Raw genomic sequence first — 57,671 nt, forward strand, 5'->3', positions numbered from 1 at the left:
AGCCCTCCCCCGCGCAGCCCTCCCCGCCGGAGCGCGCCCCGGCAGAGCCGACCCGGGCGGTGAACGGGGTGGTGCCGCCGCACCGGCCCGCCGACCGCCCGGACCCGCTCGACGAGCTGGTCGAGGCGCTGGAGGCGGTGCCGTCGATGCGCGACCACCACAGCCGGGAGACCGTGCTCGACCTGCTGCCGGCCGGGATCTCCGGCGACGTCCCGCGCAACAGCCGGACCAGGGCCTTCGTCGTCGGCCTGGTGCTCACCTGCCGGAAGTTCGAGGGCGGTTTCGACCACCTCCGGGTGGCGCTGGGCCGGGTGGAGGGCGACACCATCCCGATGCGACGGGTCCACCTGGCGATCGAGCCCTGGGTCGCACTCTGAAACGAACCGGGCGACCCACCGATTTGCTGAATGTGGAACTCGGCTGGGTGAAGATTTGTCAGACTGGCGAGGGATGAGGACGACAGGGGGCCGTCGGATGATCCGCACGAGTGACGACACGGTGGAAAGAGGTGTGGTTCTGCCGCTCGTCACGGCCTTGGTGAAGCTCCCCTCGCTGGCCGATCCGACAACCCGGTCTTCGGTGACCCGACTGCTCGCCGATGAATTGCGAGAGCCGCTCACGATAGCGAATCACCCGAATGCGGTGATCCACCTTTCCCACCTGGCCGAGTACTGCACCGAACGCCCCCGGCGCCTGGTCGCGCTCCTGCGGGTGCTGAGCCTGGTGGAGCCCGACACGAGGCCGATGAACGACCTCCGTCGGCACATTGGCATGATGCACACCCTCGACCTGTTCGAACCGGACGACCTGACAAGGCTGTTGAAGTTGCTCGGCGGAATCGTCGTACCCGACATCGCGGACATCTACCGCGCGGTCGCCGGCGACGCCGCTTCCGGACTGGGCCGGGCGACCACTTACCTCGAGGTCTTCTCGATCCTGGAGGACCTCAATTCACGGCCGGACGGCATACCTCGCCCGATCGTGTTCATCGAGCACGTCGCGGTGAAAGTGCGCAAAGACCTGGCCATCGAACTCCGGCTCTGGGTCGACGAGCAGGCGGCGAAGCGCGAGATCACCGCCGAGGTCGCCGCACTGCGGGAGAGCCTGCGGACCGACCCGCCGGACGACTCGCCCCCGGCCCCCGGCACGGTCGCCTACCTGCTGCTGGCGCTGCGCGGCGAGGGCCCGTCCGGCGACCTCTACCGGCTCACCCCGGCCCGGCACCTCGGCATCACCGCCGAGTGGTCGCCGCGGGTCGCCACCGACCGGGTGGGCCCGCTGGAGGCCATCCAGACCCACGTCGCCGACCTGGTCGAGCAGGCGGAGCGCGACTGGGCGTCGTTCGAACCGGACATCCGGATCGAGTTCATCCTGGACCGCGACAACATCAACCTGGCCGTCGACCAGTGGCCGGCCGAGAACGACGAGGCCGTCCCGGAGCCGATCGGCAGCCGCTACCAGGTCGTGGTGCGCAGCCTGGAGCGCAACTCCGACGACAAGTACCTGCGGGTGTGGCGCCGGCGGTGGCGCGCCCTGGCCGGGCAGGCCCGCACCTGCCGGCCGGTCGACCGCGACGGGTGCGTCCGGGCCCAGGACGCGACCCAGGACGGCGTGCGCGAGCTGCGGTCCATGCTCAGCCGCCGGCACGAGGTGGTCGCCCTGCTGCTCAGCGGGCCGCCCAAGGCCGACCCCGAGCCGCAGGACGAGATCACCTCGGCGGTGAAGGCCGGCGTCCCGCTGATCCTCTGGCACCGCAAGAGCAGCCCGGACAAGAGCTTCGTCCGCGCGGTGGACTACCTGCTGCACGACGAGGACGACGACCACCCCTTCCTCGAACGGGTGCGCCGGGCGCGCGCCACCGCGTTCGGCGAGCGCCACGTCGCGCACCCGTGCGGCGAGCTGTCGGTCCTCTACGACGACCCCATGCGCCGGGTCCTGCCCCACCGGGCCGCGCCGCCGGAGGAGGTGGCGGTCGGGTGAAGCGCTGGTGGCTGTACCACGGCACCGGCGGGATCGCCGCGAACCCGATCGCCGCGCTGCCCGAGCCCCCGCCGTGGCGGCGGTTCACCGGGACGGGCCAGGCCACCCGGCCTACCGACGACGGCGGCGAGGGCGCGCGCAAGGTCGGCCACGTGCCCGGCGTGCCGCGCACCCCGGCCCCGCACGAGGTCGAGATGGTCAACTCGTGCCTCTACCTGCGCCGCCCGCTGCTGGTCACCGGAGACCCCGGCACCGGCAAGTCGGCGCTGGCGTACCTGATCGCCCGCGAGCTGGGCCTCGGCCCGGTGCTCCGGTGGCCGATCACGAGCCGCACGATGCTCAACGACGGCCTGTACCTCTACGACGCGATCGCGCGCGTCCAGGCGTCCAACGCCCTGGGCGGCACGCCCGACATCGGCGACTACATCCACCTCGGCCCGCTGGGCACCGCCCTGCTCGCGGCCGACCTGCCCCGGGTGCTGCTGATCGACGAGCTCGACAAGGGCGACATCGACCTGCCCAACGACCTGCTCAACGTCTTCGAGGAGGGCGAGTACGAGATCCCGGAGCTGGTCCGGTTCGCCCGGACCCAGTCCGAGGTGACCGTGCTGACCTCGGACGTCGGCCACCACGCGACGGTGCGCGACGGGCGGGTGCGCTGCCGGGAGTTCCCCGTCGTGATCATCACCAGCAACGGCGAGCGCGAGTTCCCCTCGGCGTTCATGCGGCGCTGCCTGACGCTCAAGCTGGAGGCGCCCGACCGCGACCGGCTGGCCGCGATGGTCGCCTCGCACTTCGGCCACGACCACGACCTCGACGTGTACCAGTTCATCGACGAGTTCCAGCGGCGGGCGGCGGAGGCCGGTCCGCTGGCGGCCGACCAGTTGCTCAACGCCGTCAACATGGCCATCAGGTTGACCACATCGGGTACCTACGAGCCGGACAGTGAGTGGGCCGGCCTCGTCCTGAAGCTCTGGCACCCACTATCGGCGGAGCACGGATGACCCAACCGCGTGATAGCGCCGCGGTCGATGTCGTCCTGCTCCAACATTGGGAGGCGACCAAGGGCCGGGCAGCACGGTCGAGCACCTCGGACCTCAGCCTCCACGAGGTCCGGGACGCCGTCTGGCTGGCCACCAGGTTGGTCGAGACCGCCGACCGTGCAGCGCGTCCGGCTCCACCCGACCCCTCCGCCCCGGACGCGGTGGCGGACCCGGCACCCCAGGAACAGCCACCGCGTTCCGAGGAGGCTGCCACGGAACCCGACGACCCCGCCGACCCGGGAGTCCCGGAAACCCTCCCCGAGCCGCGCGCCCAGCGGGACTGGGCCCGCGGGCCGCTGTCGTTGCCGCCCGCCGACCCCGCGCCCGACCGCGCGGACGGCGCGCCGACGGCCGCCGCGGGCTGGCCGACCCTGCCCGGACTGCCCGACCGGCACGGCATCAGCCGCGCACTGCGGCCCTTGGCGCGCCACCGGTCCCCGTCGCCGTGGCGGGTCGTGGTGGACGAGGAGAAGACCGCGGTGCGGGCCGCGCAGGACTCGCTGTGGATCCCGGAGTGCCGCCCCGCGCCGTGGCACCGCTTCGAGGTGGCGCTCGTCGTGGACACGGTGGTGGCGCCGGACATCTGGGAGCCGACCGTCACCGAGTTCCGCTCGCTGCTCGATCACCAGGGAGCGTTCCGCAACATCCGCACCTACCGGCTCGACTCGGCCCACGCGGACCCCGACCGGCTGACGCTGCGCAGCGAGGGCGGCGCCCGGCACCACTGGCGGCACCTGGTCGAGCCGACCGGCAACCGGATCGTCCTGGTGCTGACCGACACCGTCGCCGAGGGCTGGCACACCGGAGCCGTCGGCCACGTGCTGCACGAGTACGGGATCCGCGCGCCGGTGGCCGTGGTCCAGACGCTCGCGCACCGGCTGTGGCAGCTCGGCGGGCTGCCCACGCGGCGGATGCGGTTGTCCGCGCCGCGCCCCGGCTGCCCGAACCGGGCGCTGCGGGTCGCGGGCAAGACCGACTCCGACGTCATCCCGGTGCCGGTGCTGGGCCTGGCCGAGGACTGGATGGCGGGCTGGGCGCGGCTGCTCACCTCGCCCGGCGCGGAGTGGGTGGAGACGACCGCGGCGCTGGTCGGTCCGCAGACCGAGATACCGCCCTCGGAACTGCCCGACGACGAGCCGGTCACCGCCGCCCAGCGGGTCCGCCGGTTCCGGTCCTACGCCTCGACCGACGCGGTGGAGCTGGCCGGGCTGCTGGCCGCCACCCCGCTCGCGCCCCGGCTGATGACGCTGGTCCAGCGGGTGCTGCTGCCGGGCGCGGACCTCTCGGTGCTCGCCGAGGTGATGCTCGGCGGCCTGCTGACCAAGCTGCCCGGCGACGGCCGCGACCCGAGCGCGGTCGCCTACGACTTCCACGACGACGTGCGCAGCGAGCTGCTGGCCATCGGCCGCCGCGGCAGCACGGCGCGGGTGGCGCGGGTCCTGGACGACTACGCGGGATCCGCGATCCCGGCCCTGCGCGCCTACCGCGCCGCGGTGGACGACCCGACGATCGACACCCCCGAGGCCACGCCCGACTCCACGCCGTTCCTGCTGGTCCAGGAGGCAGTGCTGCGCGCCCTCTCCGGCCCTTACCTGCCCAGGTCGAAACGCCTCCGCGAGGCACTGGGGTTAGCGACCCCGGTCGTCCCGGGCGGAAGTCGACCAGCAGGAAGTTCGGCGAATCGGGAGAACAACGACTTGACCACAACCGAGCCGCGGTCACCAGTCGACGAGACTGCGCAGCCGTCCGGAGGAGAAGAGACAATGACCGCTCCCGGCATCACCACCGACCCGGTGCCCGAGCGCCGCCCGGCCGCGCTCCAGCCCCAGATCTGGGGACAGATCCCGTTGCGCAACCCGATCTTCGTCGGGCGGGAACAACTGCTGGAGGACCTCCGGACGCGGTTGAGCGAGTCGGGCACCACGGCGGTGCTGCCGGAAGCGCTGCACGGGCTCGGCGGCGTCGGCAAGTCGCAGACGGTGGTCGAGTACCTGTACCGGCACTCCGCCGAGTACGACGTGGTCTGGTGGATCCCGGCCGAGCACCCGGCGCAGATCCGCAACAGCTTCGTCGAACTGGCGAAGAAGCTGGGCGTGGCCGGGTCGGGCACCGCCGAGGCGGCGGTGCCCGCCGTGCGCGAGGCGTTGCGCAAGGGCGTGCCGCACCAGCGCTGGGTCCTGGTGTTCGACAACGCCGACCGGCCGCAGGACGTGCGCCAGTTCTTCCCGGCCGGGGCCGGTCACATCATCGTGACCTCCCGCAACTCCGCGTGGGAGGGGTTCGCCCGCCCGGTCGAGGTCGACCTGTTCACCCGCCACGAGAGCATCGAGCTGCTGCGCCGGCGCGGCGGCGGGATCGAGGACACCGAGGCCGACGCGCTGGCCGAGGCGCTGGGCGACCTGCCGCTGGCGGTCGAGCAGGCCGCGGCCTGGCGCGCGCAGACCGGGATGCAGGTGGCCGAGTACCTCGACCTGCTGGAGCAGAACCGCACCGAACTGCTGGAGGCGGATCCGCAGGCGACCGACCAGCTGCCGGTCGCGGCGGCGTGGAACGTGCCGCTCAACAAACTGGCCACCGAACAGCCCGCGGCCCTCCAGCTGCTCCAGGTGTGCGCGTTCTTCGGGCCCGAACCGATCTCCCAGAAGCTGTTCCGGGGGGCCCGCGACGTACCGGTCCCCGAAGCGCTCGCCCAGGCGTTCGGCGATCCCATCAAGATCAGTCGCGCGGTCAAGGAGATCACCCGCTACAGCCTCGCCAAGATCGACCACCGCAACAACGCGCTCCAGTTGCACCGGTTGGTGCAGACGGTGCTGAAGAACAAGTTGAGCCCGTCCGAGCAAGACGAGATGAGGCACGCAGTGCACGTGCTGCTGGTCAACGGCGACCCCGGAGACCCGGACGCCGCCGCCAACTGGCCCCGCTACGCCGAACTGCTCCCGCACGCCCTCGTGTCGCGCGCGGTGGAGAGCAAGGACAAGTGGGTCCGGGTGCTGGTCATCAACCTGGTCCGCTACCTGCTCCGGATCGGTGACTTCGGTGCCGCCCGCGACCTCGCGGGCCAGGCCAAGGAGTGCTGGACCGAGGCCCTGGGCGAGCGCGACCGGGACACCCTGGAGATCAGCCGGCGGTACGCGATCGCCCTGCGCCGGCTCGGTTTCGTGAGCGAGGCCCGCACCCTCAACGAGCGGACCCGGGAACTGGTCCGCGAGGTCGTCGGCGAGGAGGACGAGCAGTACCTCGGGATGCTGGACACCGTGGCGGCCGACTACCGCAGCGAAGGCCGCTTCGCCGAGGAGCTCCGGCTCCAGCAGGAGGTCTACGAGCGGGCGGGCGCCATCCTCGGCGCGGACGACCCGGGGACGTTGAACTACGGCTTCAACCTGGCGGGCTGCTACCGCATCATGGGCCAGTACGAGCAGGCCCGTGAGCTGGACCAGGCCATCATGCGGCGGCGCGGTGCCGTGCTGGGCGCGAACCACCTCCAGACGTTCGGCTCCCGCAACGCCTACTGCATGGACCTGCGCGAGTGCGGGCAGTACCTGGAGGCGGCCAGGCAGCAGGAGGACAGCCTCAACTACCTGCTGGAGGTGGCGGGCCCGGACAACCCGCAGTCGATCGGCGCGACCCGCAACCTGTCGGTGGCGCTGCGCAAGGCGGGCTTCCACGACCGGGCCAACGAGTACTCCGGCGACTGCCTCGCGCGCTACCGCCGCCGGCACGGGGACGACCACGCGGACACCATCACCGCGGAGATGAACGTCTCCACCGACCTGCGGCACCTGGGCGAGCTGGAGGAGGCGCTGAAGCTGGCGCGGGGCAGCCACGAGCGGTTCCAGGCGCTGATGACCCCGGGCCACCTGTTCACCCTGGTCGCCGCGCTCAACCTGGCCGTGATCCTGCGCCTGCACGGTGAACCGGACGAGGCGCTGGCGCTCGACCGGCAGACCCACGCGGCGCTGCTCGACCTGTTCGGCGGGGACCACCCGACGACGCTGATCGCGGCGACGAACCTGGCCAGCGACCTGGCGGCGAAGGGCGAGCACGCCGAGGCGCGGTCGCTGGACGTGGCGACCAAGGCGCGGTCGGAGCGGGTGCTGGGTCCCGACCACCCGTCGACGCTGGCGGTGGCGCTCAACCTGGCGCTCGACCTGGCGGCGCTGGGCGAGGACGACGAAGCCGCCCTGCTGCACAGCAAGACCGTCCAGAGCCTGCGCACCGTGCTCGGCGACAACCACCCGGCCGTGGTGGCGGCCACCCAGCACGTCCGGGCGAACTGCGACAGCGACACCATGCAGTTGTGAGCACCGGTCAGCCGGCGGCCTGGTCGAACCAGGCCGCCAGGTCCGCCGGGTCGGGTGCCGCGCCCGACCTCGTCGCGACCCGGTGGTGCACCGCCCGGACCAGCTCCGGGCGCAGCCGCAGGGCGGCCGACCGCAGGGCGACGCCGAGCCCGACCCACGCGGCCGCGTCGCCGGGCGTGACGCGCAGGCGCGCGAGGTAGCCGGCGGTCGCGGCGGCGCGGTCGCCGAGCACCAGCGCGACGTCGGGGCCGTGCCGGTCGGCGACCTTCCCGGCCCGGTAGGGGTCCAGCACGCGCAGCCTGAGCAACGCCTCCAGCGCGGACGTGCCCGTGCCGGAGGACGGCTCGACGTGGGACTCCGGCACCGGCGCGGGCCGTCCGCCCCGGGACCACGCGTCGGCCAGGGCGACGACCGCCGCCCGGTCCGGGCGGGCGTGGCGCAGCCGCCACGTGGCGCGGTGGGTGTCGGTGATCATCGCGACCGACTCCGCGAGCCCGTCGGGCAGGTCGGTCGGCGCGGCCGCGGCGAGCCGGACGGAGGCCGCGGCGGCGAACTCGCGGCCGAGGTCGGTCAGCTCGGTCAGACCGCGCAGCGTGCGGACGGCCTCCCCCACCTGGTGGGCGCGCAGTGCGTAGCTGAAGTGCGCGTGGGCCTCGGGCTCGTCCGACGACAGGTGACGGCGCTGCACGTTCCAGTACTCGACGACCGTGACGAAGGCGTAGACGCCGTGCAGCAGGCCCGCGACGGGCCGGGGGTCGTCGCGCCACGGCGCGTAGAACCGCTCCTGCCCACTGCCGTCGTGGAGGTCCACCAGGTCCATCAGCGCGTTGACCTTGGAGTGCTGCAACTCGTGCACGAGGGCCTCGCCGAACTGCGTGGCCGACCGCTTGGGCGACATCGCGACCGCGCCGAACGCCGCGGTGGACGACGCGGCGAACACGTTGCGGTCGGCGTCCAGCGGGACGATCGTGGACAGGCAGGCAGCCAGCTCCTCCGCCCAGCCGGGGTGCGCGTGGGTCAGCAGGTCCCACGCCTCGTCCATCAGCTTGCGCCACTCGGCGCACTCGGCCTCGCCCAGCGGGCGGGGCGGTACCGGTGCGCCGAACTCGCGGTACGGGTCGAGGTCGTCGAAGATCAGTTCGACGGCCTGCCCGCGCACCGAACTCCGGTGCCGCTTCACGGGTTCGAACGTCGCGGGGACCGTCGCGCCCAGCGCGGCGAGGGTGACGCCCGGGGCGTCGTGCCGCAGCACCACGTGGCCGACCGGGAAACCGGTCGCCGGCCGGTACACCCCGACCGACGGCAGGGTGACCGCGCCGTGCACGACGGGCACCGGGATCTCGCACCGCAGCCCGACGCGGACGGCCGCCGCGGCGGCCAGCGCGTGGAAACCGCCGACCTCGGCGGGCATCGGCGTCGCGTCGGGGGCGCTGCCCAGCGCGTGGCGCAGCACGCGGGTGAGCCACACGCCCACCGACGGCAGCATCAGCAAGTCCTCGACCATGTCGGGCGCGATTCGCTCGGCTTCCGCGAGCAACGTCCACGCCCGGTCGACATCGGCGAACGGTCCGAGCCCCGCCGGTGATTCCACCGCCCCCGCGAATGTCCGCAAGCGCAGTCTGCGAAGGCTGTGCTGACTTTCCCGCAATAGTGCGATTCCGCTTCTCGACACCGGTCCGGAACAGATCTGGTCGAAGACGGAACGCGGCAGGCCGTGCGTCGTCAGCCGTCCCCGGCCCGCTTCCTCATCAGTCACGCTGTACCTGGACCGCCACCCCGTGCGCACCGGCCCGGACCAGGCACTCCGTCCGCCGGACCGCCTGCTGGAAGGACGGTTCGCGGAGATCTCGGAGTTCCGACAACGGTATCCCGGTGAGCTTGAGCACCCGCGACGGCAGTTCCGCCGGAGAAAGTGCTGCCACGCCGACCGCCTCCCCACGTTCGTCCACCTCACCGCATGATGCCCGAACGACTCCGGTCGCGTCTGCACCCAGCCGGATATTCCCCCGGCGGCCGACAGGTCTATTCCGGTCGCACTCGCGCGGTGAGGAAGGCGTCGGCCCAGCGGGCTTTCGGATCGACGTCGACCAGCAGCAGCTTCACCAGCAGGGTGAGCGGGATCGCCAGCACCGCGCCGAGCGGACCGATCAGCCACGCCCAGAACAGCAGCGCCAGGAACGTGACGGTGGCCGACAGGCCCACCGAGTCGCCGACGAACCGGGGCTGGATCAGGGTCTGCACCACGAAGTTCAGCACGCTGTAGATCACGACCACCCACACCGCGGTCTGCCAGCCGCCCTCCAGCAGCGCCAGCACGACCGGCGGCAGCAGACCGAGCACGAATCCCACGTTGGGGATGTAGTTGGTGATGAACGCCAGCAGCGCCCACAGGATCGGCAGCGGGATGCCGATGATCGCCAGGGCGACGCCGTCGAGCACCGCGACGATCAGCCCGAAGACCGTCGACACCACCAGGTAGCTGCGGGTGCCGGCGGCGAACTTCGCCAGCGCCGCCGCGACCTCCGGCCGGTCGGCGGCGATCACCGCCATCCGCGCGCCGGTGCTGCCCGCGTCGACGCTGAGGAACAGCAGCAGGCACAACAGGAACACGATGTTCGAGGCGAGGCCGCCCACGCTGCTCAGCACGGTGCCGAGGATGCCCGCCACCTTGCCCACGTCGAGGCTGTCGGCGACCTTGCGCAACTCCTGCGCGCCCACGCCGAACCGGGACAGCTCGCTCGCCGCCGCGTCGGCCAGGTCCCGCGCCCGGTCGGCGTACTGGGGCACCTCGGTCGCCAACTGGGCCACCGACACGACGAGCACGACGACCAGCGACAGCAGGATGGCGTAGACGCCGATCACCAGCGCGGTCGCGGCCACCCAGTTCGGCAGTCCCCGGCGGCGCAGCCGGCCGTGCACCGGGCTGACCGCGATGACCAGCGTGAGCGCCAGGAACACCGGGCCGACCAGCCACGACACCGCCATGATCCCGGCACCCGCGATCACCGCGGCGGCCGTGCCCAGCAGCACGACGAGTCCTCGGGGGAGGTCCATCCCCGGAGGGTAAGGCCGACACCGCGACCCGGCCCGCCGGTAGCGTTGCCGATCATGCGCGTCACGTCGCCCGCGGGCGGGCCGCTGCCGGGACTGCCGTCCGGGCGGCCGGTGCTGGTGCTGGTCGGCGGCGCGGACGGGATGGCGGCCGGCGAACTCGCCCGGCTGTGCGACGTGTTCGCCGACCTGGTGCCGGTGCTGGACGCGCTGGGCGCCGCGGTGGTGGACGGCGGCACCGACAGCGGCGCCATGCGGGCCATCGGCCGGGCGCGGGCGCGGCGGCACGGCCGGTTCCCGCTGATCGGCGTCGTGGCCGAGGGCGTGCCGGCGGTGGTCGAGCCCCACCACACGGCGATCGTGCGGGTGCCGGGCGAGCGCTGGGGCGACGAGTCGCCGTGGCTGGCCTCGATCGCGACCGAGGTCGCCGGGGGCCGGCCGACGGTCACCGTCCTGGTCAACGGCGGCGACATCACCTTCCAGGACGCGACGGCGAGCCTGGCCCTGGGGCGGCCGCTGGTGGTGGTGCGCGGCACCGGCCGGGCCGCCGACGCGATCGCCGGGGCGAGCGGCCCCGGGGCGGCGCTGATCGCCGACTCGCCGCTGACCACGGTCGTGGCACCGGCCGGCCTGGCCGCGCACGTCGACCGGGTGCTGCGCGGCTGATCACGGCCCGGTGGCCGGGGGAGTTCGTGGCACGCCCGTCGATCACTCGGCACTATGGGAGCCATGCCTGCCGATCACCAGGGCCCTGCCGGAGCCACCGACGTCGCCCCCAGAAGCACCACCGCGGCGAACGTCGCCGCAGCGAACGCCGCCGTGAAGAACGACTACGACAGCTTCGCCGAGGGGTACACGGCCGAGAACGAGACCAACCTGATCAACGCCCACTACACCCGGCCCGCGGTCCTCGACCTGGCCGGTGACGTGACCGGTCGGCGGGTCCTCGACGCCGGCTGCGGAGCCGGTGCCACCGCCGCGGCGCTGCGCGACCGGGGTGCCGTCGTGGCCGGCTTCGACCGCAGCACCAAGATGGTGGAACTGGCCCGGCGGCGGCTCGGCGACGACGTGGACCTGCGGGTCGCCGACATCGCCGCCCCGCTGCCGTACCCCGACGCCGCGTTCGACGACGTCGTCGCGTCGCTGGTGCTGCACTACCTGGAAGACTGGTCCGCGCCGCTGGCCGAGCTGCGGCGCGTGCTCAAGCCCGGCGGCCGGCTGATCGTGGTCGTCAACCACCCCGTCATGCTGAAGATGCAGCACCCCGAAGCCGACTACTTCGCGATCAGCAAGTGGTCCGCCGAGGACACCTTCGGCGGCCAGCAGGCCGTGCTCACGTTCTGGCACCGCCCGCTGCACGCGATGACCGACGCGTTCACCGCCGCCGGCTTCCGCACGTCGGTCATCAGCGAGCCGCACCCGTCACCGGATGCCCGCGAACTCTTCCCCGAGGAGCTCGCGAAGTTCCCCTCCGGGGCCTTCATGTGCTTCCTGTTCTTCGTCCTGGAAGCCGTCTGACCGGCCTACTCCGCCGATCCGGCCGGCGCAGGTGACGGGTCGTCGTCCGGCCGCGCGGCGGGGGCCCGCTCGTCGGACAGGGCCAGGAGCCGCTCGGCGTGGCCGAAACCGATCCGGGGGCTTGGTGCCGGCCGGTTCGGAGGTTGGTAGTAGTAGCCGAGGCCGTGCGCGGTGACGATCGTGGCGACCGACAGGCCGGCGCCGGCGAGCTTCGAGCGCAGCACGCTGACCAGGACCGTCAAGTGCCGCTTGTGGGAGGCCACCACCCCGGCGTCCGCCCACACGTGCGCGATGATCGCGTCGAGCGACTGGACGGTGCCGGCCGACCGGACGAGGAACTCGACCAACCGGAACTCGCGGCGCGACAACGTGATCGCGGTGCCGCCGACGCTGACCTCCGAGAGGCGGAGGTCCACCCGCAGGACCCCGTCGTCGTAGACCTGCCCGGTCGGGGCAGTCGCCGCCCGCATGGCCCGGCGGATGCGGGCCAGCAGTTCGCCGACGTCGCAGGGTTTGACGATGTAGTCGTCGGCCCCGATGTCGAGGCCGAGGGCGATGTCGTCGATCTCGCCGCGCGCCGTCACGACGACCACCGGGACGTCGCTCGCGGCGCGGAGCGTGCGCAGCAACGTGATCCCGTCGATGTCGGGCAGGCCGAGGTCGAGCAGCACCAGGTCGGGTCGCCGGGTCAACGCCTCGCGCAGCCCCGTTCGGCCGTCCCGGGCCGCGACGACCTCGTACCCCCGCTGCCGCAGGATCGTGCTCAGCGCGTCGATCACCCGGGCGTCGTCCTCGATGACCAGCACCCGTCCCTGCCCCTGCTGTCCCGGTGCGGCCCGCGCCGGTCCGGTGGCCGCACCGGCGACGGGCCGTGCCTCCACCGCCGTCGCCGACGCCCCCTGGCCGACCAGGAACGCCAGCGCCAGTTCCCGGCACGCGGGGCAGACCTTGAGCTCGCGCCCGTCCACCGTGAGCACGAACGCGGCGGCCCGTTCGCACCGGTGCCCGGCGACCTCGACGTCGCACTGCCGGGCCTGCCGAGCCGCGGCTCGTCCGGTCTCGTGCTTGCGGACGCGGTGGGCGCGCGAGCGGCACCGGTCCGAGCAGAACTTGCGCGGTCGCCCCGTCTCGGTCGAGTCCGGCAGCGGCCCGCCGCAGACCTGGCAGGTGTCGCCGGTAGGAGTCGTCACCCGCGGCCCCCTCCTGATTCACCGCAACGAAACCGCTTTCGTGCCGCCCCTGACGGTAGTGCCGGGCGGACACCACTTGGCTCGTGCCGGTCGGTGCTGTTCCCTGTGAGGGGGACGGTCCGGCCGCCTCGCGGCGGCCGGACCTCCGGTGTCACGGTCGCTCATGCCTGCCAGCGTCGACGACCGTGTCACCGACCACGATGAGCGCCCTCGCCGTCACGGCGAGGGCGACATCCCCCTTCAGCGGTGCCACGACACCCTCCAGCACCACGAGGGCCGCCCGGACCGGCTTCCAGATCCGGGGTGCGCGGTCGCGACGCCACCGCCCGGCCCGCCGAAGCCCGGCGCGCACCCGTGGGGCCCGCACCAGCGGTTTCGACCGAGCCGTCCGACTCGAAGGAACGACCACCTCGACGACCTCCTCCCGACAGCGGACGCGATCATCGCGGGCTGTCGCGACGAGCCCCGAGGCACCATCGCCGCGGGAGAAGACCTTCGACCGGCGGCCACTTCCCCGTCGCCGGAGGTGTGGTCGACCAACCGTCACCCACAGGCCCGCAGCGGGCAAGATCACCCAAACAACATCACGATCCGCCGGTGCAGGCCGCGCCCGCTCCACGTGCGAACGCCGAGACAGCGCACGAACGCGGGACGGAACCCGCGAGGAGCCCAGCCGGCGCGTCGACCTGGTGATCGGGGCGGACGGGCTGCACTCCGCGCTGCGGGCGGTGGTGTTCGCGGTGTTCCCCTTCGCCTCGGCCGGCCTGGACGTCGACCACCCCGACGTCCAGGCCCCGAACGCCTGCTGCGCGAGCAGAAGGCCGGCTTCGGCTGCTCGACCCGGCGCATCCACGCGCACCTGGACGACACCCCGGAGTTCTTCCTCAATCAAGTCACCCAGGTGGTGATGGACCGCTGGTCCAGCGGCCGGTGGGGCTGCTCGGTGACGCGGCGTTCAGCTCGTCGCCGCTGTCCGGGCAGGCACCGGACCGGCCCTGCTCGGCGCCCACCTGCTGGATCCGGACGCCGACCCGAGCACCGGGCCCGACGCAGAGCCTGACGCCGAGTGGCTCACCGAGTTGGTCGAACGGGCGATCAACGGCATCGAGCTGGGTGCTATCCGGTGCGCCGCCGAGACGGTCGGTGTGGAACCGACGTGAACGGGACGAAGACCCAGCGGTGGATCGCTCGGACGGCGCCCCGACAGTCACGGATCGCGTGGCGTGACAGCAGCCGGTTTCGGCACAATGGCCTTCATGGGGGTTGAGCTGTTCGACATCGGGGCGACGACGGAAGAAGAACTGCGGAGCGTTCACCGGGTAGTGCTGGCGGCACAGGCAGTCGATCGGCCGGACGAGGTGCCCGTGACGTTCGAGGCGCTCGTGGGGGGTCTGCGGAGCCCGCCGGCCGGGTTCGGTCCGCGCCGGTACTGGGTTGCGCGACGCGACAGCGAGATCGTGGCCGTCGCGTTCGTGAACCTTCCGGACGCGGAGAACAGCCATCTCGCGTTGGTGACGATCACAGTGCATCCGCGACTGCGTCGTATGGGGATCGGCACGGCGTTCCTGCGGGACCTGCTCCCCCGGCTGGAAGGCCGGACTGTCGTCGAAGGGTGGGAGATCACCAGCGGCGGCGCCGGTGAGCACTGGGCCACCTCAGTGGGGTTCCGGGTCGTCAACACGATGGTTCTGCAACTGTTGCCGGTGGCCGATGTCGATCGGTCGACCTGGGACGTTCCGGTGCCCGCCGGTTACCGAGTTCAGGACTGGGTCGGCGCGGCGCCTGGTGCACTGCTGGAGTCCTTCGCCCATGCGCGGAACACGTTGCGCGACGCACCCTTCGGTGACATCGACTTCCAGGCTCCGCTGTGGAACCGCGACCGGGTGCGAGAGGCCGAGGCCGACTTGCGCGCCCGTGGTGTCGAGCAGCGGATGGTGGTGGCGGTGCACGAAGAGTCCGGCGACGTCGTCGGCGTCACCGAGGTCGAGGTGCGGCCGCACCGGCCGTTCTGGGCGTCGCAGCGGGAGACGTCGGTGTTGGGCGCACACCGCGGACACGGGCTCGGTCGGTGCATCAAGGCGCACATGGCACGGCGATTGCTGGCCGATCGACCTGACATCGAGCGTTTCTACACCACGACGAGCGCGGACAACGCGCACATGATCCGGGTCAACGAGGCGATCGGATACCGGACCGTCAGAACCCAGGTATCAGTGAAGCAAGACGTCACGGTACTGACGGCTCATCCAAGGGTGCTCGGGTAGACGAGGTGGCGAGCCGGTCGACGGTAGGAGAACTGGAGGCCGGTCCCGTTCCGTCGGTCATCCTCTCGTCGGTGTGGAGAGCGCGTGCTTTGCGTGCCGGCCGGCCGCTGCTGCGCACGTCTTCCCGCCCTCACCTGTGCGTGCCAGGGCGTGCGGCTGTGCCCGGCGTAGCGCCGGGCACAGCCCGGTCTCGATCTCCACGAGGTGGTCGCGCCGGCGTTCGGCCTCGGCAACAACCTCCGCGGGCAGGAACTCCAGCAGCCCGAACGGCTCCATGACGGCCAGGCTGATGCCCTCCAGGACGACGAAGTCCGCGGCGGCCATCAACAGCGCGGAGCCTTCGGCCAGGCGAGCGATGTAGTCCGGAGCGTGTGAGCGGACCTCCTCTGTGGCCCAGACCAGCCAGAACGGCTGGGAGGCGATTCCCACTACCTCGGGATCGAAGTCCAGCAGGACCAGCCGGTGTCGATCCGGCCACGACTCGTAGCCCACCGAACCCGTCGTCGCCGTCCACCGGCGCCCGACGTGATGCCGCTGCCCCTTGTACGGGAAACCGCGCGCCGGCACGCAGTGCTCGAACGGCACGGAGCACGCTTCGGTGAGACGAACGCGCTGCTCACCACGCTCGTCCGCGTACGCGAGTGCAAACCGCTCAGCCGGCGATGGCCGCGCCGCCGGGCACAAGATCAAGCGTCGGCACCGAGGGCATTCACTCGGGCGACGCCAGCGCCGACTCACCGTCACCGACGACTACCTCCGGACCCTGACACCCCACCGACGACTGGGTCCGGACACCGCCATCTTCAGCTGGCCGGGACCCCTCTGACCCGGCCTTACAGTTAAAAGTTGTCACAGTGCAATCACACAGAGTATGGTCTAGACCTGCCGCCGCGTTGGGTGAAATGTCCGCCCAAAGCGGTTTCGGCTGCTTCGGGTACGGGCCGGCCCAGCGAAAGTCCTGTCCACCCGAAAGGAGCTGACACATGGCACTCCGCCGACGGATCGCCGCGTTGGCGGCCGGCGTACTCGCCGCGCCGCTGCTGGTGGTCGCACTGCCGACCTCCCAGGCGTTCGCCCACGGATACGTGTCGTCACCGCCCAGCAGGCAGGCGCAGTGCGCCAAGGGCACCGTGAGCTGTGGCGCCGTCAAGTACGAGCCGCAGAGCGTGGAAGGCCCGAAGGGGCTGCGCAGCTGCAACGGCGGCGTCGCAGGGTTCGCCGACCTGAACAACGACAGCAAGGGTTGGAAGGTCACGAGCGTCGGCCAGACGGTCACGTTCAACTGGGTGTTCACCGCCCGGCACCGCACCTCCAACTACGAGTACTACATCGGCGGCAAGCGGGTCGGGTTCGTCGACGGCAAGAACCAGCAGCCGCCGGCGTCCGTGTCGCACACCATCAACCTCGGTGGCGTCACCGGCCAGCAGAAGGTGCTCGCCATCTGGAACATCGGCGACACCTCGAACGCGTTCTACGCCTGCATCGACGTCAACGTGAGCTGATGACGGCCTGAGGACGCGGCAAGACCGAACACCGGCGGGGGCGTGCCAGCCTGTAGGCACGCCCCCGCCCTTGCCGCTCAGCTCGTGAAACCGCCGTCCACGGCCAACTGCGTGCCCGTCACGTACCGGGCCTCGTCGGAGACCAGGTACGCCACCGCGGCCGCGACCTCGTCGGGCTGCCCGTACCGGCCGACCGCCGTGAGCGCGCGGATCGCGTCGGCCATCGGGTGGTCCTCGGGGTTCATGTCGGTGGCGGTCGGACCGGGGCAGACCAGGTTGACCGTGATGCCGCGCGGCCCCAGTTCCCGGCCCAGCGCCTTGGTCAGGCCCAGCAGGGCCGCCTTGCTCGCCGAGTACAGCGAGAAGCCGGGGAACGCGGCCCGCTCGGCGACGTTGCTGCCGATGCTCACGATCCGCCCGCCCGCGCCCAGGTGCGGCAGGGCCGCCTTGACCGCCAGGAACGGCGCGCGCACGTTCACGTCGAACGTCCGGTCGAACTCCTCGACCCCCAGTTCCTCCACCGGTCCCACCAGGAACTCGGCGGCGTTGTTCACCACGATGTCCAGCCGGCCCAGGGTGGCCGCGGTCTCGGCGACCGCCGCCCCGATCGCCGCCGGGTCGGCGCTGTCCGCCCGGATCGCCAGCACCCGCCGGCCGATCGCCTTGATCTCCTCCACCACGTCGTCCGCGTTGCTCCGGTAGGTCAGCGCGACGTCCGCGCCGTCGCGCGCCAGCCGCCGCGCCACCGCCGCGCCGATCCCACGACTACCACCGGTGACCAGCGCGACCTTGCCTTCGATGTTCATGGCACCGATCGTGGTCGGCCGGCGGCCGGAAGTCCGGCGGCAATCGGACGTCGCGCCGGCGCCCGGGGACGGATCAAGAAACCCGTTGCGAGAGGCGCCGGTGACCGCATAGCGTTCTCGGTACACGAGGAAGGAGGTGGTCCGAAGTTGTATAGCTACAGGACTCTGCGTGAGGTGGCTGTCCGCTAGGACCTCCCCCAAGGTGGTCTGGGCGAATCCCAGGCAGCCACCCGGCCCCCGTGACCCCGAGCCCAGTCCAGCTCGGCCCGCACAGCGTGCGGGAGACGGTCAGGGGGCCGTTTCACGTTCCCGGCCCGCTCACCCACCGTGTGCGGCCCGCTGCACCACCTCACTCCGGCGAGACGGCCGGACCGGCCGTGCGAAGCCCCACGCCGCCGATGCGGGAACCCGTCCGGTCACGGCCCGCCGGCCGCACGCGCACCACGTGGCTCGAAGCCGACAGCGCACCGGACAGGTCCGTCCGCACGACGAGCCTTCGCGTGCAGCCGCACGGTGTTCGGCGCGGTGACCCCACCTGACGACAGGCCGCGCAACGGCCCGCAGCGGCGCGCTCAGGGCCGGCACCGCACGGCCGGGCGGAACCGGCCCGCGCGCCCGCGACACGCCGGGCGCGGGCCGTCGCACCGCCGGGCCTCGGGTCCCGAGCCGAACCACAGCCCCGAAACCGGACGTGCCGCCGGTCTCGACTACGGTGATCGTTCACGCGGTTGAAAAGCCAGCCGCAAGCCACCAGGAGCCCAGCACGCTGGGCACCAGGGTCAGCGACCGCTGAGGGCTTGCCGGGGCTGGCACCGCCCTCCCTCGCGCGCGCCGGCCCGCTTTCGACGCGCGAGAGGAGCCCGACCGTGGTCGGGGACGACGGACTGGACGGAACGCTTGCCGCGCGGATCGCCAGCCTTGAGGCCGAGGTGTCGGGACTGCGCAAGGCGGTGCAGACCCGCACCGTCATCGGGCAGGCCACCGGCCTGATCGCGGCCGTGCAGGGCTGCACGCCTCAACAGGGGTTCCGGCTGCTGGTCGCCATGTCGCAACACCACAACGTGAAGCTGCACACCATCGCCGTGAAGCTGCTGGACCTGGCGGCCGAACTCGGACCACGCCGCGCCGTGCACGCGGTCCACCAGCCCAACGGCGAGGTGGACCCCGCCGACTGGCCCGGCACCGAGGTGGTGCACGCCGCGCGGCGGCTGGTCGCGGCCTACGACGCGGCCAACACCGCCGGCGCGGAACACCCCGAGGTGCGAAGACGACTGGCGGACCAGCTCGCCCTCGCCGGTCAACTGCTCGCCGAGAAGCTGGCCGAAGTCGGCTGGCTGCCCGACAGCTGAACCACCGCGAACGATTCGGCGGGCAGGCGCACCGCCTGCCCGACCACCTCCGCCGCACCCGAAGCCAGCAGCACAGCCGAACCTCGCTGCCCCGAACCCTGTGACGCGGACTCCGGCAGCGTGACCACGGCGTCGTCCGCACCGAGGTTGCACAGCACCCGCAGCCCGCCGCGCACCAGCACCAGCACGTCGCCGTCCTGCTCGACGCCGAACCGGTCCAGCCTCGGGTCCGACAGCTCCGGGTGCGACCGCCGCAGCGCGATCAGCCCCCGGTAGAGCTCCAGCACCCGCCGGTGCGGGTCGGCCGAGAGCTCGTCCCACACCAGCGTCGACCGCTCGACCGTCGCCGGGTCGACCGGGTCGGGCACGTCCGACTCGCCCCACCCGTGCCGGGCGAACTCGCGCCGCCGGCCGGTGCGCACCGCCTCCGCCAACTCCGGGTCCGGGAAGGAGGCGAAGAACTGCCACGGCGTGCTCGCCGCCCACTCCTCCCCCATGAACAGCATCGGCGTGTACGGCGAGCACAGCACGATCGCCGCCCCCACCGCGAGCCGCCCGAGCGGCACCGTCGCGGACAGCCGGTCGCCGGTCGCCCGGTTGCCGATCTGGTCGTGGTTCTGCAGGTACGCCAGGAACCGGTACCCCGGCAGCCGCCGGTCGACCGGGCGTCCGTGGTGCCGGTGCCGGAACGACGACCAGGTGCCGGCGTGGAAGAACACCTCCCGCAACGTCGAGGGCAGCGCGCCGGCGAAATCCGGGTAGTAGCCGAACGTCTCCCCGCTCAACGCCACGTGCAGCGCGTGGTGCAGGTCGTCGTCCCACTGCGCGGTCAGCCCGTACCCGCCGGCCTCGCGCGCGCTCACCAGCCGGGCGTCGTTCAGGTCGGACTCGGCGATCAGCGTCAACGGCCGGCCCAGTGCCGCCGACAGCGCGTCCACCTCGACCGCGAGCTGTTCCAGCACGTGCACCGCGCCCCGGTCGACCAGCGCGTGCACCGCGTCCAGCCGCAGCCCGTCGACGTGGAAGTCGCGCAGCCAACCCAGCGCGTTGTCGATCACGTACCGGCGCACGGCGTCGGAGTCCGCGCCGTCGAGGTTGAGGCCGGGACCCCAGTCGTTGCTGCCCGCGAAGTACGGCCCGAACCGGTCCAGGTACGCGCCGGAGGGCCCGAGGTGGTTGTAGACCACGTCCAGCAGCACGGCCAGGCCGCGCGCGTGACAGGCGTCCACGAACCGCTTGAACCCGTCCGGCCCGCCGTACGGCTCGTGCACCGCGCCCCACAGGACGCCGTCGTAGCCCCAGCCCGCGACCCCGTCGAACGAGTTCACCGGCATCACCTCGACGTGCGTGATCCCGAGGTCCACCAAGTGGTCCAGCCGCTCGACGGCCCCGTCGAAGGTGCCCGCCGACGTGAACGTCCCGATGTGCAGCTCGTAGATCACCGCGCCGGGCAGCCCGCGCCCGGTCCACGTGCCGTCGGTCCACTCGAACGCCGTGTGGTCGTAGACCCGCGACGCCTCGTGCACCCCGTTGGGCTGCCAGAGCGAACGGGGGTCGGGCAGCGCGTCGCCGTCGAGCACGAACGCGTAGTCCACACCGTCCACATCGGAGTGCCACCACCCGCCGTCGCCGGCGGTCATCTCGTGGTCGTGTCCGTCCACCCGCACCTGGACGCGCTCGTGGTGCGGCGCCCACACCGAAAAGCTCACTGATCTCCTCGCACCAGCAGTGCCACCGGGTAGTGGTCCAACAGGTCGGCCAGCCGGGTGCGCGCGGGCCGCGACGTGAGCACGTCGGTCCACGCGCCGGGCGGCAGTGGCAGTTCGGTGCCGCCCCAGCCGCCCGCGGCGGCCAGGCCCACCGGCAGCCGGGTGGCCACCGCGATGACGCCGGTCCGCTCGAACGCGACGACGTGCGCCGCGCGCGGCCCGGACGCGGGCAGCGGCCGGTAGCCGCGGAACAGCTCCGGGCGGTCCCGCCGCAGCCGCAACGCCTTGTGCACCAGCAGGAGCTTGGCCGCGCCGGTCTCGTCCACCGGCGGCAGCCAGCCGTCGGCGATGGCGTCGAGCAGTTCACGGCGCACCGCGTAGTCCACCGGCCGCCGGTTGTCCGGGTCGACCAGCGACAGGTCCCACAGCTCGGTGCCCTGGTAGACGTCCGGCACGCCGGGCGCGGTGAGCTGCACCAGCTTCTGCCCCAGCGCGTTGGACCGGCCGGGGGCCTCGACCCGGGCGACGAACGCGGCCACGTCGGCGGCCAGCGGGCCGTCGAGCACCTCGCGCGGCCACGCCGCGACGGCCGCCTCGAACGGCTCGTCGTGGTCGACCCACGTGGTGCGGACCTTGGACTCCTTGGCCGCCTTGTCCAGGTAGCCCGCCATCCGGTCGGCGGTGATCGGCCACGCGCCCACCAGCGACTGCCAGGCCAGCAGGTTCAGCGACGGCTCGTCGATCGGGTGCGCGGCGGTCCACCGGCGCACGGCGGCGGCGAACTCGTCCGGGATCTCGGCGAGCACGGCCAGCCGCGCCCGCACGTCCTCGGACCGCTTGGTGTCGTGGGTGGACAGCGCGGTCATCGCGGCCGGCGACCCGGCCTCGCGGGCCGCCGCGCGCCCGTGGAACTCGGTCGGGGACATGCCGAACCGGTCCGGCGCGCCGCCCACCTCGTTGAGCGCCACGAACCGGGTGTACCGGTAGAACGCGGTGTCCTCGGTGCCCTTGGCCACCACCATGCCGGAGGTCTGCTGGATCCGGGTGGCCAGTTCGCCCTCCGGATCGGCGCGGACCTGTTCGTCCAGCGCCCGCGCCGCGTCCGAGCCGACCGTCGCGATCGCGGTGTCCCACGCGTCCCGCCCCTCGGGCAGGTAGGACCGGTAGACCGGGAAGGCGGCCATCACCGCGGCCACCGCCCGCTCGGCCTGGTCGCGGTCCGGGTGGTCGACCAGCGCCGCGATCCGGCGCACCTCCGCGCGCAGGATCGTGCCCGCGACCAGTTCGCGGCACTCGTGCTCGACGGCGGCGAAGTCCGTGGGCACGCCCAGTTCCGCGGCCAGCGCCGTGTGGCCCGCTTCGCCCGCCGGGTCGACGAACAGCCCGCACACCTCGCGCAGCGCGTCGTAGCCGGTGGTGCCGTCGACCGGCCAGCTCGCGGGCAGCGCCTCGTCCGGGCCGAGGATCTTCTCCACGACCAGCCAGCAGCCGGCCCGCTCGCGCAGCCGCCGCACGTAGCCGCCGGGGTCGGCCAGGCCGTCCGGGTGGTCCACCCGGAGCCCGGTCACGTCGCCCGCCGCGACCCACCGCAGCACCTCGCCGTGCGTCGCCTCGAAGACCTCCGGGTCCTCGACGCGCACCCCGGCGAGGGTGGTGATGTCGAAGAACCGCCGGTAGTTGAGCTCGGCGTTGCCGCGCCGCCAGAACGCCGACACGTAGTGCTCGTGCTCCCGCTCGTCCTCGGGCGACCCGGCGAAGGGCAGCAGCAGCTTGCCCGAGGACCAGTCGATGTCGAAGTACTTCGCGTACCGCGACTTCTCGCCGTGCTGGAGGACGTCCCACCACCACGGGTCGACCGGACCGTCCTCGACCGCCATGTGGTTGGGCACGATGTCCAGCACGAGCCCCAGCCCCACCTGCTTGAGCGCCTTGCCCAACGCCTGCCGGCCCGCCTCGCCGCCGAACTCCTCGCGCGCCCGCGTCGGGTCCACCACGTCGTAGCCGTGCGTGGACCCGGGCACCGCCTCCAGCAGCGGCGAGGCGTAGAGCGCGCCGACGCCCAGCGCGTCGAGGTAGTCGACGACCGCCTCCGCGTCGGCGAAGGTGAAGTCGGGGGTGAACTGGATCCGGTAGGTCGACGCCGGGCTCATTCGACGCCCGTCCGCTGGAGCACGACCAGCGAGCGCGCGGTCAGCGTGACCGTGCCGCCCGCCGGCACCGGCTCGCCCCGGTCGGCGTCTTGCACCACGCCCGTCGCCGTGTCGATCACCACGGTCCACTGCGGACCGTAGCTCGGGTCGGGCAGCGTGGTCTCGATGTCCTCGTAGTGGGCGTTGAACGCGATCAGGAACGAGTCGTCCAGGACCCGCATGCCGCGCCGGTCCAGGCTCGGGATGCCCTCGCCGTTGAGGAAGACCACGACGCAGCGGCCGAAGTCGTCCTCCCAGTTCTGCTCGGTCATCTCCTCGCCGGCGGGGGTGAACCAGGCGATGTCGCGCAGCTCGTCGCCCTTGCGGATCGGCTTGCCCTGGAAGAACCGGCGGCGGCGCAGCACCGGGTGCTTGCGCCGGAAGTCGGTGAGCGCGCCGGTGAACTCCACCAGGTCCCGGTTCTTCTCGACCAGCGACCAGTCCACCCAGGACAGCTCGTTGTCCTGGCAGTAGGCGTTGTTGTTGCCGTCCTGGGTGCGGCCCAGCTCGTCGCCGTGCAGCAGCATCGGCACGCCCTGCGACAGCAGCGTGGTGGCCAGCAGGTTGCGGCGCTGCCGGGCGCGCAGGTCGTTGACCTCCGGGTCGTCGGTCGGGCCCTCCACGCCGCAGTTCCACGACCGGTTGTCGTCCGCGCCGTCGCGGCCGTCCTCGCCGTTGGCGTCGTTGTGCTTGTCGTTGTACGACACCAGGTCGGTGAGGGTGAACCCGTCGTGCGCGGTGACGAAGTTGATCGACGCGTACGGCCGGCGGCCGTCGTCCTGGTAGAGGTCCGACGACCCGGTGATGCGGGACGCGAACTCACCCAGGGTGGCCGGCTCGCCGCGCCAGAAGTCCCGCACGGTGTCCCGGTACTTGCCGTTCCACTCGGTCCACAGCGGCGGGAAGTTGCCGACCTGGTAGCCGCCGGGCCCGACGTCCCACGGCTCGGCGATCAGCTTGACCTGGCTCACCACCGGGTCCTGCTGGACCAGGTCGAAGAACGTCGACAGCCGGTCCACGTCGTAGAACTCGCGGGCCAGCGTCGCGGCCAGGTCGAACCGGAAGCCGTCCACCCGCATCTCGGTCACCCAGTACCGCAGCGAGTCCATGATGAGCTGCAAGGTGTGCGGGCTGCGCACGTTGAGCGAGTTGCCGGTGCCGGTGTAGTCCATGTAGTACTTCGGCTCGTCCTCGACCAACCGGTAGTACGCCTGGTTGTCGATGCCGCGCATGGACAGCGTCGGCCCGAGGTGGTTGCCCTCGGCGGTGTGGTTGTAGACCACGTCGAGGATGACCTCGATGCCCGCCTCGTGCAGGGCGCGGACCATGCCCTTGAACTCCTGCACCTGGTTCGCCTGCTGCGGTAGCGCGGCGTAACCGTCGTGCGGTGCGAAGAACCCGATCGTGTTATAGCCCCAGTAGTTGCGCAGGCCCTTCTCGGACAGGCCGTGATCGGTGATGAACTGGTGCACCGGCATCAGCTCGACCGCGGTCACGCCGAGCGCCTTCAGGTGGTCGATCACCACGGGGTGCGCGAGACCCGCGTACGTGCCGCGCAACCGCTGCGGCACCTCGGGGTGCTGCATGGTCAGGCCGCGCACGTGCGTCTCGTAGATGACCGACTCGTTGTACGGGGTCCTCGGCGGGCGGTCGTCGGCCCAGTCGAAGAACGGGTTGACCACCATCGACAGCGGCACGTGACCGGCGGAGTCCAGGTCGTTGCGCTCATCGGGTGCCCCGAACGGGTAGCCGAACAGCGACTCGTGCCAGTCCACGGCGCCGCTGATCGCCTTGGCGTACGGGTCGATCAGCAGCTTGTTCGGGTTGCACCGCAGCCCGTGCTCCGGGTCGTGCGGGCCGTGCACCCGATAGCCGTACTTCTGACCGGGACCGATGCCGAGCAGGTAGCCGTGGTGGACGAAGCCGTCCACCTCCGGCAGCCGGACCCGGGTCTCGGTCCCGTCGTCGTCGAACAGGCACAGCTCGACGTACTCGGCCACCTCGGAGAACAGGGTGAAGTTGGTGCCGACGCCGTCATAACCCGCGCCGAGCGGGTAGGGCGTTCCGGGCCAGGGCCGCACAGGTGCTCCTTGAGGACGAGCTGGAACGATTTCGACCCTACGGTTCTAGATCACCGTCTGCGGGTGTGCGACCGGACGAGCTGCCCGCGGGCCGCCACGAGCAGCAGCCGGGCCTCCTGGAACTCGCCGTAGCGCAGGTGCTCGGCGGCCGCTTCCGCGCAGGCCACGGCCTGTTCGAGGGCGTCGTCGGCGGAGGGTTCGGTGCGCCTGAGGGCGTCCACCAAGGATTCTTCCGCCTGACGGGCGTTCGACACCTCGTCGAGGCGCTCCGACGGCCGGACGGCGGCCAGCGCGTACTCGACGGCCCCCTCCAGGACGTCGCCGGGAGAGGTCGGGATCATCTGTTCGGGCACCGTCCCGGTGCGGGACACCAACTCGGTGTTCACTGGTGAATGCCACCTCCAAGGCCGGCACGGGTGACGGCTCGACGATACTCCGCAGTCGTGCGGCCCGCGGTGACGGGCGTGTTCTCGATCACCGGCCGCGCCCTGCCACGAACGCGGCCGCCACCCGCCGCACACGGGTGTCGGTGAACAGGTCGGCCAGCCGGACCGGCAGCGGGATCCGCCAGTTCGGGTACTCGTCGACGGTGCCGGGCAGGTTCGGCTGGCGGGTCTCACCCAGCGCGTCCTGGGGCGATGTCAGGCACAGGAGGGACGGGGACTTCGCCAGCAGGGCGTGGAAAGCGGTAACCAGGTCATCGGCCGCCACCCCTTCCTGCTCCAGGAGCGCGACCAGTTCCGCGCGCTCCCGCTCCGCACTCCGGAATTCCCCGTCCGGGTCGCCCGCAAACTGCCCCAGATCGGCCCGCAGCCGAACGTGTTCGGCGTCGAGGAAACCGGCCACCGTCGGCAGGTCGTGGGTGGAGATGCTGGCCATCGCCGAGGTGGTCCACTCCCCCGGCGGGATCAGCGGGTGGCCGGGCCGGTCGTAGTCGCGCTGGAACCACAGCACGGCCGAGCTGAGCATGCCGTGCTCGTGCAGGCTCTCGGTGACCTTCGGCTCGACCGTGCCCAGGTCCTCCCCCACGACGACCGCGCCCGCCCGGTGCGCCTCCAAGGTCAGCACGGCCAGCATCGCGTCGGCGTCGTAGTGCACGTACGTGCCGCGACCGGCGGGCTCGCCCGGCGGGATCCACCACAGCCGCCACAGGCCCGCGACGTGGTCGATCCGGATGCCGTCGCCGTGCCGCAGCACGTTGCGCAGCACCGCGCGGAACGGCTCGTAGCCCTGCTCGGCGAGCCGGTCCGGCCGCCACGGCGGCAGGTTCCAGTCCTGGCCGAGCTGGCTGAACGCGTCCGGCGGCGCGCCCACCCGCACGTCGGGCGCGAACGCGTCGCGGATCGCCCACGTGTCCGCCCCGCCGGGGTGCACGCCCACCGGCAGGTCGTGCACGATGCCGACCGGCATCGACCCGGCGGCCTCCCGGGCGTCCGCGAGCTGGCGCTCGCACAGGTCCTGCAACCAGGCGTGGAACCGCACCCGCTCCGGGTCGGCGGTCGCGCCGGCCGGGTCGCGCTGCTGTGCCGGCCACTGCCGCCAGTCCGGGCCGTGGACCTCGGCGAGCGCGCAGAACCGCGCGAAGTCCCGCAGGTCGCCCTCGGGGTCGGGGTGCTCGACCAGCGGCCAGAGCAGCTCCAGCGCGGCCTTCTTGGCCGTCCACACGGCGTCGTAGTCGATCAGCTCGGTGTCGTTGTCGGGGCGCAGCGCGTCGACGGCCGCGCGGGTCGCCGCGTCGGCGTCCCGGTACGCGGTGGTGTCCTCGACCCGGAGGTAGAGCGGGTTGGCGAACCGGCGGCTGGACGGCGAGTACGGCGAGCGCTCGACCGGGACGACCGGCGCGACCGCCTGCACCGGGTTGACCAGCAGCACGCCCGCGCCCAGCTCGTCGGCACTGCGCCGGGCGATCGTGGCGAGGTCGGCGAAGTCGCCCATGCCCCACGACTCGTCCGAGCGCATGGCGTAGAGCTGGAGCATCCAGCCCCAGACCTTGGGCACCGGGTCCAGCGCGCGCGGCGCGACCACCACCGTCCGCCCGCCCAGCCGGTGGTAGCCCAGCGGCGGCTCGGCGGGCAGCGCCAGCTCGCCGCCGTCCTCCAGCACCAGCACACCGGGACCGGGCAGCACGTCACCGGCCCGGAGCACCAGGGTCCCCGGCTCGGGCCGGGGCACGGTCAGCGCCCGGCGCACCGCCTCCGGGGTCGACGCGTCCACGTCCAGTTGGGCCAGCACGGCCACCACGACGTCGGGGTCGACCTCCACCCGGCGCTGTCCGGAATCCTCGTAGTGGGTAGCCACCCCGTGCAGTTCGGCCAGTGCGGCCAGCTCGTCGTCCACGTGGGACAGCTTCGTCGCACCCGGTGCCCGGAAGCCAGGCGGGGTCACCGTGGTCACCCGATGGTCGCAGACGGTTCATCGCCGTTCACCACGCGGACGGGTGATCATCCGCCGTGGCCACCCCGGTCACCGCCGGCCGCTCACCGCCGACCGGTCGACTCCCGGACCACCAGGTGCACCGACGGCGGCCGGTCGCCGTCCGCCGTGCCTCCCGCCCTGCCCTGCGACTCCTCGCGCAACTCGGCCAGCAGACCGGCCACCGCGTGCTCGCCGCGCTCCCGCCACGCGCCCTCCACGGCCGTGATGCCGACCGCGCGGGCCAGCTCCGGGCCGTCCAGGCTGACGATCGAGACGTCCTCCGGCACGCCCCGGCCGTCCCGGCGCAGCCGCAGGAACACGCCCAGCGCCACCTCGCCGCTGGAGCAGATCACCGCCGTGGGCAGCCGGTCGCCGTCGAGCAGCACGTCCGCCACCTGCTCGCCGCCCGCGACCGTGGACGACGACCAGAGCGTCCACTCCGGACGCACGTCCAGCCCCTCGGCGACCAGCAGCTCGTCGTAGGACTCGTCCACGTCCTCGGCGAGCACCAGCGCCACCTCGCGGTGGCCGAGTTCGAGCACGTGCCCGGCGGCCAGCCGCAACGCGTCGCGCAGGTCGTCGGGCCGCACCGCGACCACCGGGACGTCCAACGCGTCGAGCGCCTGCTGCTCGTCGTGGGAGAACTCGACGGAGAGCGCGAGGACCCCGTCCACCCGCCGGCCGAGCGGGGGCAGGTCCTCGAAGAACTTGGCACGGGAGTCGCCGTCGCGCAGCACGTACAGCAGCACGTCGTAGCCGGCGTTGCGCAGCGCGCCCTCCGCGCCGGCGAGCAGGTCGCCGCGCCCGACGTCGGCGGTCAGCACCGCCACGGCGTACTTGCGCCCGCCCGCGAGGCTCGACGCGTCCCGCGCGATCGCGTAGCGCATCCGCTTGGCGACCTCGGTGACGTAGCGGCGGGTCGCCTCGGACACCCCGGGCTCGCCCCGCAGCGCGCGCGACACCGTGGCCGCGGACACGCCGGCGGCGCGTGCGACATCGGACATGCTGGTCAATACCCACCTCCCCGACCTGACACGAGATTAGCGAGAACCGTACGGTCGGCCCGAAGCGAACACCGTGCGAGACGTGCCCACCACCCCCGGTGGCCTCGACGAGTGGAAGGACGCGCCACCCATGAAGGCAGGCGACACCGCCCCCGACTTCACCCTGGCCGACCAGGACGGCGCACCGCGCACGCTGTCCGGCCTGCTCGCGAACGGCCCGGTGGTGCTGTTCTTCTACCCGGCCGCGATGACCGGCGGCTGCACGGCCGAGAGCTGCCACTTCCGCGACCTGGCGGCGGAGTTCGCCGAAGCGGGCGCCCAGCGCGTGGGCATCAGCACCGACCCGGTCGCGAAGCAGAAGCAGTTCGCGGACCTGAACGACTTCGACTACCCGCTGCTCTCGGACGAAACGGGCGAGGTGGCGTCCCAATTCGGCGTGAAGCGCCGCTTCGGCCCCCTGCCCGTGAAGCGCCACACATTCGTGATCGACACCGACCGCACGGTCCTGGACGTGATCAAGTCGGAATTCTCCATGACCACCCACGCCGACAAGGCCCTGACCACCCTCCGCGCCCACGCCGACCGCTGACCCCACCCCCACCAGGGACTTCATGCCGCAAACCGTTCCCCACGCCACCTCGTGATCCGTTTCGCACAACAGCCGGTACGCCTCATCGCGAAACGTATCGCGAGCCGATGCCCCGTTAATTCCGCAATATGCAGCGCAATTCGGCTGGAATGCGCTACCGGGACCGGATGTCCGGAACTGTCACCAGGTTGTGGCCGCAGTGGCGGCTTCCTCGGCGTCGGTCAGGGGCGGAGGCCGGCGAGGACGAAGTCCGCGATCTCGGCGGCGAGGGTCGCGGGCGGCTTCGGGCCGTCCGGGCGGTACCAGGTCGGCAGTTGGTTCACCACGCCGAGCGCGATCAGGACGGCCGTGTCGGCGGGCACGCGCGCGCCGAACCGACCCTCGGCCTGCGCCTTCGCCACCACCGCGCGGAACGTCTCGTGGTAGCGGCGGCGGTCCGCGCGGACCGCGGCCATCCGCTCGGCGTCCAGCTTGTGCATCTCGCGCACGAACACCGCCGTCTCGTCCACGCTCGCCGCGGTCGTCTCGACCAGGCTCACCACGATCTCGCGGACCGTGGTGGCCGGGTCGGCGCCCTTCCCGACGATCCGGTCCAGCTCGGCGGTCTGCCGGCCGATCAGCGACCGGTAGATCTCGAAGAGCAGGTCGTCCTTGGAGCCGAAGTAGTGGTAGAGCGCGCCCTTGGTCACCGAGGCGGCCTCCACGACCTCCTGCACGGTGGTCGCGTCGAAGCCCTTGGCGGCGAACAGCCGGACGGCGGCGCTCACGATCCGGTCCGGCGTCGCCGGAGCCCTGCCGGTCACGTCAGGCGCCCGGAGCCAGCGCGCGCACCAGGTCGAGTTGGTCCGCACCGGTGGGCAGCACCGCGATGACCGGCGTGTCCACGCCGTTGGCCGCGTACTCCGCCACCCGCGCGCGGCACTGCTCGACGCTGCCGTGCACGACGAGGTCGTCCACCACCTCGTCCGGGACGAGCGCGGACGCGCCGCGCCGGTCGCCCGAGTTCCACGCCTCGTGCATGGGGCGGAGCGCCTCGCCGCGCCCCAGCCAGTCGTGGAACGCGGCGTAGGCGGGCACGGTCAAGTACGTGCTGATGAGCATCCGGCCGAGGGCACGGGCCGCGGCGGCGTCCTCGGTCGGGCAGACGAAGATGCGCGCGGCGAGTTCGCCCTGCCCGAGTTCGGCGCGGACCTTGACGACGTCGGCGGCGCCGAGCCAGTTGGTGATCGCCCCGTCGGCCTCGCGCCCGGCGAGGCGGAGCATGGTCGGGCGCAGCGCCGCGAGCATGATCGGCACCCGCTGCCCAGGGGCGCGTTCCAGCCGGAACCCGCGCACCGCGAACGTCTCGTACTGCTCGGTGACCTTCTCGCCGGCCAGCGCGGACTTGAGGAAGCGGAGGGTGTCGCGGGTGCGCTTGAAGGGCTCGGCGAACTCGACGCCGTTCCAGCGTTGCACGATCGCCGGCGACGACGAGCCGATGCCCAGCACGAACCGGCCGCCGGACACCTCGGCCAGGGTGGCGGCGGTCATCGCGAGCGTCGCCGGGCCGCGGGTGTAGACGGGCGCGATGGCGGTGCCCAGCCGAAGCCGGTCGGACCACTGGGCGGCCAGCGCCAACGGCGTGAACGCGTCGGTGCCCGCGGTCTCGGCCGACCAGACGTCGGTGTAGCCGAGATCGGCGAGTTCGGCGACCAGGTCACGGTGGTCGAGCACCGGAACCCCGGTCAGCGGCAACGTGATTCCCCAACGGCCCACGATCTCGCGCCTCCGTCCCGCACGGGTCTGGAGGCCCCACCGTACCGCAGGTACCGACCAGTCGGTATGCGCGACGACCACCCCGCACGCGCCTCGGCCCGGAGCAGGCAACCCCACTCCGGGCCGAGATCCACGCATGAAATGGACGTTCGTCCACGCCAACCAAAGAGAACTGACGTTCGCCCAGTTCGATCAGGTCGAGATGCCGCCCGATCAGAGGGAGATGCCGCGCTCGCCCAGCCAGCCGATCGGGTCGATCTTCTGCGAGCCGCCGATCCACACCTCGAAGTGCAGGTGCGGGCCGGTCGACTGGCCGCGGTTGCCCATCGTCGCGATCTGCTGACCGGCGGCGACCTGCTGACCCTGGGACACCAGGATCTCGTTGACGTGCCCGTAGACCGTGATGGTGCCGTCCGAGTGCTGGACCCGCACCCACAGCCCGAACCCGCTGGCCGGACCGGCCTCGACGACCACGCCGTCGAGCGCGGAGAGGATCGGGGTGCCGATGGAGTTCGCGATGTCGACACCGAAGTGCGTGGTGCCCCACCGCGAGCCGAAGCCGGAGGTGAAGGAACCCTCGGCGGGCTTGGCCACCGTCGCCTTGGCCACTGCGGGCTTGCTGGGTGCCTCCACCACCACCGGCTTGCGGGCGGCCTCCTCGGCCGCGACGCGCGCCTTCTCGGCGTCTTCGGCGTCCTTCTGGCGCTTGAGCTCGGCTTGGCGGTCCGCGTAGCCGTCCGAGGCGTGCTTGATTGCCTGGTCGACGTGCTGGCGGGCGTACAAGCCCTCGGAGCGCATGAGCTTCGCGGCTTCGAGGCCGGGCTCGACGGCGTGCCGGGTCTGGATCGTGTGGGCGGGCTGTGGAGCGGCGGAGGACACCAGTGCGGCGGCCAGGTCCGTCGAGGTCGCGAGCGGCGTGATCTGCGGCCCGGACGAGCCGGCCGCGACGCCGACGCCGGCGGTCAGTGCTCCGAACGCCACCACCGCGGTGATCTTGCCGGTGGCCTGTGGTCTTTCTTCCTCCGCGCGGTGGGAGCCGCGCTTGCCGGTGGTCCTCGGGGGCGTGCTGAACACGCTGCGACCACGGGCCTTGGTATGCCGTGCCAAGGGAGTGCCTTCCTGCATCGGGGAGCCCGGTCAGGACACCCGGCGGGGGATCCGGGCGGCGGGGCTTTCGGGGAGCCCTGCCGTGTCCTTTTGGTGACCGAACCGTGACATGCGGCGGGGAACGTAACCCGATGTGACAAACGAAGGCAACCCACGTCCAGCGAACTCGCCATTTTGGTGAGATAGCCCACTATTGGTCACGCTGAGTGTTCAGATACCAACGCGTTTCGTATTAGACCGTTATAAACCCCAGGTCAGAGGTGGGGTTTCACCGGCCTTCCGAAGGCCACGCAACGTGATCATGCGACACCCCGCAACCACTCCCTGACTTACCGCGACGGCCTGCGCAACTCGCATGTTTCAAAGCCGAGATCGCTTGAAACCGATGGCGTTCTGTTCGCCCACGCGGCCGGGATCGGGCGACCGGCTTGTCGCCCCTGCGAGACGCGAGCACGGTGGCGAGCGCGGTGAGTTCGCCGAACAGTGCCCGCAGCCGGGGTGCGCTGGTGGGCAGCGGCGCGTGGTGCAGCCATCCCTAGTGCGCTGACCACGAACGTTCGCCGGGTTGGAGACACGCCGGACGGCGTCCCGATCCCGGAACAGCGTTGATCTCATGCTCGGTGGTGACGTAGTCGCCCGCCGAGCATGAGAGGCATCGATGGCCAAGCCCGTCAGAGCACGTCGACTAACCGAGGACGAGGGCCGCCGTCTGCTGAACTACGTGCGGCGGGGCAAGCAGGGCACGATCCGGATGCGCCGGGCGATGATCACCCTGGCCTCGTCGTCCGGGACCCCCGCGCCGTCGATCGCACGCCTGGTCGCCGCCGACCCCGACACCGTCCGCGACGTCATCCACGACTTCAACGCCCGCGGCCTGGCGGCCCTAGGCCCTAGCTAAGCGGGAGGCCGTCCCCGCCTGATCGGCCCCGACGACGAAGCGTTCGTCGTGGCGACGGCCCAGGCCCGCCCCGCCAGGGCGGGCCTGCCCTCCACCCGGTGGAGCCTGCGCAAACTCGCCGCCCACCTGCACCACAACCCCGACCGCCGGGTCCGTATCGGTCGGGAACGGCCGCGGCAGATCCTGCGCGAGCACGGGATCAGCTACTTCCACGGCTGCCACTCCATCGGCGACGACCGGCTCCGGGGCGTCACCCGCCGCCGCAAAGGCGGCGACCACAGCCAGGCCTCCCTGAAATCGATCAGGGCAGCCAGACCGGACGGCGCACCGATCCACGTGATCATGGACAACCTGTCGGCCAACACGACCCCGAAAATCCTCACGTGGGCGGTCGACAACAACGTCGAGATCTGCCCGACCCCGACCTACGCCTCCTGGGCCAACCCCATCGAGCCGCAGTTCGGGCCGCTGCGCACCTTCCTCATCGCCAACTCCGTCCACCCCAACCACCCGGTGCCGGCCGGTGAGCTGCAACGACACCTCCGCTGGTGCAACGCCAACGCCCGCCACCCCGACAACCTCCACGCCCAACGCCGCGAACGAGCCCGCATCCGCAGCGAACACCACCAACGCTGGGGCCGACCACGACCCCAAGCGGCCTGACCAACCCGGCGAACCCAAGTGGTCACCGCACTAGCGAGGCCGGGCCCGGAGGGGCCAGAGGGCGGGATGGGGGTTGAAAGGCCGAACCCCGCCTGCTGGTGCGGGCGGGGTTCGGGTGGGGTGGGGCCGGATGGCTGATGGGGCTGGGTGGCTGATGGGGCCGGACGGCCGGAGGGGGCTGGGGCGGCCGGGACGAGCGTGGTCAGCGGTAGCGGGGGTCTACGGGTGGGAGGGGTTTGATCTCGGCGTCGCCGTGGATCGTCCGCATGGCGTTGAACCACGTCGGGGCTGCCACCTGGCCACCGAAGACGCCGCCGCTGTCGTTGGTGCCGCAGAGGCGGGGCGGGCTTCCGTTGCAGATCACCTGCGGGGCCACGCCGTCGGTGAAGGTCATCACCGCGCCCGCGAACTGGGGGGTCGCGCCGATGAAGGCGACCGACCAGTGGTCTTCGGTGGTGCCGGTCTTGCCGATCATCGGGCGGTTCCAGCCGTTGGCCGCTCCGTGGGCGGTACCGCTCGGCTTGACGTCGGCGCTCATGCCGGTGGCCAGGGCGTTCGCGACCTCGGGGGCCACCGCCTGGTCGCACGGGGCTTCCTTGAGCTGGACCGGGTTGCCGTTGCGGTCGGTGACCTTCTCGACCGGGGTCGGCGGGCACCACTTGCCGCCGCTCATGATGGTCGCGGCCACGTTCGACAGCTCCAGGATGCTGGTCGGGCCGGCACCCAGGGTGAACGAGCCGCTGTTGTCGCGCTTGTAGACGTCGCCCTGGCTGGGGCCGTTCGACCCGTCCGGCTTGAGCGGGTTGCCGTCCTTGTTCACGCCCTGCATCGACTCGCGCAGGCCCAGGCGGTGCGCCATGTCGACCACGTTGTTCAGGCCGGCCTTCTCCTCCAGGATGATGAAGGCGGTGTTCGGCGACTGCGCGAGCGCGTCGGTCAACGTCATCTTCTCGGGGTACTTGCCGGCGTTGCGCACGGTGTAGCCCTTGCCGCTGTCCTTGTAGACCTTGGACGTGTAGGTCGCGGGCACGTCGATCTGCTTGTCGATGCCGGTGATGTTCTTCTCCAGGGCCGCCGCCGCGGTGAACACCTTGTAGATGGAGCCCGCGCCGAACTTCGTCACCTCGGCCGGGATCGAGTAGGCGCTCTGGCCGGCGTCGGCGTTGTTCCCGAAGTCGCGGTTGGCGGCCAGCGCCCGGACGCGGTGCTTGTCGTCACCGGGCTCGACCACGGCCATCGCGTTGGCGATGCCCGGCTGGTTCTTGGGCACCTGGCCCTCGGCCGCTTCCTTCGCGGCCCGGGTCGCGACCGGGTCCATCGTGGTGTGGATGGTGTACCCGCCGCGGATCAGCTTGTCGGTCGGGATGCCGGCGGTGTCCAGGTAGTCGACCAGGTACCGGCAGAAGAAGCCGTACACCGGGCCGTCGCCCGCGCCGACGCAGCCGTTGGGCAGCAGCTTGAGGTCCGCCACGACGCCGATGTCGGCCGCCTTGTACTCGTCGGCCTTCTCGCCGGCGACCTTCGCGTCCGACCCGAACGCGCCGTTGTCGCGCATCTTGTCGATCACCGTGTTGCGCCGCTTGATCGCGGGCTCGACGGCCGCGCCGGGGTTGAGCCGGCTCGGCTCGTTGACCAGACCGGCCAGCATCGCCGCCTGCGGCACGGTGAGCTTGTCGGGCGTGGTGTCGAAGTACGCCTTCGCCGCCGCGCCGATGCCGAAGGTGCCGTTGCCGAACGGGACGATGTTCAGGTACGCGGTGAGGATGTCGTCCTTGCTGAGCTTCTGCTCCAGCTGGGTCGCGATCCGGGCCTCGCTGATCTTGCGGCCGAGGGTCGCCTCGGTGGCCTTCTCGTACGCCTCCTGGCTGCCCTCGCCGACCACGAACGCCAGGTAGTTCTTCACGTACTGCTGGGTCAACGTCGACGCGCCCTGGGACGTCTCGCCCTCGACGCCGGCCTTGGCCGCCGCACGCGCGATGCCCTGCCAGTCGACGCCCTTGTGCTCGAAGAACCGCTTGTCCTCGATCGCGATGATCGCGGCCTTCATCGTGTCCGAGATGCCGGAGGACGGCACCGGGATGCGGTACTGGTCGTACAGGTACGCGATCGGCGCGCCGTCCTTGTCGAGCACGGTGGTGACCAGCGGCGGCTCGGCCTTGGTCAGCTCACCCGAGGTCTGGTCGACGGTGTCGGCGGCGCGGTTGGACGCCAGCCCCAGCCCGCCCACGACGGGGAACAGCAGAGCGGCCAGCAGCACGCCCGCCATCAGGCACAGCCCCAGCAATTTGAACAAACCCGTCGCACGCGCGGCGAACACCAACAACCCCTTCCGATCCCCTTGCGAAGCCCCTGCGATCCCCGTCCGGGGAAGCCCCCTGCTCACTAAGTCGCTTGGCGACCGCCCCAGGTTGCTCGCCCACCCGAAATTACTCCTGCCCCAATCCGACGGACGCCAAACCCCCTGCCCCGGGGTGGCGGCGGCCGTACGGGTCTATTCTCGAACAGGAGTTCGACCTAGCACAAGATCACCATCGGGTGATCATCCGGACGCCCGGAGGCGGATCGTCGCGCTCGCCCGACGCACCTCGACGCCCGCGCGGTGCGGCAGCACGTCCTCCAAGAAGCCGTATCCGCGCAGGTCGGAGTCCGAGCGCCGGCTCACGGTGCGCCACCACGTGGCGATGTCGACCCACCCCGGAGCCGACAGCGACCCGCCGAAGTGCTGCACGGACAGCGCCGCGCACAGGTTCGCGAACCGCACCCGGTCCGCCAGCGGCCACCCGGCCAACGTGCCCAGCACGAACCCCGCGCCGAAGACGTCACCCGCGCCCGTGGAGTCCAACGGCGCCATGTTCAGCCCCGGCACGTCCGCCACCTCCCCCGACGCCGAGTCGACGGCCACCGCTCCCCGACCACCCCGCGTGACGACGACCACGGGCACGTGCTCGGCCAACGCGACCGCAGCGCGCTCCGCGGACTCGCTGCGCGTGTACCGCATCGCCTCGACGTCGTTGGGCAGGAACACGTCGTACCCGTCGAGCCGCCGCAGCAGTTCGGGAGCCCACACGCCGGTCCGGTCCCACCCGATGTCGGCGAACAACAGCGCACCCGCCGCCTTCGCCGTGCGCACCCACTGCTCTTCCTCGGGCTGGATGTGCACGAAGCACGCACGGGTCGACGGCGGCGGCGACAGGATCTCGTCGGCCGACACGGGCGGTCGGTGCCCGTGGGTGACCATGGAACGGTCGCGGTCCATCGCCATCGACACGGTCACCGGGGAGTGCCAGCCGTAGTAACGGCGGCAGTAGGAGAGGTCGACGCCCTCCTGTTCGGACAGGACCTCCCAGCAGAAGTCCCCGTAGGCGTCCTCGCCGAACGCGGCGGACAGCGCGGTGCGCAGTTGCAGCCTGCTCAGCGCCACGGCCAGGTTGGCTATCCCGCCGGGACACGAGCCCAGGCCCTCGGCCCACACCTCGGTGCCCGGCGCGGGCGGCCGGGGCAGGCCGGTGAAGATGATGTCCAGGAACACGGTGCCGGACAACAACACGTCGAACGTCGGCCCGTCGGCGGTCGTCATCCCCCTACGATGCCAGGATCAGCCACCCGCGGCCGCGAACATCTCCCGCATCCGCGCGAGCGCGCGGTGTTGCGCGACCCGGACCGCGCCGGGCGTCGAGCCCACGGCCGCGGCGGTCTCCTCGGCGGACAGTCCCACCGCGACGCGCAGCACGAGGATCTCCCGCTGGCGCTCGGGCAGCCGCCGCAGCAGCTGGGTGACGGCCTCGATCATCTCGCCGTTCATGGCGCGCTGCTCCGGCCCGTCCTCCAGGGTCGGGGTGTCGGGCAGCTCCGGGACGACCTCGGAACGGCTGCGCACGGCCCGTCTTCGCGCGTCGGCCACCTTGTGCGCGGCGATGCCGTACACGAAGGCGAGGAACGAGCCGGGCTCGTACCGGTACTTGGCCAGCGCCGCCACGACCGCGAGGCAGACCTCCTGGGCGATGTCCTCGGCCGACACCAGGGTGCGCTCCCGCGAGCCGACCCGGGCCCGGCAGTAGCGCAGGACCAGCGGCTGGATCCGGGCGAGCAGCTGCCCGGTCGCGCGCGGCTCCCCCGCCAGCGCCGCGTCGACCAGTTCGGACATCTCGGCCTCGGCCAGCCACCGGGTGGTCACCCTGGTCGGCACGCCGCCCGCGACCAGTCGGACCTCGGGACGACCGGGTGCGTCGGCGTCGCCGACCGCACCGACCTCGATCCCGACGTCGGTCCGCACGGATGCGTGCACCATCCGGCGACCTCCTCACGCTCGTCGACCTTCCCGGCTCATCCCGGCTCATTGATGAGGAGGGAGCACGTCCGCCCCTGATACGGGATTCGCCAAAGCTGACCACGATCGTGGCCCACGTGGTGGGAACAGCACCCGACCGTGGGACAGGATGAGCCGATCGGCGCAATCGGCGCCTCGGTTACTTCACCATGCCGAACTGGCGCACCCCCAGGTAGCCCACGCGGAACCCCGCTTCGGAGTACGCCAGGTAGAACTCCCACATCCGGCGGAACGTCTCGTCGAACCCGAGCGCGGCGACGTCCTCCCACCGGTCGAGGAACCGCTCCCGCCACCGGCGGAGGGTCTCGGCGTAGTCGAGCCCGAACTCGCGGGTCGCCTCGACGCGCAGCCGGGTGTGGTCGCGGACGGTCTCCTCGATCGCCCGCACGGACGGGATGAGGCCGCCGGGGAAGATGTACTTGTGGATCCACGTGTAGCTGGCGGCGCTGGCCAGCATCCGGTCGTGGGGCATGGTGATGGCCTGGAGGCCGACCCGGCCGCCGGGCACCAGTGACCGGTCGATCATGGAGAAGTAGGCGGGCCAGTAGTCACCGCCCACGGCCTCGATCATCTCCACGCTGACCACGGCGTCGTAAGTGCCGCGCTCCTCGCGGTAGTCGCGCAGGTGGATGTCCACCGACTCCGCCACGCCCGCTGCGGACGCCCGTTGCTCCGCGAGCGCCTTCTGCTCGGCGGACAACGTCAGGGACGTGACGGTCGCGCCGCGCTGCGCGGCCCGGATCGCCAACGCACCCCACCCGGTGCCGATCTCCAGCACCCGCGCCCCGGAGCGCACGCCCGCGTAGTCCAGCACGCCGTCGATCTTGCGCAGTTGCGCGTCGTGCAGCGAGTCGGTGCCGTCGAACCACGCCGACGAGTACGTCATCGTCTCGTCCAGGAACACCGTGAACAGGTCGTTGGACAGGTCGTAGTGGCGGTGGATGTTCTGCCGCGACCCGGCGACGTCGTTGGCGTCCGACGCGGGGTGCCTGCGCTCCACCCAGCGCCGCAGCAGCTGGAGCTTGGGCGGGATGAGCGTGGACAGCCGAGCGGCGAACGGCGTGAGCAGGTCGGCGAGCCGGGTGCAGCTCCAGTCGCCGACCATGTACGCCTCGCCGAACCCGATCTTGGCGTCCACGCCGAGCCGGTGGAAGAACGCGGCCGGCCGGTGGATGCGCATGACGGGGGCGTCGCTGCCGCCCGCGCCGAGCCGGACGCCGCCGGGCAGCACGACGCTGATCGGCAGCGTGTGCACGGCCCGGCGGAACAGCGACTCGGCGATGCGTGCCCGCCACGGCGAGCGCGGCGGCTGGTGCAGACCCGGCCAGATCCCCTGATTGGGGCGGGGCAAGTCGATCGTGCTCATCGGTCGTTACTCCTCGGGACTACAGGCACGCGCCGCGCCCACAGCGCGATGCCATGACGGCGGATCAACCCGGAAACCCGGTACGTCATCAACGGCCGGCGGACCAGCAGCCGCACCAGTTCACGTGGTGTGGCGGGCCGCCTGCGCCCCTTCATGGTGGCGCTGAACGGCGTGGCCCCGCCCTGGCGCAAGGCGATGGTCACGGAGAGTTCGTCAGCCGGTTCGGGCACGCGCATCACGTAGTGCCCGGACATCTCCAGGAACGGCGACACGTAGAAGTCCTTGTCCACCCGTGCACGCCCGGCGGCGTCCGGGTGCAACAAGTACGCATGTCGTTCCCCATAGGTGTTGTGTACCTCGGCGATGACGCACTCAAGCTGCCCTGACGCGTTGTGGCACCAAAAGAGCGACAAGGGGTTGAACACGTAACCCAGCAGGCGGGCGTTCGCGAGCATGGTGACCCGCCCGCCGCCGAGGTCGATGCCGCGTTCGGCGAGCCACGCGTCCACGTTCTGCCGGATGGTGCGCCGCGGCGACCCGAGGTGGTCACGCGCCTCGAACCGCGCGAACGGGCACAGCCACCGCGGCAGCCTCGGCAGCGCGTCCAGGTCGACCAGCCACAGGTAGGCCCGGTGGCTGAACGACCGGTCCAGCCGTTCGCGGCGGACGTGCCCGATCTCGACCTCGTACAGGTTCACCAGGTCGCTCCGAGACTCGTCGCCGCACGCACCCCCGAGGCGCACCCGTCTTCGTGGAAGCCCCACCCGTGGTAAGCACCCGCGTACGCCGTGCGACCGGTGTTGAGCTCCGGGAGCCGCCGTTGCGCGGCAACGGATTCCGGCGTGTAGACGGGGTGCTCGTAGACCATGCGCGCGATCACCGAACCCTGGTCGACCAGATCGGTCGCGTTCAGTGTCACCACGTAGTCAAGGGGTTCCGCGAGCCGCATCAGCCGATTCATGTGATAACTCACCAGAACGGGTCCACCGCGCTCGTGGCACGAGGGCTTGAGCACGTTCCAGGACGCCTGCGCGCCGGGACTCTCCGGCAGCACGCCCGGGTCGTTGTGCAGCCAGGTCTCGTTGCGGGAGTAGCGGAACGCCCCGAGCACCTCGCGTTCGGCGTCGGTCGGGTCGGTGAGCAGGCTCAGCGCCTGGTCGGGGTGGGTGGCGACGACGACCTTGTCCGCAAGGTACCGCTGGTCGGCGTCGTCGCGCAGTTCCACGCCGTCCGCCGTCCGCCGCACGCTGCGGATGGGCGTGGACACCTGCACTGCCGTAAGGCCCTTCGCAGCGCGCTCGACGTACGCACGCGACCCGCCGACCACGGTCTTCCACTGCGGTGTGCCGCCTACGGACAACATGCCGTGGTTGGCCAGGAACTCGAACAGGTACCGCGCCGGGTAGCGCCGGCCGACCTCGGGCCCGGCCGACCACACGGCGGAGACCACGGGCAAGATGAAGTGGTCCACGAAGTACTGCGAGTAGCCGCCGATGGCCAGGAACGCGCCCAACGTCGTGTCGTGCTCGTCGGGCACCGCCAGCAGTCGCTTCGCGTGCCGGTGGAACCGGGCGACCTCGGCGAGCATCCGCAAGTAGGCGGGCCGGGCGAGGTTGCGCGGCTGCGCGAACAGCCCGGCCAGCTTGCGCGCGCCCGCGTACTCCAGGCCGCAGCCCCGGCACCGGACGCTCATCGACATCTCGGAGTCCTGGGTGGACACGCCCAGCTCCCGGAACAGCCGCACCAGGTTGGGGTAGGTCCGTTCGTTGTGGACGATGAAACCGCTGTCCACCATGGTCGTGCCGCCGCCGGCGGTGGCCAGCTCGTGGGTGTGGGCGTGGCCGCCGAGTCGATCGTCCTGTTCGAACAGCACCACGTCGTGGCGGCGCTGGAGCAGGTAGGCGGCGGTGAGTCCGGAGACGCCGCTGCCGATCACCGCTACCCGTTGCCGTTCACCGGATACCACCACGCGTTCCTCCCAGTGGGACGTTCAAGCCCCTCGGTGTGGGCTCGCGCATGGCGTTCGACAGATAGGGGGCGAGCGGTTCGACGTCGAGCACGCCGAGAACGAAATCGGTGACCAGGCGGGTCCAGTAGCGGAAGCGGAACAACATGGCGTGGCCCTCCCGCAGCACGGTGAAGCGCGCGACGCGGTCGGTGACCTGTCGGGCGCGCAACGCGTACCGGTAGGACGCGGCCGGATCCGTGGTGCGGTCGTGGTCGCCGTGCGCGATGAGCAGCGCACGCCCGGCGAGCCCCTGGTACGGGTCGCCGGCCTCGATCCACGGCGCGAGCGCGCACACCGCGATCACCTGCGGGTCATCTGCGACGTAGAGGGCGGTCCGGCCGCCCATGGAGTGCCCGACGAGCACTACAGGCACGCCGGGGTGCTCACGGCGGATCTTGTCCAGTGCCCAGCGCGCGTCCTGCACGGGGTGCATGTGCGGCGCGTTCCAGCCGTTGTGGGTGTGCCTCAGCAGCCACACGGCGACGCCCTCGGCACGACGGTGGATCGACCGCGCGAACGGAACCATCCGCAGGTAGGGCAGCTTGCGGCGGCTCACCGGCAGGTGACCCTCGACACTGCCGCCGTGCAGCACCAGTACCACCGCGCGGACCGGTCCGGTGGGTGCGAGGACGTCGATGGCGGGTTCCACGGGACAATGTTCGCCCGGACAGGACGACCGGATCGAGGATGGGACTCGGATCACAGTGACCGAACAGCTCGGGGTGCAGACGGCCGAAGGTGTGTTCGACGCGATCGCGGCCGGTCCGGAGGACGGCCGGCCGGTGCTGTTCCTGCACGGCTTCCCGGAGGCCGCGGTGGCGTGGGAGCACCAGGTGGCGGTGCTCGGGCGGGCCGGCTACCGGGCGGTGGCCTTCGACCAGCGCGGCTACTCCCCCGGCGTGCGCCCGGAGCGGGCGCTGGAGTACGGGCTGGAGTCGCTGGTCGGCGACGTGCTGGCGGTCGCGGACTCGCTCGGCTGGTCGACGTTCGACCTGGTGGGGCACGACTGGGGCGCGACGGTGGCGTGGTGGACGGCGTACGAGCACCCCGACCGGCTGCGGACGTTGACCGCGGTGTCCGCGCCGCACCCGCGTGCCCTGGCCGACGCGTTGCAGACCGACGAGGACCAGCACATGCGGTCGGCGTACCTGACCGAGTGGCGGCAGAGTTCCACCGAACGGCGGATGCTGGCCGACAACGGCGCGGCGCTGCGGAGGATGTTCGAGTGGCAGGTCCCGCCGTCACGGGTCGACGACTACCTCCAGCGGCTGGCCGAGCCGGGCGCGTTGACCGCCGCGCTGAACTGGTACCGAGGGGGCCGTCCGGGCGGCCGGGTCGAGCACGTGACGGTGCCCACCATGTACGTCTGGAGCACCGAGGACGTGGCGTTCGGGTCCACGGCGGCGTTCGACACGGCCAAGTGGGTCAGCGGGCCTTACCGCTTCGAGATGCTGGAGGACGTCTCGCACTGGGTGCCGGAGCAGGTGCCGGAGGTGTTCACCGCGCTGCTGCTGGAGCATCTCGGATCGTGATTTTTTCGTGATGGTTGAACCGCACGCTCGGCGTGGCACGTGTTTGTCCGTATGACGGAGTTGACCTACTCGGAGCGCAGGGTCGCGACCCTCGCCGCGTGTGGCCACAGCAACCGGGCTATCGCGATGCGGCTGCACATCACCGTGAGCACCGTGGAGCAGCACCTGACCAGGGTGTACCGCAAGCTGGCGGTGTCCAGCCGGACCGAGCTGAAGGGACACCAAGCCCTAGTGTGACCCCATGCGGGTCGCTGGTTTGCTGCTCGCCGCGGGCGCCGGGCGCAGGTTCGGCGGTCCCAAGGCGCTCGTGTCGCGCGGCGGCGCGCTGTGGGTCGAGTCGGCCCGGTCCGTGCTGCGCGACGCCGGGTGCGCGCCGGTGGTCGTGGTGTTGGGCGCGGCTGCCGACGAGGTGCGCGCACGTGCGGCGTTGGACGACGCCGTGGTTGTGGAGAATGCCGCGTGGGCGACGGGTATGGGTTCGTCGTTGAGGGTGGGTCTGGCGGCGTTGGACTCGTCGGCGGACGCCGTTGTCGTGCTGCCGGTGGACACGCCGGGCGTGACGAGTAGAGCGGTCCGACGGTTCGTCGACCTCGCGTCGCCCACGGCGTTGCTGCGCGCGTCTTACGACGGCGCGCCGGGGCACCCGGTGTTGTTGGGCCGTGCGCACTGGGCGGCCGTGGCGGAGTCGGCGACCGGTGACGCCGGCGCGCGTGACTACCTGCGGACGCACGGCGCGGTGTCGGTGCCGTGCGAGGACCTCGCGGACGGCGCGGACGTCGACCGGCCGGAGGATCTGCGCTGATCGGTCCACGCGTGCGGATGAGGTGTGCCAGAGTCGATCTCATGTCACGTCTGGGGGTCGGACTGCTGCTGGTGACGGTGTTGGCGGCGGCGGGGTGCGGTAGGCAGGCGGACACCGCGTCGGACGGCGGTGGCGACCTGTCGGTGGCCCCTCCGGTGGCGCGGACGACCGCGCCGGTGTCGACGTCCGTGCCGCCGGAAGGGCCGTGCCAGGTCAGGTTCGAGGTCGCCGAGATGGCGGAGATCCCGACACCCGCGCCTGCGACGACGACCTCCCGCGCGCTGCCCGGCGACATGCCGCCCAACCACGTGGACAACAGGTCGTGGCGGGTGCGCAAGCCGCTCCGACCCGACGTGCACGCGGAGACCGTCGCGGCGGCGGAGAAGGTGAAGCCGGGTCTCGGCGCGTTGTGCGACGAGGGGACGTTCTCGCCCGAGGCGACCCGCGCCGTGTTCGTCGACGCGGGCCGGCCGACCGTGTGGCTCACCGCGATCAACGCCCCTTACGGCACCCCGCCGCCTCCGGGCGTCGTGTTCGTCCTCACGTTGGAGAGCCCGCAGGGCACCGGGTGCGTGCTGGGCCAGCTGCAACCCGGCCAGTTGCTGGTGTCCGTGGCCGGGACGACCGGCGAGGGCTCGTGCTACGAACCGCCGTCGCACTGAGCGCGTAAGGGCGCGCCGAGCCGGACAGGGCCTCAGACGAGGCGTACCTCGACGCCGGCCTCGCGCAGCCGTGCCACCTCGTCGCCGGGCGCGTCCTCGTCGGTGACCAGCACGTCGATGTCCTGCGCCGCGCAGGCCCGGCCGAACGCCGTGCGGCCGAACTTGGAGCTGTCGACGGCGACGATGACCCGCGCGGAGGCGTCGACGGCGGCCCGTTTGACGGCGACTTCGGCCAGGTCGTGGGCGGAGACGCCGTTGCCCGCGCTGAGCCCGCAGCACGCGAGGACGACCGTGTCGAAGCGCATGATCTTGAAGGCGTACTCGGTGAGCGGGCCGCCGAAGGCGAGTTCACCGGGTCGGATGTCGCCGCCGGGCAGCACCAGCCGGACCTGCTCCGCGGTCCGCAGCACGTCCGCGGAGTGCAGCGACAGGGGCAGCACGGTGAGCCGCCGGTCGGCCAGCCGGCGCGCGACCTCCAGGGTGGTGGTGCCGCCGTCGAGCACGACGGTCTCGCCGTCGTCGAGCAGTTCGGCGACGGCGAGACCGATGCGGCGCTTGGCTTCCAGTCGTTGCCGGGAGCGGGCCGCGTACGGCGTCTCCTCGCCGGTCAGCATGCTCACCGCCGCGCCGCGCACCCTGCGCAGCAGGCCGTCGCGTTCGAGCACGTCGAGGTCGCGGCGCACGGTCATCTCGGACGCGCCGACGAGTTCGGCGAGGGTGCCGACGCCGACCCGCTGGCCCTGGCGCAGGCTCTGGAGGATGACCTCGTGCCGCCCTGCAACATCCATGGTGTTCATCTGAACATGAGCCGTGTTCGAACGTCAAACAGCTGCTGGCGGCGCGCCCGCAGATCGGGTAGGACTGGCGATCACCAACTTGGTGTAGACCACCGGAGGACAGACCGCATGACCGAGACCGTGCCCGGCTCCGACTTCGGCGACGTCGTGCGCACCCACCTGACCAGGGTGGAGCAGCAGAACGCCGGTGCGCTGGACGATGTCGCCGAGCTCGTCCTGGCCAGCGTCCAGGCGGACGGGATGGTGCTCGCGGCGGGTGCCGGCCACTCGCTGGCCGCCGTCGCCGAGACCTTCTACCGCGCCGGCGGGCTGGCCTGCGTGCGCCCGATCTACCACCCGGAACTGCTGCCCATGCACGGCGCGGTGAGCAGCACGTCCGCCGAGCGCCGCTCCGGCCTGGCCGCCGAGGTGCTGCGCGACGCCGGACTGGCCGCCCACGACGTGCTGTTCGTGTTCTCTACCTCGGGCGTCAACCCGTACCCGGTGGAACTGGCCGTGCTGGCGGCCGACGCGGGCTGCCCCGTGGTCGCGGTGACGTCCCTGGCCGCCAGCGCCGCCGCACCGCGCCGCGCGGGCACCACGCTGGCCGAGAACGCCACCGTCGTGCTGGACAACCTGGTGCCGCCCGGTGACGCCACCTACCCGCCGGACAACCCGGTCACCGCGGCCGTGTCGACGATCGCCACCGCGTTCCTGTGGAACCTGCTGCTGGTGCGGCTGCTGGACAAGGCCGCCGAGTCGGGCGTGGACCTGCCGCTGTGGCGCAGCGCGAACGTCGAGGGCGGCGACGCCGCGAACTCCGACCTGCTGCGCAAGTACCAGACCCGCATCCCGCAGCTCGGCTGAGTAGAACTGCTCACGATTCCTCCACACGGTCTGGCTAGTCTCCGACCGAGGGGGAAACGTGAACAGGACGAGCAAGAGATGGATCTTGGCCGGCGGGGGCGTGGCGGCGGTGGCCGTCATCGTGGCGGGCACAATCGTGTTGTGGCCGAACGACAGCAGATCGGCCACGACACTGCCGACCGTCAAGCCCCTGCCGGCACCGATCGCCCAGCAGTTCGCCGCCGCGCTGATGGCCGGCAACGCGGCGCAGGCGGCGTCGGTGACCGACAACACCGCCGTCGCGCAGCCCGCGATCGAGAAGATGCTGCAGGGCATGAAAGGCGTGACCTACGGCGCACGGATCGGCGCGTCGCCGGCGGTCGGTGACGACACCACGTCCGCCACGCTGAGCGCCGACGTGACGTGGACGCTGCCGGACAGCACGCCGCTGAAGTACGCGGTGCCGCTGGAACTGCGCCGTTCGAACGACAAGTGGCAGGTCCACTGGACGCCCGCGCTGCTGCACCCCGACCTGGCCGAGGGCCAGTCCCTCGCCTACAGCCAGACCTCCGGCGACGGCGCGGTGCTCGACCGCAACGGAACGGCCGTGCCACCGGGTTTCGCGCCCGTGGTGATGTCCTCGGTGACCAAGACCATGGGCAGCGCCGCCGGCGAACCGGGCTGGCAGGTGGCCGCGGTGGACGCCGCCGGCACGCCGGTCTCGGTGCTGGCGGAGAAGAAGGCCAAGGTCCGGCAGCCGATGACGTTGACGCTGGACCCGCCCACCCAGAACGCCGCTCAAGGTGCCGTCGACCAGGTCCAGTTGCCCGCGGTGGTCGTGGCGCTGGCTCCGTCCAACGGCGAGATCCTGGCCGTGGCGCAGAACACCGCCGCGAGCGCCGGCGGGCCGATCTCGTTGCAGAACTACTACGAGCCGGGGTCGACGTTCAAGATCGTGACCGCGACAGCGGCGCTGATGTCGGGCAACGTCACCGCGGACACGCCCGTGGAGTGCCCGGGGAAGAAGACCATCGGGCCGCGGCAGATCGTGAACGACGAGCAGTTCGACCTCGGGACGGTGCCGGTGCACCGGGCGTTCGCGGCGTCGTGCAACACCAGCTTCAGCCAGTTGGCGGCGGACCTGCCGGCCACCGCGCTGCCGCAGGCGGCCTCGCTGTTCGGGCTGGGCGCGGACTACACGGTCGCGGGCCTGACCACGAACACCGGCAAGGTCCCGCCGTCGGAGACGGTCACCCAGCGCGTCGAGGCGGGCATCGGCCAGGGCACCATGCAGACCACGCCGTTCGGCATGGCGCTGGCCGCGGCGACCGTGGCGAAGGGCAGCACCCCGACACCGCAGCTGATCCGCGAGATCCCGACCGAGGGCGGGCAGGGCCGGGCCCTGCCGGGCGGGGTGGTCTCGGCGCTGCGCTCGATGATGGGTGAGGTCGTGACCGGCGGCACGGCGCAGGCGCTCGCCGGGCTCGGCGGCGTGCGGGGCAAGACCGGGACGGCCCAGCACGGCGACGGGACCAGCTCGCACGGCTGGTTCGTCGGCTACCGGGGCGACCTCGCGTTCGCGGTGCTGGTGGTGGACGCGGGCACGTCCAAGGTCGCGGTCAGCACGACCGCGAACTTCCTCGGTGCCTTGTAAGGGTTGCCCAGGGGTTGTCGTTGCCCAGGGGCTGTGTCAGGCCACGGCGGGCGTTTCGTCGAACTGGGTGCGGTACAGCTCGGCGTAACGTCCGTCGGCGGCGAGGAGTTCAGGGTGCGTGCCGCGTTCCACGACCCGGCCGTCCTCCACCACCAGGATCTGGTCGGCCGCGCGGACCGTGGACAGCCGGTGCGCGATCACCAGCGCGGTCCGGCCCTGCAACGCCTCGGTGAGCGCGGCCTGCACGGCGGCTTCCGACTCGGAGTCCAGGTGCGCGGTGGCCTCGTCCAGAATCACCACCCGGGGCCGGGCGATCAGCAGCCGGGCGATGGTCAGCCGCTGCCGCTCGCCGCCGGAGAGCCGGTAGCCCCGCTCCCCCACCACCGTGTCCAGGCCGTCGGGCAGCGCTTCGACCAGGGTCCGCAACCGGGCGCGGTCCAGGGCGTCCCAGAGCTCGTCGTCGGTCGCCTCCGGGCGCGGGTAGGTCAGGTTGGCCCGGATCGAGTCGTGGAAGAGGTGCCCGTCCTGGGTGACCACCCCGACCGCGCCGCGCACCGACTCGAACGTGAGGTCGCGGACGTCCACGTCGGACAGCGACACGGAACCGGAGTCCACGTCGTAGAGCCGGGGCACGAGCGAGGCGATGGTCGACTTGCCCGCGCCCGACGAGCCGACCAGCGCGACGAGCTGACCGGGCTCGGCGCGGAAGCTGATCCCGTGCAGCACCTCCTCGCCGCCCCGGGTGTCCAGCGTGGCCACTGATTCGAGCGAGGCGAGCGACACCCTGTCGGCGGCCGGGTAGCCGAACCGGACGTCGTCGAACTCGACGGACACCGGCCCCGCCGGCACCTCGCGGGCGTTGGGCGACTCGTCGATCATCGGCTTGAGGTCGAGCACCTCGAAGACCCGCTCGAAGGAGACCAGGGCGGTCATCACGTCGACGCGCGCGTTGGCGAGCGCGGTCAGCGGCGAGTAGAGGCGGGTCAGCAGCAGGGCGAGCGAGACGACCGTGCCCGCCGCGAGGTGGCCGGTGAGCGCGAGGTAGCCGCCGAGGCCGTAGACGAGGGCCTGGGCCAGCGCGGAGACCAGGGTGAGGCCGGTGAGGAACCAGCGGGTGGCCATCGCGGTGCGGATGCCGATGTCGCGGACGCGGGCGGCGCGGGCCCCGAACTCGTCGGCTTCGGCGCGCGGCCGGCCGAACAGCTTGACGAGCGTCGCGCCGGGCGCGGAGAACCGCTCGGTCATCTGGGTGGTCATGCCCGCGTTAAGGGTGGCCGCCTCGCGTTGCAGGTCGGCCATCCGGCTGCCCATGCGCCGCGCGGGCAGCACGAACACCGGGAGCAGGAGCAGCGCGAGCGCCGTGACCTGCCACGACAGCGTGAACATCACGCCGAGTGACAGCCCGAGCTGGATCACGTTGGTGACCACCCCGGAGAGGGTGGAGGTGAACGCCCGCTGCGCGCCGATCACGTCGTTGTTCAGCCGGCTGACCAGCGCCCCGGTGCGGGTGCGGGTGAAGAACGCGACCGGCATCCGCTGGACGTGCTCGTACACCGCCCGCCGCAGGTCGTAGATGAGCCCTTCGCCGATCCGCGTCGACTGCCAGCGTTCGAGCAGCCCCAGCCCCGCGTCGACCACGGCGATCCCGGCGATCACCACGGCCAGCCAGACCACGACCGACACGTCCCGCCCACCGACGATCGCGTCGACCACCCGCCCCGCCAACACCGGGGTGGTCACAGCGAGCACGGAAGAGACTACGGTGAGCAACAGGAAGGCGGCCAGCTTGGCGCGATGCGGCCGAGCGAACCCCACCACCCGCCGGAACGTCCCCCGCCGCACCCCTCTGGGCGCGCCGGACGCCGCCATCGCACTGCGCATCAAGCCCCGTGAACCGTCCACCTCAGACAGAACGCGAACCGGCCGGGCGAACTTCCCCACTACGCCCAGGGCGAACCACCCGACCCACCGCGACCAAGCCCAGGTCAGCACCCCGACCAGCATCGACGGTTCATCGAAATGCGCTTCCGGACGGCCCCAGGCACACGCACGGGCAGGGGCAGGGGCAGGGGCTACCTTCGGGTACCGGCGGTATCAGGCCGAGGTCGCGCCGGTGGCGAGAGCGGTCAGTTCGGCGAGCCGCCGCACCTGCGCGGCGCGTTCGGCGACCAACTGCTCTTCCTCGGACGCCCCGTCCGCCGCGTGCGCGAGCAGCGCGAGCGTCTCCCGCACGGCACCCGGCATCGGGCGCACGACCTGGGCGACCAGGTCGTCCACCGCGGCGTCGAGGCCGTCGACGGGCACGACGGAGTTCGCCAGACCGATCCGCAGCGCCTCCTCACCGCCCACCCGGCGGCCGGTCACGCAGATTTCGGCCGCGCGGGCATACCCGACCAGTCGGACCAGCGGCAACGTGCCGCCGAGGTCGGGCACCAGACCGAGGGACGTCTCGGCCATGCAGAACTGCACGTCGTCGGCGGCCACGCGGAAGTCGCACGCCAGCGCGAGCTGGAAGCCCGCACCGATGGCGTGCCCGCGCACCGCGGCGATCGTGACCCGGCCGGGGTCGCGCAGCCAGCGGAAACCCTCCTGGAACTCCGCGATCAACGCGGCGCCGCCTTCGGGTCCCCGCAGGGTGATCTCCGGCAGGCCGGGCTCGCCCTCGACCGGAGCGCCGCTGAACATGCGCCGGTCCAGCCCAGCGGAGAAGGCACGACCGGAGCCCCGGACGACCACAACGCGGACGTCCGGGTCCAACTGCACGCCGATCGCCCTCAACGCCGCCCAAGTGGACGGCGTCTGTGCGTTGAGCACATCGGGACGGTCGAGCGTGACCGTCGCGCGCGGTCCGTCGACGACGAGCCGCACGCCACCGCGCTCCAGCAGGTCGGCGTCGATGGTCGTCGGTGCCGACATGCGTGGGACCTCCGGGTCTTCGGGAGGGCGCCGTCTCTCCCCGACGCCCAGGTTACCGGAGGGTAGCTTACTTCTTCTTCGTGCGGGTGGCGCCACCGCGACCGCGCAGCTGCACACCGGACTCGCTGAGCACCCGGTGCACGAAGCCGTAGGAGCGTCCGGTGGACTCCGCCAACGCCCGGATGCTCGCGCCCTTTTCGTACTTCTTCTTCAGGTCAGCGGCCAGCTTGTCCCGCGTGGCGCCGGTGATCCGGGCGCCCTTCTTCAGGTCAGCCACCTTGTCCCGCCTTCCGTAGACAGCAGGTCGGGCCGTGAAAGCCCCTGTCGTCGCAATGATCGAACACGAAGACCAAGAACGCCAGGCGATCATGCGAAAAGATCGGCGAGCGGTAGGTTGATCACTGAGGGTCGATCAGGGGTTACGGAGCGGAAACCCTTGACTCAGGCCAACTGCACGAGCTCTAGGTACTCGTCCGACCAGTGGTCCTCCGCGCCGTCCGGCAGCAGGATCACCCGCTCGGGCTCAAGCGCCTCGACCGCGCCGGGATCGTGCGTGACCAGCACAACCGCGCCCTCGTACCGGCGCAACGCGTCGAGCACCTGCTCACGACTGGCCGGGTCGAGGTTGTTCGTCGGCTCGTCGAGCAGCAGCACGTTCGCCGCGCTCGACACCAATCCCGCAAGCGCCAATCGGGTCTTCTCGCCACCCGACAGGGTGCCTGCGGGCTGGTCGAGTTGCTCCCCGCTGAACAGGAACGTGCCGAGCAGCGAGCGCAGCTGCTGCTCCTGCACGTCCGGGGCGGCGTGCCGGATGTTCTGCCAGACACTGGCCTCGTGGTCGAGCGTCTCGTGCTCCTGCGCGAAGTAGCCCAGCTTCAGCCCGTGACCGGGGATGACCTCACCCGCGTCCGGACGCTCCATCGACCCGATCAGGCGAAGCAACGTCGTCTTGCCCGCACCGTTCAAACCGAGGATGACCACCCGCGAGCCCCGGTCGATCGCCAGGTCGACCCCGGTGAACACCTCCAGCGAGCCGTAGGACTTGCTCAGCCCCTCGGCGGTCAACGGCGTCCGGCCGCAGGTGGCGGGCTGCGGGAAGCGGATCTTCGCCACCTTGTCCGCCTGGCGCTCGTCCTCCAGGCCCGCCAGCAGCTTCTCGGCGCGACGCGCCATGTTCTGCGCGGCCACCGCCTTGGTCGCCTTCGCCCGCATCTTGTCGGCCTGCGCCATCAACGCGCCGGCCTTCTTCTCGGCGTTGGCCCGCTCCCGGCGGCGGCGCTTCTCGTCGGCGGCCCGCGCCTCCAGGTACTTCTTCCAGCCCATGTTGTAGATGTCGACCTCGCCGCGCGTCGCGTCGAGGAACCACACCTTGTTGACCACGTCGTCCAGCAGCTCGACGTCGTGGCTGATGACGACCAGACCGCCGTCGTGCGACTTGAGGAAGCCCCGCAGCCACGTGATCGAGTCGGCGTCGAGGTGGTTGGTCGGCTCGTCGATCAGCAGGATCGTGCTCGACTTCGCCCCCACCCCCGCCTCGGACGCGGCGAACAGGATCCGCGCGAGCTCCACCCGCCGCCGCTGACCACCCGACAGCGTGCGCAGCGGCTGCGCGAGCACCCGGTCGGCCAGCCCCAGGTTCGAGCAGATGCGAGCAGCCTCGCTCTCGGCGGCGTACCCGCCGAGGGCGGAGAAGCGCTCCTCCAGCCGACCGTACTTGCGCACGGCCTCCTGGAGCGCGTCGTCGTCCACCAGCTCGGCCATCGTGGACTGGGCCTTCTCCATGTCGCGCAGCAACTGGTCCAGCCCGCGCGCGGAGAGCACCCGGTCCTTGGCGACCACCGAGAGGTCGCCCTCACGGGGGTCCTGCGGCAGGTAACCCAGCTCGCCGGTACGCCGGACCTCGCCCGCGTAGGGCTGGCCCTCGCCCGCGAGGACGCGCAGCGACGTGGTCTTGCCCGCACCGTTGCGACCGACGAGGCCGATCCGGTCGCCGGGCTGGACGCGCAGGGTCGCGTCGGACAGCAGGATGCGCGAGCCGGCGCGCAGCTCAAGGTCTGTTGCGGTGATCAAGGGGAACTCCGGGTGAGTGGTCGGACGGGGTCGACGGCGCGCAACGAGCGCCGGACCTACTCGATCAAGATGACCACGACACCAGTGTACGGGTTGTTCGCCACCCGATCAGCCACCTGTGTCCACCGGCATACATCGCGTGGATGGCTACCGACGAGTTTGCAGGCAGGACCGCACTGGCCACCGGCGCGAGCCGAGGCATCGGCTACGGCATCGCGCTGGAACTGCTCGCCTGCGGCTCGACCGCCACGATCACCGCCCGCAAGCCCGACACCGTGGCCGAAGCCGCTACGACCCTGGCGGCCGAGGCAGGTGGCCCCGCCGGCCACGCGCTGGCCGTGCCCGGCAACGCGGCCAGCGCCGAAGACCGCGCGCAAGCCGTCACCCGGACCGTCGAGCGGTTCGGACGCCTTACGTCGTGGCCGCTCTCGGCTTCGTGCAGTTGGCGTAGAAGGTCCGCGTCAACGTCGTCGCGCCGGCCGTGGTGAAGACTCCGGTTCGCCGAAGCCCTCTACGCCGGGAGGGAAGAGGAAGCCGCCGCCTCGTATCCCCTCAAGCGGCTCGGCACCCCGGAGGACGTCGCCAGCCTCCTCGCCACCGGCTCATTGGGTTAGGGCCCGCCTTCACCGCGCAAGGACGACGGTGCCCCCCAAGCGGACACCATGCCGAGTAGGCCGCTTGGCTCCGGCAGGCCGCCTGGCTCCGGCTGGCTCCGCGTGGCCGGCCGCAACGCCGCTCCCGGGGCAACCTCGCCGTGAGCCCACCAGCGTCGTATAGGGGGACACGTAACCGCAGCAGGCCCGGTATGCCGCTGAGTCGCGCCCGTTCGGGTGTCCGGCATGACTGCCTTCGCGGAGGTCGAGGAGGACTGTCTAGGTGGCCGGCGCCGGCGGCGTCGTATGGCCGTTTGTGTTTGGCACCTCCGTCTTCTGGGGGTCGGGATGGGTTGGGCTGATGGCGGTCGGGCCAGCCGGTAACGCGGTGGCGGGTGGGCTGAGGGAGGTTCGGACGGTGGCCGGCGGGCCGGTCGTGGTTGTCGCGCGGGGTGTTCCGGGACCGGGTGGCGCTGTGCGGCCGGTGGTCGTCGGACCGGTAGTCGTGGGGCCGGCAGTCGTCGGCAAGTGGGTCATGTCGGGCGCGGTCGTGTGCGGCAGGTCGGTGGCCGAGGGCCCGGCCTGTTCGGAGGGCTGGGGTGTCGGGGCCGGCGGGGCCGGGTTCGTCGTGCGGGTGGAGGTACCGACGGGACCGGGCGTGGTCGCCGGATCGTGGGTGGAGGCAGGCAGCCCGGCCAGGGCGAAGCCGACCGCCACGACCAGGGCCGTGGTGCCCAGGGCGCTACCCGCCACGGCCAGGGCCCGCCGGCGGCTCTTGATCTCCTGGCCGTGGTGGATGACGTCGACGGCACCGAACGTCCGCGGCCGGCGCTCGATGTTCAGTTCTTCGAACAGTTCCTTGAGTTGGTCCTCAAGCATTGGGTGACACCTCCTGCCACAGCTCGCCGAACGTCGGCCCCAGCTTCTGCCGCAACGTCTTGAGACCGCGACTGGCATTGCTCTTCACCGTGCCGACCGAGCACTGCAACGCCGCCGCGGTCTCCTCCACCCCCAGGTCGTGCCAGTACCGGAGCACGAGCACCGCCCGCTGCCGTGCCGGAACCGTCGACAAAGCCCGCCACACCACCAACTTGTCCTCGCTCAGCCCGGCACCCACCGGAACCTCCGGGAGCGCCTCGCTGAGCTTCTCCCGTCGCCACCGCACCCTGCGGCGCTCGGCCAAGAACGTCCGGACGACGATCCGCCTCAGGTAGGCGTCCAAGCCCTCTCGCTGGACCAGCTTCGGCCCAGCCAGGTACAGCTTGAGGAACGCGGCCTGCACCACGTCTTCGGCCTCGTGGTGGTTGCCGCACAACAAATACGCCGTGAAGCGCATCGAGTCGGCGCACCGGTCGAAGTACTGGGTGAACTCCGCGTCCCAACTCACGCCGTCAGCGCCTCGTCGTGGTCGGCGACGGCTGCGGGTGGCCGGTGGTCGGGTACGGGGTCGGCTGCGGCCAAGCGGTGGTCGGCCATGAAGTGGTCGGGTAGGCGGTCGTCGGGTACGCGGTCGGGGACGGTTGGGGCTGGGGCGGCGTGGTCGGCGCAGGCGTGGACGGGATGGGTGCGGTCGGAGCCGGGGTGGACGGGACCGGCGGGTAGGTCGGTGCGGGCGTGGTGGGCTGGGGCGTCGACGGGATCGGCGAAGGGGGTGCCGAGGTCACGCTGGGGTGTGGGGCGGGCGGACTGGTCGGTGGTGCCGTGGTCGGGACGGCGCTCGGTGCGGGCGGGTTGTCGCCGCCAGCGGCGGCGAGCGCGGGTACGGCGGCGGCGATTCCGCCGACCAGGATGGCTCCGGCGGCGATGACGAGACGTGTGCGCATGGTTCTTCTCCCTGGTGCTGGTGGACCACCTCCTCGGTGACCCCCTCACCCATATCCATGCGATGGGCGGGCTCGGGGGTTGTCATGAGTTTTCTCAGGTTGTCAGCGACCTGGTGACCTGCGTCAACGCGTCGACCAGGTGGTCGAACGGCAGGTTCCGCTCGACCAGCCAGTGCTGCACCTGCTCGGCGGACAGGCCGGCCAGCAGCACGTCCGCGGCGATGCCGGGCGCCGGGGTGTGGCACTGCTCCAGCAAGTACTCGCAGTGCCTGCGCCAGAACGCGTGGGCCCCGGTGCGGAAGCGGGCACCCGTGGTCGAGGTCTGGGACAGCAGGACGACGTCCAGCGAATCGCGGAGGAATTCGAGGTAGGCCACGGTGAAGGCGATCAGCCGCTCCGCCGGGGAGGCACCGCCGCCCAGCGGCGGCGGGCCGCTCAGGATGCCCTCCTGGAGTTCGGTCTCCAAGTGGTCCAGCAGGGCCGTGGCCAGGCCCGACTTGTCGCCGAAGCGCCGGTAGAGGGTCCCCTTGCCCACTCCGGCGGCGGCCGCCACGTCGTCCATCGTCACCTTCTCCACCCCGCGCTCGGAGAACAGGCCGGCGGCCGCCGCCAGCACCTTCACCCGGTTGCGGGCGGCATCGGCCCGGAGGGGCGGCGAGTACTCGACCGACAGGTTCCGGAAGGAGATGTCGATCGGGGTCTTTGACGAACCGGACTGCGGTCCGCTACTGTCGGCAGCCATGAAACGGACTCTAGTCCGATTTCCCGAGGAAGGGAATTTGCCATGACGAAGCTGCTGCACGTGTCCGCCTCGCCGCGAGCCGAGGCGTCGGAATCGCTGGTCATCGCATCGGCGTTCGTCGATGCCTACCGGGAGAGCCATCCCGACGACGAGGTCGAGCACTGGGACCTCTGGGACGGCACGCTGCCCGCGTTCGGGCCAGCCGCGACCGCCGCGAAGATGGCGGTGATCCGGGGTGACGAGCCGACCGGCGACGAGGTGGCGGCCTGGCGCGAGGTGGTGGCGGCGGCTGAGCGGTTCACCTCGGCCGACCGGCTGCTGTTCAGCGTGCCGATGTGGAACTCCGGGATCCCGTACGTGCTCAAGCAGTTCGTGGATGTCGTGTCCCAGCCGGGGATGGTGTTCGGCCTCGACGTCGAGACCGGCTACTTGCCGCTGCTCGCGGGGCACGGCAAGCGGGCGGCGGTCGTCTACACCAGCTCGGTGTGGGGGCCGGAGGTCGCACCGGGGTTCGGCTCGAACTTCCAGTCCACCTACTTCGACGACTGGCTCCGGTGGACGGGGATCACGGACCTGACCACGATCCGCCACCACCCGACCTTGAGCGGCGACGCCGAGGACTCGCGCCAGACCGCTCTCGCGACCGCCCGGGAGGCCGCCAAGACCTTCTGACGATCAGAGCGGCTGCGGGACCGATGGGCCGCCGGACGAGGAGGCGCATGGGGCAGGCGGGGATGGGTGCGGACAGAAGCCGAACCTGGGGGTACACCGCGACCGACGAGACACGGCGACCAGCGGGCGATGCGACGGCGGGTGAGCGAACGGCGGGCGGCCGCAGCAGGAGGGATGACACGTCGCCGGCAGTGGAGCGTGTGGGGCGGCTGGACCTGGCGAGGTTCTTAAGGGCGGTATTCGGGTGGGGGGTCTTCGGGCAAGGGGGCTTGGGGATCTTCGAGGTCTTCGGGGTCCGGGTTGAGGTCTCGGACGGTGATTTCGACGGCGCGGGCGCGCTCGGCGGCTTCTTCGAGGACCGAGCGGCGGGGTTCCGGGACGTCCAGCACCCGGTTGGAGGCACGGGCGAAGACGGCGGCGAGCCTTCGGTCGGCGCGGAGGGCGTCGAGGGCCTGCCGATCGCCACCCAGGACCACGGCGTCCAGTTCGTCCAGGCGGGGGACGAGGACCCTGACCGCATCGTCGGCTGCCGCCTGGAGGGCGACTCGGGCCTGGCCTTCGCGGCGACGGGCGAAGCGTTGTTGGGACCAGCCGCCGGCCTTGTTGCGGCCGTGGACCTGGCGACTGTCGGTAGTCGAGGCGACCACTTCGCCGTCGACCGCGACGCCGATGCTGTGGCCGCCCAGACGGACGAGGAGGAGCCCGAGACGGCGTGACGCGGTGGCGTGATTCAGCAGAGCGGTGATGGCGAGACCTTCGACCTCACCCGTCGGGGTGAATTCTTCAAAGGAAGTTGTCACCTCTGCGGTGGCCCCATCGCGCGCAGTGACGACGACCTGGGTCGGGGTGGTTCGGGTCGTGGCTATGCCGTCGTGGCGGTCGGCGAAGCGGGCGAACCAGCCTGCCAAGCGCTCGGGAAGGACCTCGACCGCTCGGCCACCGCCGGCGACCGGTCGGATCTTGGTCATGGCCGCGCCGTCATGGACTCGTGGAGGGGTGCGGCGTGACGAGGTGGGTGGCACGAGACCGGCTGCCAGGCCCCGCGCTGCCGGACCATGCGCTGCCGGGCGGCGCATTGCCGCGCGGTGCGCTGCCGGGCGGTGCGGAGGTGGACGTCGCCGAGCCGGAGGTGGCGGGAAGCCGGGTGGTCGTGCGGGGAACCGCAGTGTCGAGGGCGTCCGGTTCGGCGGGAGCGGGCACGTCCGGAGGTACGGGGCGGAGGAGTGGGGGACGGCGGAGTGCCGGGCGGGGTGGTGTCACGCGGGGGCCACCGCCACCCAGACGGGCAGGGGGTGGCCGCACTCGGCCGGGGAGAAGCGTTGGACAGCGCTGAAGCCCGCCTCGGTCAGCTCGTCGGAGATCTGCTCGGGCGAGAGGACGCGGTGGCGGGTGGCGACGGTGTTGGCCACCTCCCAGGTGGTCTCGCCCCGGACCAGCCGGACGACCTCCAGCGCGTACGACTCGCCGT

Annotated in this window: 50 protein-coding genes and 1 pseudogene (2 of these 51 running past the window's edge); 19 read left to right on the forward strand and 32 right to left on the reverse strand. The window is 71.7% G+C overall.

Annotation, left to right across the window (positions count from 1 at the left end):
- The 4 genes from BN6_RS29665 to fxsT form a co-directional block, all read left to right on the forward strand.
- A protein-coding gene (locus tag BN6_RS29665) for an effector-associated domain 2-containing protein (protein ID WP_015103527.1) crosses the window boundary here: on the forward strand, window positions 1–377 show its final stretch. It extends 628 nt beyond the left edge of the window; the window shows 377 of its 1,005 coding nt (coding positions 629–1,005); its start codon lies beyond the left edge, outside the window; the stop codon is at window positions 375–377.
- A 97-nt stretch (window positions 378–474) separates the two neighbouring features.
- The gene (locus BN6_RS29670) at window positions 475–1,980 is read left to right on the forward strand and encodes a VMAP-C domain-containing protein (RefSeq protein ID WP_015103528.1); all 1,506 of its coding nucleotides are present in this window, start codon (window positions 475–477) and stop codon (window positions 1,978–1,980) included.
- Complete coding sequence (locus tag BN6_RS29675; RefSeq protein WP_015103529.1) at window positions 1,977–2,984, forward strand: AAA family ATPase; 1,008 nt, start codon at window positions 1,977–1,979, stop codon at window positions 2,982–2,984. Before BN6_RS29670 ends, BN6_RS29675 begins: the two co-directional genes overlap by 4 nt.
- Window positions 2,981–7,324, forward strand: coding sequence for an FxSxx-COOH system tetratricopeptide repeat protein (fxsT, locus tag BN6_RS29680; protein WP_015103530.1), 4,344 nt, complete (start codon window positions 2,981–2,983; stop codon window positions 7,322–7,324). Before BN6_RS29675 ends, fxsT begins: the two co-directional genes overlap by 4 nt.
- A gap of 7 nt (window positions 7,325–7,331) precedes the next feature.
- Here the strand turns inward: fxsT and BN6_RS29685 are convergent, their stop codons facing one another.
- From BN6_RS29685 to BN6_RS29690, 3 genes are all read right to left on the reverse strand, one after another.
- A complete protein-coding gene (locus BN6_RS29685) occupies window positions 7,332–8,915 on the reverse strand; it encodes an HEXXH motif domain-containing protein (protein WP_041314509.1) in 1,584 nt (527 codons plus the stop codon).
- Between the two features lie 157 nt (window positions 8,916–9,072).
- Window positions 9,073–9,273, reverse strand: a complete 201-nt coding sequence (locus BN6_RS47055; RefSeq protein ID WP_158509461.1) for a hypothetical protein — start codon at window positions 9,271–9,273, stop codon at window positions 9,073–9,075.
- Between the two features lie 73 nt (window positions 9,274–9,346).
- Entirely contained in the window at window positions 9,347–10,378 is a 1,032-nt protein-coding gene (locus tag BN6_RS29690) for an AI-2E family transporter (protein ID WP_051075790.1), read from the reverse strand.
- Between the two features lie 54 nt (window positions 10,379–10,432).
- Between BN6_RS29690 and BN6_RS29695 the strand changes: the two genes are divergently transcribed.
- Both BN6_RS29695 and BN6_RS29700 read left to right on the forward strand, forming a co-directional pair.
- Window positions 10,433–11,041, forward strand: coding sequence for a hypothetical protein (locus tag BN6_RS29695; protein WP_015103533.1), 609 nt, complete (start codon window positions 10,433–10,435; stop codon window positions 11,039–11,041).
- Window positions 11,042–11,095: 54 nt separating this feature from the next.
- On the forward strand, window positions 11,096–11,893 hold the full coding sequence (locus BN6_RS29700; protein WP_015103534.1) for a class I SAM-dependent methyltransferase: 798 nt from the start codon (window positions 11,096–11,098) through the stop codon (window positions 11,891–11,893).
- Between the two features lie 5 nt (window positions 11,894–11,898).
- Here BN6_RS29700 and BN6_RS42600 read toward each other — a convergent pair whose 3' ends face one another.
- Entirely contained in the window at window positions 11,899–13,083 is a 1,185-nt protein-coding gene (locus tag BN6_RS42600; protein ID WP_015103535.1) for a response regulator transcription factor, read from the reverse strand.
- Window positions 13,084–14,339: 1,256 nt separating this feature from the next.
- Here BN6_RS42600 and BN6_RS29715 point away from each other — a divergent pair.
- Entirely contained in the window at window positions 14,340–15,347 is a 1,008-nt protein-coding gene (locus BN6_RS29715; RefSeq protein ID WP_158509462.1) for a GNAT family N-acetyltransferase, read from the forward strand.
- Between the two features lie 57 nt (window positions 15,348–15,404).
- Here BN6_RS29715 and BN6_RS42605 read toward each other — a convergent pair whose 3' ends face one another.
- On the reverse strand, window positions 15,405–16,037 hold the full coding sequence (locus BN6_RS42605; protein ID WP_148303084.1) for a hypothetical protein: 633 nt from the start codon (window positions 16,035–16,037) through the stop codon (window positions 15,405–15,407).
- A gap of 293 nt (window positions 16,038–16,330) precedes the next feature.
- Between BN6_RS42605 and BN6_RS29725 the strand changes: the two genes are divergently transcribed.
- Entirely contained in the window at window positions 16,331–16,849 is a 519-nt protein-coding gene (locus BN6_RS29725; protein ID WP_015103539.1) for a lytic polysaccharide monooxygenase auxiliary activity family 9 protein, read from the forward strand.
- A 77-nt stretch (window positions 16,850–16,926) separates the two neighbouring features.
- On the opposite strand, the gene BN6_RS29730 is transcribed toward BN6_RS29725, so the two are convergent.
- Complete coding sequence (locus tag BN6_RS29730) at window positions 16,927–17,655, reverse strand: SDR family NAD(P)-dependent oxidoreductase (RefSeq protein WP_015103540.1); 729 nt, start codon at window positions 17,653–17,655, stop codon at window positions 16,927–16,929.
- 866 nt (window positions 17,656–18,521) lie between these two features.
- Between BN6_RS29730 and BN6_RS42610 the strand changes: the two genes are divergently transcribed.
- Entirely contained in the window at window positions 18,522–19,004 is a 483-nt protein-coding gene (locus BN6_RS42610; protein ID WP_015103541.1) for an ANTAR domain-containing protein, read from the forward strand.
- Here BN6_RS42610 and treZ read toward each other — a convergent pair.
- The 6 genes from treZ to BN6_RS29765 all read right to left on the reverse strand — a co-directional run bounded on the left by treZ (window position 18,953) and on the right by BN6_RS29765 (window position 28,402).
- Window positions 18,953–20,713 carry a malto-oligosyltrehalose trehalohydrolase gene (gene treZ / locus BN6_RS29740; RefSeq protein ID WP_015103542.1) on the reverse strand — a complete coding sequence of 587 codons (1,761 nt, stop codon included), beginning with the start codon at window positions 20,711–20,713 and terminating at the stop codon, window positions 18,953–18,955. The genes BN6_RS42610 and treZ overlap by 52 nt on opposite strands.
- Window positions 20,710–22,863 (reverse strand): malto-oligosyltrehalose synthase, encoded by a 2,154-nt coding sequence (gene treY, locus BN6_RS29745; RefSeq protein WP_015103543.1) that lies wholly within the window; start codon window positions 22,861–22,863, stop codon window positions 20,710–20,712. Before treY ends, treZ begins: the two co-directional genes overlap by 4 nt.
- On the reverse strand, window positions 22,860–24,983 hold the full coding sequence (glgX, locus tag BN6_RS29750; RefSeq protein ID WP_015103544.1) for a glycogen debranching protein GlgX: 2,124 nt from the start codon (window positions 24,981–24,983) through the stop codon (window positions 22,860–22,862). The genes treY and glgX overlap by 4 nt, the downstream gene beginning before the upstream one ends.
- Before the next feature lie 50 nt (window positions 24,984–25,033).
- Window positions 25,034–25,369: a hypothetical protein gene (locus BN6_RS29755; RefSeq protein WP_015103545.1), complete on the reverse strand. Its 336-nt coding sequence runs from the start codon at window positions 25,367–25,369 to the stop codon at window positions 25,034–25,036.
- A gap of 88 nt (window positions 25,370–25,457) precedes the next feature.
- Complete coding sequence (gene malQ, locus BN6_RS29760; RefSeq protein ID WP_051076060.1) at window positions 25,458–27,320, reverse strand: 4-alpha-glucanotransferase; 1,863 nt, start codon at window positions 27,318–27,320, stop codon at window positions 25,458–25,460.
- A gap of 140 nt (window positions 27,321–27,460) precedes the next feature.
- Complete coding sequence (locus tag BN6_RS29765) at window positions 27,461–28,402, reverse strand: LacI family DNA-binding transcriptional regulator (RefSeq protein ID WP_015103547.1); 942 nt, start codon at window positions 28,400–28,402, stop codon at window positions 27,461–27,463.
- Between the two features lie 130 nt (window positions 28,403–28,532).
- Here BN6_RS29765 and BN6_RS29770 point away from each other — a divergent pair, with 130 nt between their 5' ends.
- On the forward strand, window positions 28,533–28,991 hold the full coding sequence (locus BN6_RS29770) for a peroxiredoxin (RefSeq protein ID WP_015103548.1): 459 nt from the start codon (window positions 28,533–28,535) through the stop codon (window positions 28,989–28,991).
- A 221-nt stretch (window positions 28,992–29,212) separates the two neighbouring features.
- On the opposite strand, the gene BN6_RS29775 is transcribed toward BN6_RS29770, so the two are convergent.
- From BN6_RS29775 to BN6_RS29785, 3 genes are all read right to left on the reverse strand, one after another.
- Window positions 29,213–29,794, reverse strand: a complete 582-nt coding sequence (locus tag BN6_RS29775) for a TetR/AcrR family transcriptional regulator (protein WP_041318599.1) — start codon at window positions 29,792–29,794, stop codon at window positions 29,213–29,215.
- A gap of 1 nt (window position 29,795) precedes the next feature.
- On the reverse strand, window positions 29,796–30,746 hold the full coding sequence (locus BN6_RS29780; RefSeq protein WP_041314517.1) for an LLM class F420-dependent oxidoreductase: 951 nt from the start codon (window positions 30,744–30,746) through the stop codon (window positions 29,796–29,798).
- A 213-nt stretch (window positions 30,747–30,959) separates the two neighbouring features.
- Window positions 30,960–31,871 carry a M23 family metallopeptidase gene (locus BN6_RS29785; protein WP_015103551.1) on the reverse strand — a complete coding sequence of 304 codons (912 nt, stop codon included), beginning with the start codon at window positions 31,869–31,871 and terminating at the stop codon, window positions 30,960–30,962.
- Between the two features lie 640 nt (window positions 31,872–32,511).
- Between BN6_RS29785 and BN6_RS49810 the strand changes: the two are divergent.
- A pseudogene (locus BN6_RS49810) lies at window positions 32,512–33,414 on the forward strand (helix-turn-helix domain-containing protein).
- 202 nt (window positions 33,415–33,616) lie between these two features.
- On the opposite strand, the gene BN6_RS29795 reads toward BN6_RS49810, so the two are convergent.
- The 7 genes from BN6_RS29795 to BN6_RS29825 all read right to left on the reverse strand — a co-directional run bounded on the left by BN6_RS29795 (window position 33,617) and on the right by BN6_RS29825 (window position 41,764).
- A complete protein-coding gene (locus tag BN6_RS29795; protein ID WP_231904783.1) occupies window positions 33,617–35,731 on the reverse strand; it encodes a transglycosylase domain-containing protein in 2,115 nt (704 codons plus the stop codon).
- Window positions 35,732–35,953: 222 nt separating this feature from the next.
- The gene (locus tag BN6_RS29800; protein ID WP_015103555.1) at window positions 35,954–36,991 is read right to left on the reverse strand and encodes a carbohydrate kinase family protein; all 1,038 of its coding nucleotides are present in this window, start codon (window positions 36,989–36,991) and stop codon (window positions 35,954–35,956) included.
- Window positions 36,992–37,009: 18 nt separating this feature from the next.
- Entirely contained in the window at window positions 37,010–37,558 is a 549-nt protein-coding gene (shbA, locus tag BN6_RS29805) for an RNA polymerase sigma factor ShbA (protein ID WP_041318603.1), read from the reverse strand.
- A gap of 322 nt (window positions 37,559–37,880) precedes the next feature.
- Window positions 37,881–39,107, reverse strand: a complete 1,227-nt coding sequence (locus tag BN6_RS29810; RefSeq protein WP_015103557.1) for an SAM-dependent methyltransferase — start codon at window positions 39,105–39,107, stop codon at window positions 37,881–37,883.
- Window positions 39,104–39,808 (reverse strand): DUF1365 domain-containing protein, encoded by a 705-nt coding sequence (locus BN6_RS29815; RefSeq protein WP_041318606.1) that lies wholly within the window; start codon window positions 39,806–39,808, stop codon window positions 39,104–39,106. Before BN6_RS29815 ends, BN6_RS29810 begins: the two co-directional genes overlap by 4 nt.
- Window positions 39,802–41,076: an NAD(P)/FAD-dependent oxidoreductase gene (locus tag BN6_RS29820; RefSeq protein WP_015103559.1), complete on the reverse strand. Its 1,275-nt coding sequence runs from the start codon at window positions 41,074–41,076 to the stop codon at window positions 39,802–39,804. Before BN6_RS29820 ends, BN6_RS29815 begins: the two co-directional genes overlap by 7 nt.
- Entirely contained in the window at window positions 41,060–41,764 is a 705-nt protein-coding gene (locus BN6_RS29825) for an alpha/beta hydrolase (protein ID WP_041314520.1), read from the reverse strand. Before BN6_RS29825 ends, BN6_RS29820 begins: the two co-directional genes overlap by 17 nt.
- 55 nt (window positions 41,765–41,819) lie before the next feature.
- On the opposite strand from BN6_RS29825, the gene BN6_RS29830 reads away from it, so the two are divergent.
- From BN6_RS29830 to BN6_RS29845, 4 genes are read left to right on the forward strand one after another with little or no spacing between them, the layout of a single operon-like run.
- The gene (locus BN6_RS29830) at window positions 41,820–42,647 is read left to right on the forward strand and encodes an alpha/beta fold hydrolase (RefSeq protein ID WP_015103561.1); all 828 of its coding nucleotides are present in this window, start codon (window positions 41,820–41,822) and stop codon (window positions 42,645–42,647) included.
- A 51-nt stretch (window positions 42,648–42,698) separates the two neighbouring features.
- Window positions 42,699–42,884 (forward strand): helix-turn-helix domain-containing protein, encoded by a 186-nt coding sequence (locus tag BN6_RS29835; RefSeq protein ID WP_015103562.1) that lies wholly within the window; start codon window positions 42,699–42,701, stop codon window positions 42,882–42,884.
- A gap of 4 nt (window positions 42,885–42,888) precedes the next feature.
- Window positions 42,889–43,449, forward strand: a complete 561-nt coding sequence (locus BN6_RS29840; protein WP_015103563.1) for a nucleotidyltransferase family protein — start codon at window positions 42,889–42,891, stop codon at window positions 43,447–43,449.
- Window positions 43,450–43,490: 41 nt separating this feature from the next.
- The gene (locus BN6_RS29845; protein ID WP_041314523.1) at window positions 43,491–44,111 is read left to right on the forward strand and encodes a hypothetical protein; all 621 of its coding nucleotides are present in this window, start codon (window positions 43,491–43,493) and stop codon (window positions 44,109–44,111) included.
- A 32-nt stretch (window positions 44,112–44,143) separates the two neighbouring features.
- On the opposite strand, the gene BN6_RS29850 is transcribed toward BN6_RS29845, so the two are convergent.
- The gene (locus BN6_RS29850) at window positions 44,144–44,899 is read right to left on the reverse strand and encodes a DeoR/GlpR family DNA-binding transcription regulator (protein WP_041318608.1); all 756 of its coding nucleotides are present in this window, start codon (window positions 44,897–44,899) and stop codon (window positions 44,144–44,146) included.
- Between the two features lie 117 nt (window positions 44,900–45,016).
- Here BN6_RS29850 and BN6_RS29855 point away from each other — a divergent pair, with 117 nt between their 5' ends.
- Window positions 45,017–45,754 (forward strand): SIS domain-containing protein, encoded by a 738-nt coding sequence (locus BN6_RS29855; RefSeq protein WP_015103566.1) that lies wholly within the window; start codon window positions 45,017–45,019, stop codon window positions 45,752–45,754.
- Between the two features lie 58 nt (window positions 45,755–45,812).
- Complete coding sequence (locus tag BN6_RS29860) at window positions 45,813–47,387, forward strand: penicillin-binding transpeptidase domain-containing protein (protein ID WP_015103567.1); 1,575 nt, start codon at window positions 45,813–45,815, stop codon at window positions 47,385–47,387.
- Window positions 47,388–47,423: 36 nt separating this feature from the next.
- Here BN6_RS29860 and BN6_RS29865 read toward each other — a convergent pair whose 3' ends face one another.
- From BN6_RS29865 to BN6_RS29880, 4 genes are all read right to left on the reverse strand, one after another.
- Entirely contained in the window at window positions 47,424–49,268 is a 1,845-nt protein-coding gene (locus tag BN6_RS29865; protein WP_015103568.1) for an ABC transporter ATP-binding protein, read from the reverse strand.
- A 213-nt stretch (window positions 49,269–49,481) separates the two neighbouring features.
- A complete protein-coding gene (locus BN6_RS29870; protein WP_015103569.1) occupies window positions 49,482–50,303 on the reverse strand; it encodes an enoyl-CoA hydratase/isomerase family protein in 822 nt (273 codons plus the stop codon).
- 67 nt (window positions 50,304–50,370) lie between these two features.
- Complete coding sequence (locus BN6_RS29875; protein ID WP_015103570.1) at window positions 50,371–50,580, reverse strand: helix-turn-helix domain-containing protein; 210 nt, start codon at window positions 50,578–50,580, stop codon at window positions 50,371–50,373.
- Between the two features lie 164 nt (window positions 50,581–50,744).
- Window positions 50,745–52,373, reverse strand: coding sequence for an ABC-F family ATP-binding cassette domain-containing protein (locus tag BN6_RS29880; RefSeq protein WP_015103571.1), 1,629 nt, complete (start codon window positions 52,371–52,373; stop codon window positions 50,745–50,747).
- 143 nt (window positions 52,374–52,516) lie between these two features.
- Between BN6_RS29880 and BN6_RS29885 the strand changes: the two genes are divergently transcribed.
- Window positions 52,517–52,861 (forward strand): SDR family NAD(P)-dependent oxidoreductase, encoded by a 345-nt coding sequence (locus BN6_RS29885; protein ID WP_015103572.1) that lies wholly within the window; start codon window positions 52,517–52,519, stop codon window positions 52,859–52,861.
- A gap of 976 nt (window positions 52,862–53,837) precedes the next feature.
- On the opposite strand, the gene BN6_RS29895 is transcribed toward BN6_RS29885, so the two are convergent.
- The 3 genes from BN6_RS29895 to BN6_RS29900 all read right to left on the reverse strand — a co-directional run bounded on the left by BN6_RS29895 (window position 53,838) and on the right by BN6_RS29900 (window position 55,531).
- Window positions 53,838–54,353 carry a SigE family RNA polymerase sigma factor gene (locus BN6_RS29895; RefSeq protein WP_015103573.1) on the reverse strand — a complete coding sequence of 172 codons (516 nt, stop codon included), beginning with the start codon at window positions 54,351–54,353 and terminating at the stop codon, window positions 53,838–53,840.
- A gap of 4 nt (window positions 54,354–54,357) precedes the next feature.
- Window positions 54,358–54,789 carry a hypothetical protein gene (locus BN6_RS46120; protein WP_148303087.1) on the reverse strand — a complete coding sequence of 144 codons (432 nt, stop codon included), beginning with the start codon at window positions 54,787–54,789 and terminating at the stop codon, window positions 54,358–54,360.
- Window positions 54,790–54,883: 94 nt separating this feature from the next.
- Entirely contained in the window at window positions 54,884–55,531 is a 648-nt protein-coding gene (locus tag BN6_RS29900; protein WP_041314531.1) for a TetR/AcrR family transcriptional regulator, read from the reverse strand.
- A gap of 42 nt (window positions 55,532–55,573) precedes the next feature.
- Between BN6_RS29900 and BN6_RS29905 the strand changes: the two genes are divergently transcribed.
- A complete protein-coding gene (locus tag BN6_RS29905) occupies window positions 55,574–56,203 on the forward strand; it encodes an FMN-dependent NADH-azoreductase (RefSeq protein ID WP_015103575.1) in 630 nt (209 codons plus the stop codon).
- Window positions 56,204–56,430: 227 nt separating this feature from the next.
- On the opposite strand, the gene BN6_RS44460 is transcribed toward BN6_RS29905, so the two are convergent.
- Both BN6_RS44460 and BN6_RS29915 read right to left on the reverse strand, forming a co-directional pair.
- A complete protein-coding gene (locus tag BN6_RS44460) occupies window positions 56,431–57,171 on the reverse strand; it encodes an acVLRF1 family peptidyl-tRNA hydrolase (RefSeq protein WP_158509463.1) in 741 nt (246 codons plus the stop codon).
- Window positions 57,172–57,459: 288 nt separating this feature from the next.
- A protein-coding gene (locus BN6_RS29915) for a hypothetical protein (RefSeq protein ID WP_148303088.1) crosses the window boundary here: on the reverse strand, window positions 57,460–57,671 show its 3' portion. It continues 364 nt past the right edge of the window; the window shows 212 of its 576 coding nt (coding positions 365–576); its start codon lies off the right edge, out of view; the stop codon is at window positions 57,460–57,462.

Origin of the sequence: Saccharothrix espanaensis DSM 44229 (genome assembly GCF_000328705.1) — a bacterium.
In the GTDB taxonomy this organism is placed as follows: Bacteria; Actinomycetota; Actinomycetes; order Mycobacteriales; family Pseudonocardiaceae; genus Actinosynnema; species Actinosynnema espanaense.

Excerpts from the sequence above, each read along its gene's own strand:
- fxsT (WP_015103530.1), top strand. The coding sequence starts at position 2,981 with ATGACCCAACCGCGTGATAGCGCCGCGGTCGATGTCGTCCTGCTCCAA.
- BN6_RS44460 (WP_158509463.1), bottom strand. The coding sequence starts at position 57,171 with ATGACCAAGATCCGACCGGTCGCCGGCGGTGGCCGAGCGGTCGAGGTC.
- BN6_RS29835 (WP_015103562.1), top strand. The coding sequence starts at position 42,699 with ATGACGGAGTTGACCTACTCGGAGCGCAGGGTCGCGACCCTCGCCGCG.
- BN6_RS29840 (WP_015103563.1), top strand. The coding sequence starts at position 42,889 with ATGCGGGTCGCTGGTTTGCTGCTCGCCGCGGGCGCCGGGCGCAGGTTC.
- BN6_RS29850 (WP_041318608.1), bottom strand. The coding sequence starts at position 44,899 with ATGGATGTTGCAGGGCGGCACGAGGTCATCCTCCAGAGCCTGCGCCAG.
- BN6_RS29700 (WP_015103534.1), top strand. The coding sequence starts at position 11,096 with ATGGGAGCCATGCCTGCCGATCACCAGGGCCCTGCCGGAGCCACCGAC.
- BN6_RS29715 (WP_158509462.1), top strand. The coding sequence starts at position 14,340 with ATGGGGGTTGAGCTGTTCGACATCGGGGCGACGACGGAAGAAGAACTG.
- BN6_RS29855 (WP_015103566.1), top strand. The coding sequence starts at position 45,017 with ATGACCGAGACCGTGCCCGGCTCCGACTTCGGCGACGTCGTGCGCACC.
- BN6_RS29800 (WP_015103555.1), bottom strand. The coding sequence starts at position 36,991 with ATGACGACCGCCGACGGGCCGACGTTCGACGTGTTGTTGTCCGGCACC.
- BN6_RS29885 (WP_015103572.1), top strand. The coding sequence starts at position 52,517 with ATGGCTACCGACGAGTTTGCAGGCAGGACCGCACTGGCCACCGGCGCG.
- BN6_RS29870 (WP_015103569.1), bottom strand. The coding sequence starts at position 50,303 with ATGTCGGCACCGACGACCATCGACGCCGACCTGCTGGAGCGCGGTGGC.
- BN6_RS29905 (WP_015103575.1), top strand. The coding sequence starts at position 55,574 with ATGACGAAGCTGCTGCACGTGTCCGCCTCGCCGCGAGCCGAGGCGTCG.
- BN6_RS29670 (WP_015103528.1), top strand. The coding sequence starts at position 475 with ATGATCCGCACGAGTGACGACACGGTGGAAAGAGGTGTGGTTCTGCCG.
- BN6_RS29845 (WP_041314523.1), top strand. The coding sequence starts at position 43,491 with ATGTCACGTCTGGGGGTCGGACTGCTGCTGGTGACGGTGTTGGCGGCG.
- BN6_RS29900 (WP_041314531.1), bottom strand. The coding sequence starts at position 55,531 with ATGGCTGCCGACAGTAGCGGACCGCAGTCCGGTTCGTCAAAGACCCCG.
- shbA (WP_041318603.1), bottom strand. The coding sequence starts at position 37,558 with ATGTCCGAACTGGTCGACGCGGCGCTGGCGGGGGAGCCGCGCGCGACC.
- BN6_RS46120 (WP_148303087.1), bottom strand. The coding sequence starts at position 54,789 with ATGCGCACACGTCTCGTCATCGCCGCCGGAGCCATCCTGGTCGGCGGA.
- BN6_RS29810 (WP_015103557.1), bottom strand. The coding sequence starts at position 39,107 with ATGAGCACGATCGACTTGCCCCGCCCCAATCAGGGGATCTGGCCGGGT.
- BN6_RS29865 (WP_015103568.1), bottom strand. The coding sequence starts at position 49,268 with ATGCGCAGTGCGATGGCGGCGTCCGGCGCGCCCAGAGGGGTGCGGCGG.
- BN6_RS29785 (WP_015103551.1), bottom strand. The coding sequence starts at position 31,871 with ATGCAGGAAGGCACTCCCTTGGCACGGCATACCAAGGCCCGTGGTCGC.
- BN6_RS29690 (WP_051075790.1), bottom strand. The coding sequence starts at position 10,378 with ATGGACCTCCCCCGAGGACTCGTCGTGCTGCTGGGCACGGCCGCCGCG.
- BN6_RS29725 (WP_015103539.1), top strand. The coding sequence starts at position 16,331 with ATGGCACTCCGCCGACGGATCGCCGCGTTGGCGGCCGGCGTACTCGCC.
- treY (WP_015103543.1), bottom strand. The coding sequence starts at position 22,863 with ATGAGCCCGGCGTCGACCTACCGGATCCAGTTCACCCCCGACTTCACC.
- BN6_RS29730 (WP_015103540.1), bottom strand. The coding sequence starts at position 17,655 with ATGAACATCGAAGGCAAGGTCGCGCTGGTCACCGGTGGTAGTCGTGGG.
- BN6_RS29770 (WP_015103548.1), top strand. The coding sequence starts at position 28,533 with ATGAAGGCAGGCGACACCGCCCCCGACTTCACCCTGGCCGACCAGGAC.
- BN6_RS29765 (WP_015103547.1), bottom strand. The coding sequence starts at position 28,402 with ATGTCCGATGTCGCACGCGCCGCCGGCGTGTCCGCGGCCACGGTGTCG.
- BN6_RS29695 (WP_015103533.1), top strand. The coding sequence starts at position 10,433 with ATGCGCGTCACGTCGCCCGCGGGCGGGCCGCTGCCGGGACTGCCGTCC.